This window comes from Streptomyces albus subsp. chlorinus, from assembly GCF_013302895.1.
Classification (GTDB): Bacteria; Actinomycetota; Actinomycetes; order Streptomycetales; family Streptomycetaceae; genus Streptomyces; species Streptomyces chlorinus.
This window is the reverse complement of the sequence record NZ_VJOK01000001.1, coordinates 3,691,466-3,736,347: the sequence shown is the minus strand read 5'-3', so window position 1 is coordinate 3,736,347 and position 44,882 is coordinate 3,691,466. Positions and strand designations below refer to the sequence as shown.

At 71.3% G+C, this 44,882-nt stretch carries 30 protein-coding genes, 1 tRNA gene and 2 pseudogenes; 10 read left to right on the top strand and 23 right to left on the bottom strand.

Translation table 11 applies throughout. The annotated features are described in order from the left end of the window. Positions 1 to 160: 160 nt before the first annotated feature. The 13 genes from FM076_RS16595 to dnaA form a co-directional block, all read right to left on the bottom strand. Positions 161 to 1,525, bottom strand: a complete 1,365-nt coding sequence (locus FM076_RS16595; RefSeq protein WP_173871559.1) for a hypothetical protein — start codon at positions 1,523 to 1,525, stop codon at positions 161 to 163. Positions 1,526 to 1,833: 308 nt separating this feature from the next. Beyond that, the gene (locus tag FM076_RS16590; protein WP_243274539.1) at positions 1,834 to 3,792 is read right to left on the bottom strand and encodes a vWA domain-containing protein; all 1,959 of its coding nucleotides are present in this window, start codon (positions 3,790 to 3,792) and stop codon (positions 1,834 to 1,836) included. Between the two features lie 173 nt (positions 3,793 to 3,965). After that, complete coding sequence (locus tag FM076_RS33885) at positions 3,966 to 4,100, bottom strand: DLW-39 family protein (RefSeq protein ID WP_345945053.1); 135 nt, start codon at positions 4,098 to 4,100, stop codon at positions 3,966 to 3,968. Positions 4,101 to 4,205: 105 nt separating this feature from the next. After that, positions 4,206 to 5,441: a YhjD/YihY/BrkB family envelope integrity protein gene (locus FM076_RS16580; RefSeq protein WP_274598811.1), complete on the bottom strand. Its 1,236-nt coding sequence runs from the start codon at positions 5,439 to 5,441 to the stop codon at positions 4,206 to 4,208. A 200-nt stretch (positions 5,442 to 5,641) separates the two neighbouring features. Then, positions 5,642 to 5,715: transfer RNA gene (locus FM076_RS16575), tRNA-Ile, on the bottom strand. Between the two features lie 72 nt (positions 5,716 to 5,787). Further along, entirely contained in the window at positions 5,788 to 6,384 is a 597-nt protein-coding gene (locus FM076_RS16570) for a DUF3566 domain-containing protein (RefSeq protein WP_173871555.1), read from the bottom strand. Positions 6,385 to 6,418: 34 nt separating this feature from the next. After that, the gene (gyrA, locus tag FM076_RS16565; RefSeq protein ID WP_173871553.1) at positions 6,419 to 9,028 is read right to left on the bottom strand and encodes a DNA gyrase subunit A; all 2,610 of its coding nucleotides are present in this window, start codon (positions 9,026 to 9,028) and stop codon (positions 6,419 to 6,421) included. Positions 9,029 to 9,112: 84 nt separating this feature from the next. Beyond that, the gene (gene gyrB / locus FM076_RS16560; protein WP_173871551.1) at positions 9,113 to 11,185 is read right to left on the bottom strand and encodes a DNA topoisomerase (ATP-hydrolyzing) subunit B; all 2,073 of its coding nucleotides are present in this window, start codon (positions 11,183 to 11,185) and stop codon (positions 9,113 to 9,115) included. Between the two features lie 269 nt (positions 11,186 to 11,454). Further along, on the bottom strand, positions 11,455 to 12,030 hold the full coding sequence (locus FM076_RS16555; protein WP_345945052.1) for a DUF721 domain-containing protein: 576 nt from the start codon (positions 12,028 to 12,030) through the stop codon (positions 11,455 to 11,457). After that, the gene (gene recF / locus FM076_RS16550) at positions 12,027 to 13,142 is read right to left on the bottom strand and encodes a DNA replication/repair protein RecF (RefSeq protein ID WP_173871549.1); all 1,116 of its coding nucleotides are present in this window, start codon (positions 13,140 to 13,142) and stop codon (positions 12,027 to 12,029) included. Before recF ends, FM076_RS16555 begins: the two co-directional genes overlap by 4 nt. 10 nt (positions 13,143 to 13,152) lie before the next feature. Beyond that, on the bottom strand, positions 13,153 to 14,142 hold the full coding sequence (gene gnd / locus FM076_RS16545) for a phosphogluconate dehydrogenase (NAD(+)-dependent, decarboxylating) (RefSeq protein ID WP_173871547.1): 990 nt from the start codon (positions 14,140 to 14,142) through the stop codon (positions 13,153 to 13,155). Between the two features lie 152 nt (positions 14,143 to 14,294). Continuing rightward, positions 14,295 to 15,425 (bottom strand): DNA polymerase III subunit beta, encoded by a 1,131-nt coding sequence (dnaN, locus tag FM076_RS16540; protein ID WP_173871545.1) that lies wholly within the window; start codon positions 15,423 to 15,425, stop codon positions 14,295 to 14,297. A 1,112-nt stretch (positions 15,426 to 16,537) separates the two neighbouring features. Then, a complete protein-coding gene (gene dnaA, locus FM076_RS16535; RefSeq protein WP_173871543.1) occupies positions 16,538 to 18,691 on the bottom strand; it encodes a chromosomal replication initiator protein DnaA in 2,154 nt (717 codons plus the stop codon). A gap of 513 nt (positions 18,692 to 19,204) precedes the next feature. Between dnaA and rpmH the strand changes: the two genes are divergently transcribed. From rpmH to FM076_RS16490, 9 genes and pseudogenes are all read left to right on the top strand, one after another. Next, the gene (gene rpmH / locus FM076_RS16530) at positions 19,205 to 19,342 is read left to right on the top strand and encodes a 50S ribosomal protein L34 (RefSeq protein ID WP_016472057.1); all 138 of its coding nucleotides are present in this window, start codon (positions 19,205 to 19,207) and stop codon (positions 19,340 to 19,342) included. Between the two features lie 24 nt (positions 19,343 to 19,366). Further along, positions 19,367 to 19,732, top strand: a pseudogene (gene rnpA / locus FM076_RS16525) (ribonuclease P protein component); the annotation flags it as partial. A 59-nt stretch (positions 19,733 to 19,791) separates the two neighbouring features. After that, on the top strand, positions 19,792 to 20,082 hold the full coding sequence (gene yidD / locus FM076_RS16520) for a membrane protein insertion efficiency factor YidD (RefSeq protein ID WP_114016797.1): 291 nt from the start codon (positions 19,792 to 19,794) through the stop codon (positions 20,080 to 20,082). A gap of 4 nt (positions 20,083 to 20,086) precedes the next feature. Continuing rightward, on the top strand, positions 20,087 to 21,286 hold the full coding sequence (gene yidC, locus FM076_RS16515) for a membrane protein insertase YidC (RefSeq protein ID WP_173871539.1): 1,200 nt from the start codon (positions 20,087 to 20,089) through the stop codon (positions 21,284 to 21,286). A gap of 20 nt (positions 21,287 to 21,306) precedes the next feature. Beyond that, positions 21,307 to 21,825 (top strand): R3H domain-containing nucleic acid-binding protein, encoded by a 519-nt coding sequence (locus FM076_RS16510; RefSeq protein WP_173871538.1) that lies wholly within the window; start codon positions 21,307 to 21,309, stop codon positions 21,823 to 21,825. Then, positions 21,822 to 22,586: a 16S rRNA (guanine(527)-N(7))-methyltransferase RsmG gene (gene rsmG, locus FM076_RS16505; RefSeq protein ID WP_173871536.1), complete on the top strand. Its 765-nt coding sequence runs from the start codon at positions 21,822 to 21,824 to the stop codon at positions 22,584 to 22,586. The genes FM076_RS16510 and rsmG overlap by 4 nt, the downstream gene beginning before the upstream one ends. A 438-nt stretch (positions 22,587 to 23,024) precedes the next feature. Beyond that, entirely contained in the window at positions 23,025 to 24,209 is a 1,185-nt protein-coding gene (locus FM076_RS16500) for a ParA family protein (protein ID WP_243274537.1), read from the top strand. Beyond that, entirely contained in the window at positions 24,206 to 25,393 is a 1,188-nt protein-coding gene (locus FM076_RS16495) for a ParB/RepB/Spo0J family partition protein (RefSeq protein WP_173871533.1), read from the top strand. Before FM076_RS16500 ends, FM076_RS16495 begins: the two co-directional genes overlap by 4 nt. A 68-nt stretch (positions 25,394 to 25,461) precedes the next feature. Continuing rightward, a complete protein-coding gene (locus tag FM076_RS16490) occupies positions 25,462 to 26,082 on the top strand; it encodes a GNAT family N-acetyltransferase (RefSeq protein ID WP_173871531.1) in 621 nt (206 codons plus the stop codon). Positions 26,083 to 26,258: 176 nt separating this feature from the next. On the opposite strand, the gene trxA is transcribed toward FM076_RS16490, so the two are convergent. The 7 genes and pseudogenes from trxA to FM076_RS16455 form a co-directional block, all read right to left on the bottom strand. Next, entirely contained in the window at positions 26,259 to 26,588 is a 330-nt protein-coding gene (gene trxA, locus FM076_RS16485; protein WP_173871529.1) for a thioredoxin, read from the bottom strand. A gap of 79 nt (positions 26,589 to 26,667) precedes the next feature. After that, positions 26,668 to 27,654 (bottom strand): thioredoxin-disulfide reductase, encoded by a 987-nt coding sequence (gene trxB / locus FM076_RS16480; RefSeq protein WP_173871527.1) that lies wholly within the window; start codon positions 27,652 to 27,654, stop codon positions 26,668 to 26,670. 106 nt (positions 27,655 to 27,760) lie between these two features. After that, the gene (locus tag FM076_RS16475) at positions 27,761 to 29,146 is read right to left on the bottom strand and encodes a hypothetical protein (RefSeq protein WP_173871525.1); all 1,386 of its coding nucleotides are present in this window, start codon (positions 29,144 to 29,146) and stop codon (positions 27,761 to 27,763) included. Further along, positions 29,143 to 29,925: an RNA polymerase sigma factor SigM gene (sigM, locus tag FM076_RS16470; RefSeq protein ID WP_173874799.1), complete on the bottom strand. Its 783-nt coding sequence runs from the start codon at positions 29,923 to 29,925 to the stop codon at positions 29,143 to 29,145. The genes FM076_RS16475 and sigM overlap by 4 nt, the downstream gene beginning before the upstream one ends. A 321-nt stretch (positions 29,926 to 30,246) precedes the next feature. Then, positions 30,247 to 31,959: pseudogene (locus tag FM076_RS16465) on the bottom strand (protein kinase family protein); the annotation flags it as partial. Positions 31,960 to 32,705: 746 nt separating this feature from the next. Further along, positions 32,706 to 35,060 (bottom strand): murein biosynthesis integral membrane protein MurJ, encoded by a 2,355-nt coding sequence (gene murJ / locus FM076_RS16460; protein WP_173871522.1) that lies wholly within the window; start codon positions 35,058 to 35,060, stop codon positions 32,706 to 32,708. Between the two features lie 38 nt (positions 35,061 to 35,098). Next, a complete protein-coding gene (locus FM076_RS16455) occupies positions 35,099 to 37,558 on the bottom strand; it encodes a DUF6049 family protein (protein WP_173871520.1) in 2,460 nt (819 codons plus the stop codon). 284 nt (positions 37,559 to 37,842) lie between these two features. Here FM076_RS16455 and FM076_RS16450 point away from each other — a divergent pair, with 284 nt between their 5' ends. After that, complete coding sequence (locus FM076_RS16450; RefSeq protein ID WP_173874798.1) at positions 37,843 to 39,300, top strand: CCA tRNA nucleotidyltransferase; 1,458 nt, start codon at positions 37,843 to 37,845, stop codon at positions 39,298 to 39,300. On the opposite strand, the gene FM076_RS16445 is transcribed toward FM076_RS16450, so the two are convergent. The 3 genes from FM076_RS16445 to FM076_RS16435 all read right to left on the bottom strand — a co-directional run. Further along, positions 39,266 to 40,618, bottom strand: coding sequence for an MFS transporter (locus FM076_RS16445; protein WP_173871518.1), 1,353 nt, complete (start codon positions 40,616 to 40,618; stop codon positions 39,266 to 39,268). The two genes, FM076_RS16450 and FM076_RS16445, sit on opposite strands and share 35 nt — an antisense overlap. An 80-nt stretch (positions 40,619 to 40,698) precedes the next feature. After that, positions 40,699 to 42,261 (bottom strand): glycosyltransferase family 87 protein, encoded by a 1,563-nt coding sequence (locus FM076_RS16440; RefSeq protein ID WP_428814883.1) that lies wholly within the window; start codon positions 42,259 to 42,261, stop codon positions 40,699 to 40,701. A 139-nt stretch (positions 42,262 to 42,400) separates the two neighbouring features. Continuing rightward, the coding region (locus FM076_RS16435) for a transglycosylase domain-containing protein (protein ID WP_243274535.1) at positions 42,401 to 44,882 on the bottom strand (2,482 nt) is incomplete at its 5' end.

Below are 44,882 nucleotides of genomic sequence, written 5' to 3'. Positions count from 1 at the left end.
AAGGTCGCGGTCCCGCTGCTGGTCGTGGCCCTCGTGTGCCTGGTGGCGGGGGTGCTGGCGCTCAGGGCCGCGGGCTGAGCCGCACGCCCGCTGCCAGGGGCACCGCCCCCGGCCGGCGCGGCCATCCCCGGCAACACGGCCGACCCCGCCGACTCGGGGCTCACCTCGGGGGGTAGCCGTAGCCGCCCTGGTACGGCGGCTGTCCTCCGGTGAGGGGGAGGGGCGGAGCGGCGGAGCGGCGGCGGGCCACCAGGAACCAGACGGCCAGCACGGCCAGCAGTGCCGCGCCCGCGCCGACGCCGGTCCATCCGAGCGTCCGCAGCAGCGCGTTGTCCTCCACCTCGGCCTCCGTGAGGCCCTTCTCGGCCATCTCACGGTCCTTGTCGCCGACCCCGAAGCCGGCCGCCTTCGCGTCGCCGTCGTACGCGGGGCCGGTCTTCGTCTCGCCCTTGACCGCGACGCGCAGCGTGACCGGAACGCCCTTGGGGAAGGGCTGGGCCATGTCGGGCGCGGCGGTGACCGCGAGGTAGTACCAGCCCGCGAAGCGGGTGTCGGTGTTGGCGTCGGCGAAGCGGTTCTCGTAGCGGACGGGGTTGGTGTACCGGTCGAAGTTCGCGCCGTCCCCGTCGTAGCTCTGGAAGTCCTCGTCGAAGACGCGGCACCGGGCGGGGTTGTAGACGTTCATCCGGAAGCCGTTGGGCAGGAAGGTGCTGCCCGTGCCCTCCCGCTGGGGCGCGTTGGGCACCTCCATGCGCGCGTACAGTCGCTGGCCCCAGTCGACGGGGACACGGAAGTAGCGGGTCTCACCGGGGCGCAGGCGGTCCTTCCAGACGCCGTCCCCGAGGGCGCGCGCGTCGTTGAAGCCGGTGCCGCCCTCGCGCGTCCTGGCCGTGCCGGAGGGCGGCGCGGGGCGTGTGTTGTTCTCGTCGGTCTCCTCGTCGGTGCCCGGACGGGGCGCGGGGATGCTGCCCTTGAGGCCCGGCTCCTTCATGACCGACAGCTCCAGCGGCCAGGAGGAGGGGTCGGAGTTGTCGCCCTCCTCGCGCACGACGTGCACCAGGTACGGGCCCTTGGCGCGGCATGCCTCGTCACCGGAGTCCCCGATCAGCCGGGAGGTGGTGGCGGACAGCGGGAAGGCGGTGTCGCCGGCCCCGGTGGACCGGCCGTCGCCGCAGGAGTCGCCGTTGGTGTTCTGGAGCGTCACCTCGATGCCGTCCTGGAAGGTGACCTTCAGGCCCGGTTCGGGGGCGGCCGTCGCGGTGATGTGGACATCGGAGGAGGCGTCCAGGTCGAGGGCGTAGTACTTCTCCTCGCCCGGCTCGATCCGGTCGGTGAACAGGCCGGGGGCCACCTTGGGCGCGTCCGCGCTGCTGGAGGCGCCCTCGACCTTCTTGGCGTCCTCGGCCGTCTGGTAGGGCCGCGGTGCGGCCGCCGCCCACGCGCCCGGCGCTGCGGTGATCCCGAGCGCGCCGAAGATCACCGCGCCCGCGCTCAGCGCGGCGAGGAGAGCGCCCCCGCGCCGCACACCCGCGGCGCCCGTGGCCCGACGGCGACCGGCCCCGGCCCGGCCGGCTCCACCTCTCGCCCCGGTCCCACCGGCTCCACCTCTCGCCCCGGTCCCACCGACTCCACCTCTCGCTCCGGCACCACCGACTCCACCTCTCGCTCCGGCACCATCAGGCCCACCTCTCGTCTCGGCCCCACCAGACCCACCTCTCACCTCGGTCCCGACAGCTCCACCTCTCACCCTGGCCCCGACGGCCCCGCTCTTCCCGCCAGCTCCGCCGCTCCCGCCGCTCCGCCCGCGCTCGGCCCTTGTCCGGACGATCCCTCTCACCACGTTCCACCCCTCCGCACATCCGTGCTCCGGACCCTGGCACGGCGCCGCCGCGCATAAAAGATCCCTCCCGCGGCCGCCAGCACGGCCGCGGCGCCCGCCCCGGCCAGGGCGGCCGGACGCGGCCCGGCGGTTCCGCCGCCGTCCTCGCGGCCGTGACCGGCGGACGCGCCGTCGGCCGCGGCCGACCCGTCGGCGAACGGGGCGTCGTTCCCCGGCCCCTTCTTCGCCCTGCCCTTGACGTCGATCCGCAGGACGACGCGGACGGCGGCGTTCGCGGCGATCTCGGACGCCCCGGCCCCCAGCGTGACGGCCAGGTAGTAGTCGCCGTCCCGGCGTACCGGTCTGAGGTTGCCGCCGGGCTCGGCGCGGTTCTTCCAGGCGACGGGAACCGTACCCTGCGACACCTTCACCGGGTCACCCCGGTAGGACTGCCGGGAGGTGAACTCCGTGCCGTCCGGGACCGGCAGCCGGCCGGGCGCGTAGGTCTGGGCGGCCACGAACGAGGTCCCGTAGCCGGACTCGGCGCGCTTGGGCTCGTTGGCGAACTCCACGTCGTAGCGCAGCTGCTGTCTCCAGCCGACCGGGACGCGGTACCAGCGGGTCTGCCCGGGCAGCAGGGTGTCGCGCCACACCCCGGCGCGCAGCCTCGTCGCGTCGTTGAAGCCGGTGCCGCCCTCGACGTCCCGGGGGATTCCGGTCGGCAGGGCCGCGTCCTTGCCCCCTGCCCCGTAGCCGGTGGCGGGCGCGCTCGGGGTGACGCTGCTGGGCAGCGCCTTCTCGGAGCTGAGCCGCAGTTCGACGGGCCAGCGGGACCGGTCGGAGCCGTCGGCGGTGTCGCGGGTCAGCTCGACGGTGAACAGGCCGGGCTTCGCGCACGTGTCGCTGCCGTACCCGGGGACGCGGCTGACGGCCACGGTGAGCGGCGCGGCACCCTCCTCCTGCTGGAAGGAGGACCGGTTGTCGCCGCACATGGTGCCGTCGGAGGCGCGCAGGGTCGCCTTCAGACCGTCGAGCCTGCCCACGGCCGTGCCGGTGCCGGGTACGCCGGTGGCGGCGAAGTCCACCGCGGACGCGGCGCTCGCCCCCTCCAGCCGGGTGCTGTACCAGCGGGTCTCGCCGGGCCCGAGCGTGTCCAGGTACTGGCCGGGGGTGCGCAGCACCGGCGCGTCCGCCGACGAGGCGGTGCCGGTGACGCGCGTGCCCCGGAAGCGGTAGCCGTCGGCCGACAGCCGTCCCGCGCGCTCCAGTTCGCGGGCCAGGTCGTCGGCGTCGCGCGCGTCGTAGTACCGGCCGTTGCCCTTCTCGGCGACGCATGCGAGCTGCTCGCGCGCCTTGCCCCGCACATGGAAGCCGATCGCGTCGATCCGCAGGTCCACGCCGTCCTCGGCCAGGTCCTCGGCGACCTCGCAGGGGTCGGGCCGCCGGCAGGTGTCCTCGCCGTCGGAGATCAGCACGATGGTGCGGCGGCCGAGGGAGCCGGAGGAGGTGCGGGGCAGATCGGCGGCGGCCTTCCGCAGCGAGAGGCCGATCGGGGTCTCGCCCCGCGGCTCGGTCCCGGCGACGGCCTTCTTGATGCCCTCCCGGTCCAGTGGCCGCACCGACCGGGCGAGCCGGGTGTCGGTGCAGCTGCCGGCCTTGTCGGCGCCGTAGACGCGCAGTCCGGTGGGGTAGCCGGCCGGCAGGCTGTCCACGAGGGTGCTCACGGCCGCGCGGGCGGCCCGCATCCGGGTGCCGCCCGAGGAGTCCTTCTCGGCCATCGAGCCGGACGAGTCCAGCACGAGCTGGAGCGATCCGTTGCCACTTGCAACGTCCCGGGCGGTGACGGGGGGCGCTGCGGCGGTGCCGGACGCGGTGGCGGTGCCGGACGCGGCGAATGTCAGCGGTGCGGCGAGTACGGTGAGCAGCAGGGCGCCCACCATCACCCTCGCCGTGCGGCCTTTCCCTGTTCTCATGTGCTTCGTCCCCCTTGGGCGCGGTGCCCTGCGGCAGCTTCGCGTCAGCACCGTAAATGTTTGCAATAGCAAGCCACAAGGGGAAGTCCGTCACGGTCACGCAACGACGAAGGCCCCGGCCGCTCGGGGCGGCCAGGGCCAAGACTCGCCTGTTGTCGCGCTGTGCGCGGGACTTACACTCCCGAACCCGACGGCACGGAGTCGGTCGCCTCCGTCCACAGGTCCTGCTCGGCGCGGTCCGCCTGGATCTGGCGGTACACGAGGAGACCGCCGATGGCGGCCAGTGCGACCAGGAAAAGCTTCTTCACCGCGCTACCTCGTCCTTCGTAGACATTGGGACCTCTATGGCGGCCGATGATACCCAACAGCATTCACGTACAAAGGGGTCGCCCCGGCCGGATACCGCCGTGCCGTCACGCGGTACGGGAGCGCTTCTTGCGCTTGGCCTTGGAACGCTCCTCCAACTGGAGTTCCCGCTCCGCCCCCACAACGCCCTCCCCCAGCTGCCGCCCGCGCTCCCGCTCGGCGTTGAACTCCGCGCCCAGCAGAATGGCCAGATTGGTCAGCCACAGCCACACCAGGAAGACGACGACCCCGCCGAGCGTCCCATAGGTCTTGTTGTACGACCCGAAGTTCGCCACGTAGAACGCGAAGCCCACCGAGGCCACCAGCCAGATGACCAGCGCCAGCACGGCGCCCGGCAGCACCGAGCCGAACCCGCGCAGCCTGGCGTTGGGCGAGGCGTAGTACAGCACGGCGATGATCAGGATGACGACCAGCACCATCACCGGCCACTTGGCCCAGTTCCACGCCGTCACCGCCGCGTCCCCGGTGCCCAGCGCGCTGCCCGCCTTCTTCGCCAGCGGCCCGCTGACGACCAGCGCCACCAGCACCGCCGCCTGGAGCAGCACCGCGACGAGCGTCACCAGGAGCTGCACCGGGCGCAACGTGAAGAAGGAGCGGCCCTCCTCCACCTCGTAGATCACGTTCGAGGCCCGGATGAAGGCCCCCACGTACCCCGAGGCCGTCCACAGCGCACCCAGCGCACCGACGATCAAGAGGATCGTCGGGGTGCCGGAGCCGGACGCCATGGACTCGATCGGCTTCTTGAAGGTGTCCACGGCGGACGCGGGCCCGATCGAGCTGACCAGGTCGGTCAGCGTGCTCACGATCTTCTTCGGGCTCATCACCAGGCTGACCAGGGAGACCAACGCGATCAGCGCCGGGAAGACCGACAGGACCGCGTAGTAGGTGAGCGCGGCGGCCGCGTCGGAGAGGTTGTCCTCCTTGAACTCGGTCATCGTCCGCTTGAGCGTCTGGCCCAGCCCCCCGCTGCGCCGGTGCGCGGGCCCCTCGGGCCGCCGCCCGGACGTCTTCTCCTGGCCCCCCTGCTCCCCCCGGGGCCCGCCCCCGCTCCGGGGACCGGCTCCCTGACCGTGGCTTTGTGCGGGGCCGGGGCCCTGCTCGGGATGGGGGCTCCGCCCGGGACCGGCGCCCTGCTCGGGGCCGGAACCCTGCGTAGGACCGGGGCTCCGCTCGGGGCCGGGGTCCCGGCCGGGGTGCGGGCCGGGGGTGTCGGGCCCCTCCCCGGGCGCGGGACCGGGCTCGCGCCCGTACTCCGGCTCGGGCTCGGGCTCGGGACTGGTCATCACAGCACTCCGCTCGCCGAGAACCTGTCGGCGTCGCCGACGTCAGGACGCGCTACCGGTACCAGGCCGAGGTACCGGGCAAACGTCCGGCGGGGCGGTCCGGCCCCCGGGCGACGCCGACGCCCGGAGTGCGGCACACAACGCGGAAGGCCCGGCCCTCTTCCGAGGGCCGGGCCTTCCATCCGGCGTTTCCGCCACTGTGCGGCTACCAGGACTTGAACCTGGGGCCTCTTCCTTATCAGGGAAGCGCTCTAACCGTCTGAGCTATAGCCGCGCGCTGCACCGAAAGATTAGCGCACTTCAGCCCGTGGTCCCAAATCGGTTCCGCGGGGGCCACGGCCGGTGGCTACTCGTCCTCCGCGAGGGTCAGCTCCACGCCGCCCACGAAGCCGGCGGAGAGGTTGTAGATGAAGGCGCCGAGGGTGGCCAGCGCGGTGGCGAGCACCACGTTGATCAGGGCGATCAGGGAGGTGAAGAGCAGGACGCGGGGGAGGGAGAGGAACGTCTCCAGGTCGAAGCCGCCGCTGCCCTCGGCGCTGGTGGCCTCGCTGACGGTGCCGCCGAGGGTGGAGAAGACGCCCATCGCGTCCATCACCATCCACAGCACGGCGACCGCCACCACGGTGCACAGGCCCAGCGCGACGGCCAGCAGGAAGCTGACCTTCATCACCGACCACGCGTCCGCCTTGGCCACCCGCAGCCGGGCCTTGCGGGTCCTGGGCACCGTGCGCGCCCCGGTGCGGGGCTTGCGCACGGCGCCCTGTGCGTCCGTCCGGTCCGATTTCCCGCCCCCGTCCCCCGAGCGGGGGGACGGGTAGGCCCGCGGCGGCCGGTGCGGCTGCGCCTCCGGCTGGGACTGCGCCTGCGAGGGGGAAGGGCCCGGGGGCTCCGCCTGCGGCTGTGGCTGCGGTTGCGCCTTCGGCTGAGGCTGAGCACCACTCACGGCCCTGCTCCTCGTCCTTGTCGTCCTCGTCGTCCTAGACCTCGGAGCCCGGCTCGTCCTGCTGCTCCCCCTCGTCGGGGGCGCCCGCCGCGGCGTCCACTTCCTCGGCCTCACGGCCGGCCTCGGCGTTGCGTGCCACGCCGACGACCGCGTCCTTCTTGCCCAGGTTGATCAGTTGGACGCCCATGGTGTCACGGCCTGTCTCACGCACCTCGTTGACCCGCGTGCGGATCACACCACCGCCGAGCGTGATGGCGAGGATCTCGTCCGTCTCCTCGACCACCAGCGCGCCGACCAGCGACCCCCTGTCCTCCACGATCTTCGCGGCCTTGATGCCGATCCCGCCGCGGCCCTGGACCCGGTACTCGTCCACGTTGGTCCGCTTCGCGTACCCGCCATCGGTGGCCGTGAACACGAACGTACCCGGCCGCACGACATTCATCGAGAGCAGTTCGTCGTCCTCGCGGAAACTCATGCCCTTGACACCGGAGGTGGCCCTGCCCATCGGGCGCAGCGCCTCGTCGGTCGCGGTGAACCGGATCGACTGCGCCTTCCTGCTGACGAGCAGCAGATCGTCCTCGGGGGAGACGAGTTCGGCCCCGATCAGCTCGTCGTCGCGGCCGTCGTCCATCTGACGCAGGTTGATCGCGATGACGCCGCCCGAGCGCGGCGAGTCGTAGTCCTTGAGCGGAGTCTTCTTCACCAGCCCCGACTTGGTGGCCAGCACCAGGTAGGGGGCGGCCTCGTAGTCGCGGATGGCAAGGATCTCGGCGATCTGCTCGTCCGGCTGGAAGGCCAGCAGGTTGGCCACGTGCTGGCCGCGCGCGTCCCGTCCGGCGTCCGGCAGCTCGTACGCCTTGGCCCGGTAGACACGGCCCTTGTTGGTGAAGAACAGCAGCCAGTGGTGCGTGGTGGAGACGAAGAAGTGGTCGACGATGTCGTCTTCCTTCAGCTTCGTCCCGCGCACGCCCTTGCCGCCGCGCTTCTGGGCGCGGTAGTCGTCGGTCTTGGTGCGCTTGACGTAGCCGCCACGGGTGATCGTGACGACGATGTCCTCCTCGGCGATCAGGTCCTCGATGGACATGTCGCCCTCGAAGGGCACCAGCTTGGTGCGCCTGTCGTCACCGAACTTGTCGACCAGCGCGGCCAGCTCCTCGCCGATGATCTGCCGCTGCCGCTCCGGCGAGGCGAGGATGGCGTTGTACTCGTTGATCTTCGCCTGCAGCTCGTCGTGCTCGGCGGTGATCTTCTGCCGCTCCAGGGCCGCCAGCCGGCGCAGCTGCATCTCCAGGATCGCGTTGGCCTGGATCTCGTCGATCCGCAGCAGCCCCATCAGGCCCTCGCGCGCCACATCGACGGTGTCGCTGCGCCGGATCAGCGCGATGACCTCGTCGATGGCGTCCAGCGCCTTGAGCAGACCGCGCAGGATGTGCGCCCGCTCCTCGGCCTTGCGCAGCCGGAAGCGGGTGCGGCGCACGATGACGTCGATCTGGTGCGCGACCCAGTGGCGGATGAAGGCGTCCAGCGACAGCGTCCGCGGCACACCCTCCACCAGCGCCAGCATGTTGGCGCCGAAGTTGGTCTGCAGGTCGGTGTGCTTGTAGAGGTTGTTGAGGACGACCTTGGCGACCGCGTCCCGCTTCAGGACGATCACCAGGCGCTGGCCCGTGCGCGAGGACGTCTCGTCGCGGACGTCGGCGATGCCGCCGATCCGGCCGTCCTTGACCAGGTCGGCGATCTTCAGCGCGAGGTTGTCCGGGTTGACCTGGTAGGGCAGCTCGGTGACGACCAGGCACTGGCGGCCCTGGATCTCCTCGACCTCCACCACGGCCCGCATCGTGATCGAGCCGCGCCCGGTGCGGTACGCCTCCTCGATGCCCTTGCGGCCCACCACCAGCGCCCCGCTGGGGAAGTCCGGGCCCTTGATGCGCTCCATGAGGGCGTCCAGCAGCTCCTCGCTGGAGGCGTCCGGGTGGTCCAGATACCACTGGGCGCCCGCGGCGACCTCGCGCAGGTTGTGCGGCGGGATGTTGGTGGCCATGCCCACCGCGATGCCGGCGCTGCCGTTGACCAGCAGGTTGGGGAAGCGCGCCGGCAGGACCGTCGGCTCCTGGTTGCGGCCGTCGTAGTTGTCCTGGAAGTCGACGGTCTCCTCGTCGATGTCCCGGAGCATCTCCATGGCCAGCGGCGCCATCTTGCACTCGGTGTACCGCATGGCCGCGGCCGGGTCGTTGCCCGGCGAGCCGAAGTTGCCGTTGGAGTCGACCAGCGGCATCCGCATCGACCACGGCTGGGCCAGCCGGACCAGCGCGTCGTAGATCGAGGTGTCACCGTGCGGGTGGTAGGTGCCCATGACGTCGCCGACGACGCGGGCGCACTTGTAGAAGCCCTTCTCGGGGCGGTACCCGCCGTCGTACATCGCGTACAGCACCCGGCGGTGCACCGGCTTGAGGCCGTCGCGGATGTCGGGCAGCGCGCGGCTCACGATGACGCTCATCGCGTAGTCGAGGTAGGAGCGCTGCATCTCCGTCTCAAGGCTGACGGGCTCGACGCGGGCGCCCGCCTCGGTGTCCACCAGCGCGCTGTCGGGCGCGGGGGCGTTCTCGGGCGTCGGCTCGGGGGTGGTGGGGGTCTCGTCGGCCATGGTTAAAGATCAAGTCCTTCTCTGTGTACGGCGCTTCGGGCCCGGGACCGGCGGGGCGCGGCCCCAGGTCCCAGGGGGCCGACGTCAGATGTCCAGGAAGCGGACGTCCTTGGCGTTGCGCTGGATGAACGAGCGGCGGGCCTCGACGTCCTCGCCCATGAGGATGGAGAACAGGTCGTCGGCGGCGGCGGCGTCGTCCAGCGTCACCTGGCGCAGCACGCGGTGCTCGATGTCCATCGTGGTCACCCGCAGCTCGTCCGCGTTCATCTCGCCCAGACCCTTGAAGCGCTGCACCGAGTCGTCCTTGATGCGCTTGCCCTGCTCGCGGCCGAGCTGGATGAGGCTGTCCCGCTCCGGGTCGGAGTAGGCGTACTGGAACTCGTCCCGGCTCCACTTGATCTTGTAGAGCGGCGGCTGGGACAGGAACACATGTCCGGCCTCGACCAGCGGGCGCATGAAGCGGAAGAGGAGCGTCAGCAGCAGGGTGTTGATGTGCTGGCCGTCGACGTCGGCGTCCGCCATCAGGATGATCTTGTGGTAGCGGAGCTTGGAGATGTCGAAGTCCTCGTGCACCCCCGTGCCGAACGCCGAGATCAGCGCCTGCACCTCGGCGTTCTGCAGGACCTTGTCGATCCTGGCCTTCTCCACGTTCAGGATCTTGCCGCGGATCGGCAGGATGGCCTGGTACTCCGGATCGCGGCCCGACTTGGCCGAACCGCCCGCCGAGTCACCCTCGACGATGAAGATCTCGCACTTGGCCGGATCGTTGGACTGGCAGTCCGAGAGCTTGCCCGGCAGCGACGCCGTCTCCAGCAGCCCCTTGCGGCGGGTCAGGTCCCGCGCCTTGCGGGCCGCCACCCGCGCCGTGGCCGCCTGGATGCCCTTGCGGATGATGTCCGCGGCCTCGTTCGGATTCCGGTCCAGCCAGTCGGTCAGGTGCTCGTGGACGATCTTCTGGACGAAGGTCTTCGCCTCCGTGTTGCCCAGCTTCGTCTTCGTCTGGCCCTCGAACTGGGGCTCGCCCAGCTTGATGGAGATGATCGCGGTCAGACCCTCGCGGATGTCCTCGCCCGTGAGGTTGTCGTCCTTCTCGCGCAGCAGCTTCTTCTCCCGCGCGTACCGGTTGATCAGCCCCGTCAGCGCCGCGCGGAAGCCCTCCTCGTGGGTGCCGCCCTCGTGCGTGTGGATCGTGTTCGCGAAGGAGTAGACCCCTTCGCTGTACTGGTTGTTCCACTGCATCGCGACCTCGACGGAGAGCATCCGCTCCGTGTCCTCGGCCTCGAAGTCGATCACCGTGGGGTGGACCAGCTCGCCCTTGCGGGAGTTGAGGTAGCGGACGAAGTCCGAGATGCCGCCCTCGTAGTGGTAGCGGACCGCGTTCGGCCGGCCCTCCTCGTCGACGTGGCCCTCACGCTCGTCGGTCAGCGTGATGGTCAGGCCCTTGTTGAGGAAGGCCATCTCCTGGAAGCGGCGCGCCAGCGTCTCGAAGGAGTAGTCGGTCGTCTCGAAGATGTCCGGGTCCGCCCAGAACGTGACGGACGTACCGGTCTCCTCCGTCGCCTCGTTCTGCTGCAGCGGGGCCGTGGGCGCCCCCAGCTTGTAGTCCTGCGTCCAGCGGTAGCCGTCGGTCTTCACCTCGACGGCGACCCTGGTGGACAGCGCGTTCACGACCGAGACGCCGACGCCGTGCAGACCGCCGGAGACCGCGTACCCGCCGCCGCCGAACTTGCCGCCCGCGTGCAGCACGGTGAGCACGACCTCGACGGCCGGCTTCCCCTCGGAGGGGATGATGCCCACCGGGATACCGCGCCCGTTGTCGTCCACCCGCACACCGCCGTCGGCCAGCAGCGTCACATGGATCGTGTCCGCGTGCCCGGCCATGGCCTCGTCGACGGAGTTGTCGACCACCTCCTGGACGAGGTGATGAAGACCACGTTCCCCCGTCGACCCGATGTACATGCCGGGCCGCTTGCGGACGGCGTCCAGCCCTTCCAGGACGGTGATCGCGCTCGCGTCGTACGACACCTCGGCGCCGGACGCGGCGGCACCGCCGCCCGCGGGCTCGGGGGTCGCCTCCGCGGGCTGCGGCGGAGTCGTCTTCTCGTTCTCGTTGAGATCGCCGGAATCGGCCACGAAGCGCCCTTTCTGGCACAGCACAGGCCGTCTCCTGGGCAATGCGGAGCGGCTGCGTCGTTCGACATGTTCCGCAACGGTGCGGTAGTCCCCCAGTGTACCGGTGTCAGAGATGGGAGTGGGGGTTTGCCGGTGCCTGAGTTGGCATGTGCCGCCCTGAACTGGCGTCCGTCGACTCCCCATATCTGGACCGGGGGGCCAGGAGCCTCACAGTGGCGCTGAGCGCTTCCGTCCGTCTCCGGCTGTCCCGGTCCGCGCACACACCGCGACGGAACCGGCGAAACCCGCGCTCCTCACCCGTACGTATCGCCCGGACCCCGGCTCCCGGGGGCCCGCAACGGCCCGTATCCGGTCCGCGGCGCCTCCGGACCCCGCACCTTGATCATTTTCACGGTGCCCTGGCCCAGGTCCTCGTTCAGCCGGGCCACCAGCCGCGGCGCCAGCAGCCGCAGCTGCGTCGCCCACGCCGTGGAGTCGCAGCGCACCAGCAGGGTGCGCTCCTCCTCGTCGTACTTCTGCGGCTCGCAGTGCTGCGCCACCTCGGGCCCCACAAGCTGCGGCCAGCGGCCCATCACCCCGCCGACCGCCGCCGGGGTCTCCCACCCGCGCTCCGCGATCAGCCTGCTGACGGCCGCACCCAGCGGCAGCGGATCCCGCCCGTCCCGCCGCGCCCCCGAGCGCAGCCCACCGCCGCGCCGGGCCTGCCTGCGCTGCTGCGCCTCCGCCCCCCGCGCCCGCGCCTGCTCCTTGGCCGCCCGCAACGCGACCCGCGCCAGATCGACCCCGCTGGACCGGGGCCCTTCCGTCTCCGCGCCCTGCGGCCCCTCCGGCGTCTCCCGGCCGGGCGCCGGCTCCGGCTGCCCCGTCACTCCGGGGTCACCTCCCCGTCCGCCACCGAGAACCGCGCCCCCTCCAGCACCTCGGGAACGTCCTCGGGCACGGCCGCCGTCACCAGCACCTGCTCCGCACCGGCCACCAGCTCGGCCAGCCGGGCGCGGCGCCGGGTGTCCAGCTCGGCGAAGACGTCGTCCAGGACCAGCACCGGCTCGTGCCCCTCGCTCTTGAGCAGCTCGTAGGCGGCCAGCCGCAGCGCCAGCGCATACGACCACGACTCCCCGTGGCTCGCGTACCCCTTCGCGGGCAGCTCCCCCAGCCGCAGCAGCACATCGTCCCGGTGCGGGCCGACCAGCGTCACCCCCCGCTCGATCTCCTGCTTGCGGGCCTCACCGAGCGCCGCCAGCAGCCCCGCGTACAGCTCTTCCCGCGAGGCGCCCGGCACCGGCCCCCGGTACTCCAGCGCGAGGGGACCGCCGCCCGGCGCCAGCCGCTCGTACGCCTTGTCCGCCAGCGGCCCCAGCACCGCCAGCAGGTCCAGCCGCTGCGCCAGCAGCTCGGCACCGGCCCGCGCCAGGTGCTGGTCCCACACGTCCAGCGTGGACAGGTCCACGCCCCGCCCGCCGTGCCGCCGCGCCATCGCCGCCGACTTCAGCAGGCTGTTGCGCTGCTTGAGCACCCGCTCGTAGTCCGAGCGCACCCCCGCCATCCGCGGCGCCCGCGCCACCACCAGCTCGTCCGCGAACCGGCGTCGCTCCCCCGGATCGCCCTTGACCAGCGCCAGGTCCTCCGGCGCGAACAGCACCGTGCGCAGGATGCCCAGCACATCGCGGGGACGCACCTGCGAGGACCGGTTGATCCGTGCCCGGTTCGCCCTGCCCGGATTCAGCTCCAGCTCGACCAGCTGCTCCCGCTCGCCCTGCCGCACCTGCGCGCGGACGACGGCCCGCTGGGCGCCCGCCCGCACCAGCGGCGCGTCCGCGGCGACCCGGTGGCTGCCCAGCGTCGCCAGATAGCCGACGGCCTCCACCAGATTCGTCTTCCCCTGGCCATTCGGCCCGAGGAACGCCGTGACGCCCGGCCCGAGCGGCACCTCGGCCCGGGCGTACGACCGGAAATCGGCGAGCGAGAGATGCGTGACGTGCATCGGAGCGCCGTCAGCCCCCCGTGGGCGGCGTGACGTCCGCACCCGGCGCGTCGGCGCCCTTCTCCCCTGCCTTGTCGGCCGCGGTGACCGCGTGGCCGCCGAACTGGTTGCGCAGCGCGGCGATCATCTTCATCTGCGGGGAGTCCTCCTGACGCGAGGAGAACCGGGCGAACAGCGACGCCGTGATGGCGGGCAGCGGCACCGCGTTGTCGATCGCCGCCTCCACCGTCCAGCGGCCCTCTCCCGAGTCCGCCGCGTAACCGCGCAGCGCGTCCAGGTGCTCGTCGCTGTCCAGCGCCTTGACCGCCAGGTCCAGCAGCCAGGAGCGGATGACGGTGCCCTCCTGCCAGGAGCGGAAGACCTCGCGCACGTCGGTCACCGAGTCGGCCGCCTCCAGCAGCTCCCAGCCCTCCGCGAAAGCCTGCATCATCGCGTACTCGATGCCGTTGTGGACCATCTTCGCGAAGTGGCCGGCGCCGACCTTGCCCGCGTGCACGGAACCGAACTCGCCCGCCCGTCGCCCGCCACCGCCCCGAGTGGTCGCGCTTCGCGCGTCGGATTCATTGGGCTTGAGGGCGTCGAAGATCGGCTGCACCTTCGCCACGTCCTCGGCGTCGCCGCCGTACATCAGCGCGTAGCCGTTCTCCAGGCCCCACACACCGCCCGAGACACCGCAGTCCACGAAACCGATGCCCTTGGCCCTCAGCTCCTCGGCGTGCTTCTCGTCGTCCGTCCAGCGCGAGTTGCCGCCGTCCACGACCAGGTCACCGGGGGAGAGCAGCTCGGCCAGCTCGTCGATGGTCGACTGCGTGGCGGCGCCGGCCGGAACCATCACCCACACCACGCGCGGCGCGCTGAGCGAGTCGACCAGTTCCTTGAGGCTGCCCACGTCGGCGACGTCCGGATTCCGGTCGTACCCGATGACCGTGTGGCCCCCGCGGCGGATGCGCTCGCGCATGTTCCCGCCCATCTTCCCGAGACCAACCAGACCGAGCTCCATCACTGCCCCTTAGCTGTGCTTCCTACGGATTCGTACCTGAATACGACCCTACGCCTGGGCCCGCCCTTCCCCGCCCCGGCGGTGGCGGCCGGACGGCGATGTCCGGCGGTGCCCGGCAAGGCTCGCCGCGACACCCCGGCGTGCGGAGTCTCCTAGCCGGAGAGCCGCACCGGCATGATCAGGTACTTGTAGGCCTCATCGGCCTCCGCGTCCTTGGCCGGACGGCCGCTCAGCAGGGCGGGCTTGGTCGAGGTGGTGAACGAGAGCTGCGCCACCGGCGCGTCGATCGCGCTCAGCCCCTCCAGCAGGAACCCGGGGTTGAAGGCGATCGAGATGTCGTCACCCTCCAGATCGGCGTCGACCCTCTCCACAGCCTGTGCGTCGTCGCTGGAGCCGGCCTCCAGGGTGAGCACACCCTGCTCGAAGCTGAGCCGCACCGGGGTGTTCCGCTCGGCCACGAGCGCCACACGCTTGACGGCCTCCACGAACGGGGCCGTCTCGATCACGGCGACGGAGTTGAACTCCGTCGGGAAGAGCGTGCGGTACTTGGGCAGGTCGCCCTCCAGCAGCCGCGTCGTCGTCCGCCGCCCGGCGCCCTCGAAACCGATGAGGCCCTCACCGGAACCGGAACCGGACAGCGCCAGGGTCACATGCTCACCGCCGCTGAGGGATTTCGCGGTGTCCAGCAGCGTCTTGGCGGGCACCAGGGCCACCGCCGAGGCGTCCGGCGTCTCCGGCTTCCACAGGAACTCGCGCACCGCGAAGCGGTAGCGGTCGGTGGAGGCCAGGGTGACCGTGTCGCCCTCGATCTCGATGCGCACACCCGTCAGCACCGGGAGGGTGTCGTCCCGGCCGGCCGCGATGGCGACCTGCTGCGCCGCGGCGGCGAAGACCTCGCCCGGGACGGTGCCGGTGGCCGACGGCATCTGGGGCAGCGCCGGGTACTCCTCCACCGGGAGGGTGTGCAGGGTGAAGCGGGACGAGCCGCACACGACGGTCACCCGCACACCGTCTGTGGAGATCTCGACCGGCCGGTTGGGGAGGGCGCGGCAGATGTCGGCCAGCAGGCGGCCGGACACCAGGACGGTCCCCTCCTCCTCGACCTCGGCGTCGACCGAGACCCGCGCCGAGACCTCGTAGTCGAAGCCGGACAGGCTCAGCGAGCTGTCGTCCGCCTTCAGCAGCAGGCCCGCGAGGACGGGCACCGGCGGGCGGGCGGGGAGGCTCTTGGCCGTCCAGGCCACTGCCTCCGCGAGGACATCGCGTTCAACCCGGATCTTCACCTTCAGCCGCCTCCTGCTGCTGCCGTCACTCGTGCAGTTGCCGGGCACCAGTCTGACGCACCGGACCGACAGCGGACGCGGGTGTGGGTCAAGTCGGTGCGATCCCGCTCCAGGCGCTCGGCGCCGAGTTGTGCACAGCCCCGACTTCGAATCGATTCCCGGGCTCTCTCTGTGTGGTCGTAGTAGTAGGGCTTGTGGAAACGGTGGAAAAGCCCGTTTCCACAGCTCAGAGCCAGGATTTTGTCCACCGTGCCTGTGGGTGGACCGGTGGAGAACAGGCCGTTTCTGTGGACAGCGAAAAGTTCTGCACAGCCCGCCCACAGGAAGAGGCGGGTTCCCCACAGCGGCGCCCACAGTTTTACCCGTCTTTCCCACAGCCCAATCCTCGGCCCCGATGTGACGGCTTTCACTCGGACCGGTGAGGGGGCGCGTTGCGTTGCCGAACAGTGGACAGCTCTGTGGAGAAGTGGCTGATCACTGGGGAAAAACGGCCCTCGCCTGTGGGCAGCCGGTGGACAAGTCACGGCGCTGCTCGCGGCCCGTCTCCCCCTCCACAGCTGTGGACGACGGGCGCCCACAAATACACAGCCCCCTGGCCTCGGCAAACCAGCCTCCCATGGGGGCCGTTGTGGACGCCCTTGGGACAACAGGGATGGTCCCCAGGGTGTGGAAGCGGTGAACCCCCGATTCTTGTGGACCGAACGGCCCAGCGGCCCCGGAATCGAACAGCGAGAGGGAGGAAGAGACGTGCCCCGAAGGGGCGCGGGGAACGGCGCGCCCGGCCCCCAGCGGTCCGCAGCCCGCGAACGGCGGGCATGAGGCCCCTTGTCCAGGGCTGGGTACAGGGGCGCTCCTGCCAGGGCAGAAGAGGCCGGGGCCGAAGAGTCAGAGGCCCAGGAGGAATCGGGGGCCGAGGGGGCAGAGGTTCGGAAGAGTCAGGGACTCGGAAGAGGCAGAGGCTCGGAAGAGGCAGAGGCTCGGAAGAGGCAGAGGCTCGGAAGAGGCAGAGGCTCGGAAGAGGCAGAGGCTCGGAAGAGGCAGAGGCTGCGAAGAATCAGGGGCCGAAGAGGCAGGGAGCCGGGGCAGGGCCGCCGTCGCCCCCCCGAGCAGGCTCAGCCGTTCTTGATGCGGTTGGTCAGCTCCGTGACCTGGTTGTAGATGGAGCGCCGCTCCGCCATCAGCGCGCGGATCTTCCGGTCGGCGTGCATGACCGTCGTGTGGTCGCGGCCGCCGAACTGGCCGCCGATCTTCGGCAGCGACAGATCGGTCAGCTCCCGGCACAGGTACATGGCGATCTGCCGCGCCGTCACCAGGACCCGGCTGCGCGAGGAGCCGCACAGGTCGTCCACCGTCAGCCCGAAGTAGTCTGCGGTGGCCGCCATGATGGCGGAGGCGGTGATCTCCGGCGTCGCGTCCTCACCGCCGGGGATCAGGTCCTTGAGCACGATCTCGGTCAGACCGAGATCGACCGGCTGCCGGTTCAGGCTCGCGAAGGCCGTCACCCGGATCAGCGCGCCCTCCAGCTCCCGGATGTTGCGCGAGATCCGCGAGGCGATGAACTCCAGCACCTCCGGCGGTGCGTTGAGCTGCTCCTGCACCGCCTTCTTGCGCAGGATCGCGATCCGCGTCTCCAGCTCCGGGGGCTGCACATCGGTGATCAGGCCCCACTCGAAGCGGTTGCGCAGCCGGTCCTCCAGCGTTTCCAGCGCCTTGGGCGGCCGGTCGCTGGAGAGCACGATCTGCTTGTTGGCGTTGTGCAGCGTGTTGAAGGTGTGGAAGAACTCCTCCTGCGTCGACTCCTTGTCCGCGAGGAACTGGACGTCGTCGACGAGCAGGATGTCCATGTCGCGGTAGCGCTTGCGGAACGCGTCCGCCTTGCCGTCGCGGATGGAGTTGATGAACTCGTTGGTGAACTCCTCCGAGCTGACGTAGCGCACCCGCGTCCCCGGGTAGAGGCTGCGCGCGTAGTGACCGATCGCGTGCAGCAGGTGCGTCTTGCCGAGCCCGGACTCGCCGTAGATGAACAGCGGGTTGTACGCCTTGGCCGGCGCCTCGGCCACGGCCACGGCCGCGGCGTGCGCGAAGCGGTTCGAGGCGCCGATCACGAAGGTGTCGAACAGGTACTTGGGGTTGAGCCGTGCCGTCGGCTCGCCCGGTCCGGTTGCCGGCGCGGGCTGCGCGGCCAGCGGCCCCGGCGCACCGCTGGGCGCGGGCAGCTGGGACGGGCTGTCGTAGTGCGGGGCGGGCGGCCGTCCCTGGGGCGGCACCTGCGGACGGGGGCGCTGGTGCTGCTGCGGCTGGTGCTGCTGCTCGTAGGACTCGTACGACTGCTGGTCGTAACCAGGCTGCTCGTAACCGGGCTGCTCGTAACCGGGCTGCTCGTACCCCTGCTTCTCGTACCCCTGCTTCTCGTACCCCTGCTTCTCGTACCCCTGCTGGTCGTAGGGCTGCTGGTCGTAGGGGGGCTGCTGGTCGTAGCCGCCCTGCTGCCGGTGGTCGTACGGGCTGTGACGCTGGTGCTGCGGCGGGTACGGGTCGCGCCGCTGCTGCCAGGAGGAGGGGCCGGGCGCGGGCAGCGGGCTCTGTGTGTAGTCCGGGAACGCCGAGCGGGAGCCGGGCACCTCGCGGCCCTCGTACTGCTCGTACTGCTCGAAGCGCTCGGGCTGCTCGTACCGCTCCGGCCGTTCGGGCTGCTCGTAGCGGTCGGGCTGCCCCTGCTGCTGGCCTTGCTGTCCCTGATGGCCCTGCTGTCCCTGCTGTGCCTGCAGATCACGGGGGCCGTGCTGCGGCCCGTGCTGGCTGCCGGGCTGGGGTCCGCCGTGGTCGCCCCGCTGCTCGTAGCCGTCGTACGCCTCGCGCGGCTGGTACGTGTCGTACGCCGCGTCGTAGCCGCCCTCGCGCTGCGCCGGCTGGTGCTGCTGCTCGGGCGCGGGGGTGGGCGACGGAATGGCGGGTGCGGTTGGTGCCGACGGTGCGGCGGGGGCCGGGGGCTCGGGCGCCGGGCCCGTCACCGTGATCGCCAGCCGGATCGGCTGCTGGCACTCCCGGCTGAGAGTCTCGGTGATCACCGGGGCGAGCCGGCCCTCCAGGACGCCCTTCGCGTACTCGTTCGGCACGCCGAGCAGGGCCGTGCCGGAGACGAGGACGAGGGGCTGGCAGTCCCGCAGCCACCGCTGGTCCTTCGCCTCGACCCCTTGCCCCTCGCGCAGGAGCTGGTCCAGCACCCGTGGCCACACTGCGGCAAGATCGGCAGGTAGGTCAGCCACGGGGCACGCTCTCTCACTCGCTGGGTGACGGGTCACTCGCTGGGTGACGGTCGTCCGGTGCCCGACCGCCGGATGGTCGATCGGGTCCCACGCATGCATGGTTCTCGGGACGGTCGGGAAGGAAAGGAAGTTCGGCCACGGTAGTCACGCGAGCCTGTCGCGTTCAAGTCGTTGTCCACAGGCTGTGTACGAGTGTGGCGGGAGCGTACGGCCGGGTGGGGCTCGTCCGGCCGCTTCCGGGCCCCACCGGCTGCCGGGCGGCGCCGTGGAGCCGCCTCTGGCGCTGGTTTGACCGGATGGCGTAGGCGCGCGTACCGTAACCAGGTCGAGTGTCGACGGCTGCTGCCGCCTGCCTCCGAAGGGCAAGATCAGCGGGTGTGTCCCAGTTGATCCTGAAGCGGTGCACACTCGGGCGTTGCGAGCTACTCGTGGGCGCACGGTGACAGCCGGTCGACTCCCCACACCCTGTCCTGCGGTGCCCCGCCGGACACGAAGCATCCCTGGAGCCCCCGAGTGAGCAAGCGCACCTTCCAGCCGAACAACCGCCGCCGCGCGAAGACCCACGGCTTCCGGCTGCGCATGCGGACCCGTGCCGGCCGCGCGATCATCGCGAACCGCCGCAGCAAGGGTCGCGCCCGCCTGTCGGCCTGAGCAGCCTGACCACAGGTCCATGACGTGCTGCCTTCCGAGAACCGGCTGAGGCGGCGCGAGGACTTCGCGACCGCGGTACGCCGAGGACGCAGGGCGGGCCGCCCGCTTCTCGTCGTCCACCTACGCAGTCGAACGGACCCGCACGCGTCGGGGGGAGAGGTTCCCCCGACGCGTGCGGGTTTCGTCGTGAGCAAGGCCGTGGGCAACGCCGTGGTCCGGAACCGTGTGAAGCGGCGCCTGCGGCATCTGATGCGCGACCGCCTGTGCCGGCTGCCCGCAGGTAGCCTGGTTGTCGTACGGGCGCTGCCCGGCGCGGGAGAGGCGGACCACGACAAGCTGGTCCGCGAGCTGGACGCCGCGCTGGGGAAGCTGCTCAAAGGGTCCCCTCGATCTGCCGCCCAGGGGGCCAGCCCCCTTGATCCCGGCAGTGCACCGGGAGGGAGAGCCCCGTGAAGTACCCGCTGCTGTGGTTGATCAAGCTGTACCAGTGGACGATCAGTCCGATGCTCGGCCCGGTGTGCCGGTACTACCCGTCATGCTCCCATTACGGCTACACGGCCATTCACCGTCATGGCGCTGTGAAGGGGACGGCACTGACGGCCTGGCGCATTCTGCGCTGCAATCCGTGGTCGCCCGGTGGCGTCGACCATGTCCCCGCCCGGAAGCACCCGGTATGGCACCAGCGGATCCGCTCCCGCTGGCAGCAGCACCGGACCCAGTCCAACGCCCAAGGAGCCTGATCAAGTGGACACGATCCTGAGTCCTCTCTATACCGCTGTCTCCTGGATCATTGTCCAGTTCCATTCGCTGTTCAGCCTGGTCTTCGACGAGGACAGCGGTTGGGCCTGGGGTCTGTCCATCTTCTGCCTGGTGGTGCTGATCCGGATCTGCCTGATCCCGCTCTTCGTGAAGCAGATCAAGTCGACCCGGAACATGCAGGCGCTCCAGCCGAAGATGAAGGCGATCCAGGAGCGCTACAAGAGCGACAAGCAGCGCCAGAGCGAAGAGATGATGAAGCTCTACAAGGAGACGGGTACCAACCCGCTCTCCAGCTGCCTGCCGATCCTGGCGCAGTCGCCGTTCTTCATCGCGCTCTTCCGCGTCCTCAGCCACATCGCCAGCAACAAGCCGGTGGGTGTGCTCACCGCCGACCAGGTCGACAGCGCCCGGAACGCCAAGATCTTCGGTGCGCCGATCGCGGCGAAGTTCATGGACAGCGCCGGCAAGGCCCACGAGCTGGCCGCCTCGCTGACCGATGTCCGCATCGTCACGGTCATCATGATCGTTCTGATGTCGGCGTCGCAGTTCTACACCCAGCGCCAGCTGATGACCAAGAACGTCGACCTGACGGTGAAGACGCCGTTCATGCAGCAGCAGAAGATGCTGATGTACGTCTTCCCCCTCATGTTCGCCGTCTTCGGCATCAACTTCCCCGTCGGCGTCCTCGTCTACTGGCTGACCACCAACGTGTGGACGATGGGCCAGCAGATGTACGTCATCAAGCGGAACCCGACCCCCGGCTCCCGGGCCTTCCAGGAGCGCCAGGAGAAGCTGCGCGCCAAGGGCAAGCTGAAGGAGGACCCGAAGGAGGTCGAGGCGCGGGAGGCCGTCGAGGCGGCCCGGGCCCGGCGTCAGCAGCCCAAGCGGCAGCCGAAGGCCAAGCGCCAGAGCGGCGGCCCGGTGGCCCCGGGCGCCAAGAAGACCGGTTCCGCCCCCGCCGCCACGTCCCTCCAGAAGGACGGTCCGAAGGACGCGCAGAAGCAGAACGGGGCCTCCGGTGAGAGCGGGGAGCCGGGCCGTTCCGGCCAGGCCGGTCAGAAGGGCGGCCAGAAGAGCGGTCAGAAGAGCGGCCAGAGCAAATCCGGGCAGGCCAAGTCGGGCCAGAAGAAGGCCGGGCAGCAGCGCAAGGGGCCGCAGCGTCCCAAGCACCCCTCCAAGAAGTGAGCACCGAAGGAGTCCCCGCCGTGACGGACACGACTGCCCCCGAGGGCACCGAAGCCGACACCGACACCGACAGCCTGACCCGCCTCGAACAGGAGGGGGAGATCGCGGCCGACTACCTCGAGGGACTGCTCGATATCGCCGACCTGGACGGCGACATCGACATGGACGTCGAGGCCGACCGTGCCGTGGTGTCCATCATCAGCGAGGGCACCTCCCGTGACCTGCAGAAGCTGGTCGGCAGGGACGGCGAGGTACTGGAGGCCCTCCAGGAGCTGACCCGGCTGGCGGTGCACCGCGAGACCGGTGACCGCAGCAGGCTCATGCTGGACATCGCCGGGTTCCGGGCGCGCAAGCGCGAGGAGCTGGCGGAGCTGGGCGCCAAGGCGGCCCAGGAGGCGAAGGGCTCCGGCGAACCGGTGAAGCTGCGCCCGATGACGCCCTTCGAGCGCAAGGTCGTGCACGACGCGGTGAAGGCCGCCGGGCTGCGCAGCGAGTCCGAGGGCGAGGAGCCGCAGCGCTGCGTGGTCGTCCTCCCGTGACCCGCGAGGTGGGGGAGCCCCGGGAGCCGGCGGCGGAGCTGCCACCCGCTCCCGAAGCGGCGCACAAGGCGTTCGGGGACAGTCTTCCCGCGGTGGAACGGTACGCCGAGCTGCTGGCGGATGCCGGGGTACGGCGCGGGCTGCTCGGTCCGCGCGAGGTGCCCCGGTTGTGGGAGCGGCATCTGCTGAACTGCGTGGTGCTGTCCGAGGTGGTTCCCGAGGGCGTCTCCGTGTGCGATGTGGGCTCGGGCGCCGGGCTGCCGGGCATTCCGCTGGCGCTGGTGCGGCCGGACCTGGAGATCACGCTGCTGGAGCCGCTGCTGCGCCGGACGACCTTCCTCCAGGAGGTCGTCGAGCTGCTGGGGCTGGACCATGTGACGGTGCGGCGGGGCAGGGCCGAGGAGATGCTCGGCTCGCTGCCGCCGGTGCACGTGGTGACCGCCCGCGCGGTGGCGCCCCTGGACCGGCTGGCCGGCTGGGGCGTTCCGCTGCTGCGGCCGTACGGCGAGATGGTGGCGCTCAAGGGCGACACCGCCGAGGACGAGGTCCGCGCCGCACGGGACGCACTGCACAAGCTGGGCGTCGTCGAGACCACCGTCGAGCAGATCGGCCGGGACGTGGTGGATCCGCCCTCGACGATCGTGCGGGCCCGGGTCGGGGAGAGCCCCGGCGGTGTGCGGTTCGCGGCGCGGCGGGCCAAGGCCGAGAAGGCGGCCCGGGCGGGCGGTCGCTCGGCGCGGAGCGGCCGTCGGAGGCGCTGACGCCGCTTGGACGGCAGGCTGAGCCGCCTGAGCGGAAGGCTGAGGCGGCTGAAGGAAAGGCTGAGTCGCCTGAGCGGAAGGGCGTCGCGAACCGGGACGGACAGCGTTCCGGAACCGGGCGGACGTACGGGCGGGTACCCGAGGGCGGGTGCCCGCCCGGCGGGTTTCCGGCAGAGGGCGGGGAGGCCGAGGGCGGTTGAAACGCTGATTCGGTTACTCCATAAAAACGCTTGAGGCACCCTGGCGCGGAGTGTCGCGGCGGTCCCCGTCGGGGGCGTGTGCATCGTGTTTCACGTGAAACGCCGCTCTCTGTTGCACGGAATCATCAATCGAGGCCGCGCTGCCGCTGGTGCGCGTGGCCGGACCGCCCCTGAGCCCCGCTCGGCCGTGGATTCCTCCACAACTGAGCGGGGTTCGCTGGTTCGCGACACCGAAAGCATGGGAGGCTCTGTTCATAGCGAGCCTGATGGTGAGGAGAGTGAACCGTTGCGGTCCGACGCCAACATCGCGGGACCGATGGCCGACCCGGTCCCCGGTCCCCGGACAGAACCAGGGGATACCAGCGCGGGTGGGGTCGCTCCCCGCGGTGACGTGGCACGTGAGACGCCACCGCCCATGGATGACACACCGATCGGCCGGGCCGCCCAGCAGGCGGTCGAGGCGATGAACCGTGCCGGGGAGGGCCTGCCCAGGCCCGCCCGGACCCGGGTCATGGTTGTCGCCAACCAGAAGGGCGGAGTCGGCAAGACCACGACGACCGTGAACCTCGCCGCGTCGCTGGCCCTGCACGGGGCCCGCGTCCTGGTCGTCGACCTCGACCCGCAGGGCAACGCGTCGACGGCGCTGGGTGTGGACCACCACGCCGAAGTCCCGTCGATCTACGACGTCCTGGTGGAGAGCAAGCCGCTCTCGGAGGTCGTCCAGCCGGTGCGGGACGTGGAGGGGCTCTTCTGCGCGCCTGCGACCATCGATCTCGCCGGTGCGGAGATCGAACTCGTGTCGCTGGTCGCGCGGGAGAGCCGCCTTCAGCGCGCTCTGGAAGCCTACGACCAGCCGCTGGACTACATCCTCATCGACTGCCCGCCCTCCCTCGGCCTGTTGACGGTCAACGCCCTGGTGGCCGGCGCGGAGGTGCTGATCCCCATTCAGTGCGAGTACTACGCGCTGGAGGGGCTGGGTCAACTGCTGCGCAATGTCGAGCTGGTGAAGGGGCATCTCAATCCCCGGCTGCATGTCTCGACCATCATCCTGACCATGTACGACGGCCGCACCAGGCTGGCGTCGCAGGTGGCCGAGGAGGTGCGCGGCCACTTCGGCAAGGAGGTGCTGCGGACCAACATCCCGCGGTCGGTGCGTATCTCGGAGGCCCCCAGCTACGGCCAGACGGTGCTGACTTACGATCCTGGTTCCAGCGGTTCGCTCTCCTACCTGGAGGCGGCGCGGGAAATCGCCCTGCGGGACCCGCACGTCCAGCAGGCGCAGCAAGCACAGCAAGCACAGCAAGCACAGCAGATTCAGCAAGCGCAGCAGGCACAAGAGGTCCAGCAGGCGCAGCAAGTTCAGCAGGCACAGCAGGTGCACCAAGCACAGCAGCACAGTGGCATGGCGGAGGGGACTCAGTGAGCGAGCGACGTAGGGGCCTGGGGCGGGGGCTCGGTGCGCTGATTCCGGCGGCTCCGGCCGGTTCGGAGGCCGCTGAGTCCACGGAGAACGGGGCCGAGCGTCGGCAGCCGAGCGTCACCGGGGGCTCGGCCTCTCCCACCGCGGTTCCCCTGCTCTCCCCGGACCAGGGGGCACGCGGCGTGGCGGCTGCCAAGGTCGCCGGACTCACGCAGCGGGCGGATGAGGCCCCGGTTTCACGTGAAACCGAGGAGCCCTCGGAGCCGGAGGCCGCTCCGGAGCAGGAGGGGGCCGCCGGTGAGGTGGCGGGCGCCTTCTTCGCCGAGGTGCCGCTGGACGCGATCACTCCGAACCCGCGTCAGCCCCGTGAGGTCTTCGACGAGGACGCCCTCGCCGAACTGGTCACCTCCATCAAGGAAGTCGGCCTCCTCCAGCCGGTGGTCGTCCGTGAGCTCAAGGCCGGCAGCTTCGAGCTGATCATGGGTGAGCGCCGCTGGCGGGCCTGCCGTGAGGCGGGGCTGGAGCGGATCCCGGCCATCGTCCGGGCCACCGAGGACGAGAAGCTGCTGCTGGACGCCCTTCTGGAGAACCTCCACCGGGCCCAGCTCAACCCGCTGGAAGAGGCGGCCGCCTACGACCAGCTCCTCAAGGACTTCAACTGCACCCATGACGAGCTGGCGGATCGCATCGGCCGGTCCCGTCCGCAGGTGACCAACACGCTGCGGCTGCTGCGGCTCTCCCCCGCCGTCCAGCGGAGGGTCGCGGCCGGAGTGCTCTCCGCCGGGCACGCACGGGCGCTGCTGTCGGTGGAGGACGGCGAGGAGCAGGACAAGCTCGCCCACCGCATCGTGGCCGAGGGGCTGTCGGTACGGGCGGTCGAGGAGATCGTCACGCTGATGAACGGCAAGCCCCAGGGCCGCACCAAGCCCAAGGGCCCCCGGGCCGGCGCGCGGGTCTCCCCGGCGCTCAACCATCTGGCGGGGCGGCTCTCGGACCGCTTCGAGACCCGGGTGAAGGTCGACCTGGGGCAGAAGAAGGGCAAGATCGTCGTCGAGTTCGCCTCCATGGAGGACCTGGAGCGGATCCTGGGGCAGTTCGCTCCGGGGGAGGGCCGAGTGCTCCAGCAGAAGCTCGCGGAGGGTGACGCCGGCGACGGGACCGACGACGGGACCGAGGACGCCGACTAGGCGGCAGCACCCCTCACAACAGAAGAATCACACCGACGAGCTGTCGCCCCATGGTTACGATGTCTGCCATGGGGCGACAGCTCGTTCCGCTCACGCTGGACAATCTCGCGGACCTGCCGGAGCGCTGCCGTGCCTGCGCCTTCTGGGAGTTGGGCCCGGTCAGCGACGAGGAGGCGGCCGGAACCGGGCGGCCGGACCTGGAGAAGGAGTCCTGGATCTCGGCCGTCCTGCTGGAGTGGGGCTCCTGCGGACGAGTCGTCTATGTGGACGACGTGCCGGTCGGCTATGTGCTCTACGCGCCGCCCGCGTATGTGCCGCGCTCCTTCGCCTTCCCCACCAGCCCCGTCTCCCCCGACGCCGTGCAGCTGATGACGGCGTATCTGCTGCCCGAGTACCAGGGCCAGGGGATCGGGCGGGTGATCGTGCAGACGGTGGCGAAGGATCTGCTGCAGCGGGGGTTCAAGGCGGTGGAGGCTTTCGGCGACAGCCAGTGGGGCGGGCCCGCCTGTCTGCTGCCCGCCGACCATCTGCTGGCCGTCGGCTTCAAGACCGTCCGCCCCCACCCCCGCTACCCCCGGTTGCGGCTGGAGCTGCGCTCCACCGTCTCCTGGCGGCAGGACATGGAACGCGCGCTGGACCAGCTGCTGGGCAAGGTGCACAGCAAGGAGCCGGCGCTCCGCCCGCTGTGACGGGCCTGACGAAGGGGCCGTGGGAGGACGGAGCGGTCGGACGAAGAAGTGGCGTGACGGAGGGGCAGCTTGGTGCGGGAGCGGTCTGAGTGAGGGAGCGGCATGACGAAGGGGCGCGGTTTCACGTGAAACCGCGCCCCTTCGGTGCCCTGCGGGCGGGGGGTCGAGAGGGGGGCTCAGCCGAGGAACTCGGCGAGGTCCCGCTCGATGGCGGCCTTCGGCTTGGCGCCGACGATGGTCTTGATGACCTCACCGCCCTGGTAGACGTTCATGGTCGGGATCGACATGATGCCGTACTTGGCGGCGACGCCCGGGTTCTCGTCGATGTTGAGCTTCACGACGGTCAGCTTGTCGGCGTGCTCGGCGGCGATGGCCTCCAGCGAGGGGGCGATCTGACGGCACGGGCCGCACCAGGCCGCCCAGAAGTCGACCAGCACGGGCTTGTCGCTCTTGAGGACGACGTCATCGAAGTCGGCGTCGGTCGCGGTCACGGTGGCACCGGCCATGGTGCTTCTCCTCATTCTGTGTTGACTGCGGGGTCGGGTCGGGTGGGAACTGGCGGAAGGGGAGTGCGGGGGCGGTCTCTCAGGCGGCGGCCGCGGTCTTCTCCGGCTCGGGGGTCTCCTCGGTGTCCACATCGGTGAGCGCCGCGAGGAAACGCTCGGCGTCCAGCGCCGCGGAGCAGCCGGTGCCCGCCGCGGTGATGGCCTGCCGGTAGGTGTGGTCCACGACATCGCCCGCTGCGAAGACGCCGGGGATGTTGGTGCGGGTCGAGGGCGCGTCCACCTTGAGGTAGCCGTCCGCGTCCAGGTCCAGCACCCCCTTGAACAGCTCCACGCGCGGGTCGTGGCCGATGGCGACGAACAGCCCGGTCACGTCCAGCTCGCGGGTCTCACCGGTCTCGGTGTCGCGCAGCGTCAGGCCGGACAGCTTGCCGTCCTTGCTGTGGATCTCCGAGACCTCGCTGTTCCAGGCGAAGGAGATCTTCGGGTCGGCGAAGGCCCGCTCCTGCATCGCCTTCGAGGCCCGGAGCGTGTCCCGGCGGTGGACCACGGTGACCGAGGCCGCGAAGCGGGAGAGGAAGGTGGCCTCCTCCATGGCGGTGTCCCCACCGCCGACCACGGCGATGTGCTGCTCGCGGAAGAAGAAGCCGTCACAGGTGGCGCAGTAGGAGACGCCCCGGCCGGACAGCTCCTCCTCCTGCGGCAGGCCCAGCGTGCGGTGCTGGGAACCGGTCGCGACGATCACCGTGCGGGCGCGGTGGACGGTGCCGGCCGAGTCCGTCACGGTCTTCACCTTGCCGGACAGGTCCACGGCCGTGACGTCGTCCGCGACCAGCTCCGCACCGAAGCGCTCGGCCTGGGCCCGCATGTTCTCCATGAGCTCCGGGCCCATGATGCCTTCCTGGAAGCCGGGGAAGTTCTCGACCTCGGTGGTGTTCATCAGCGCGCCGCCCGCTGTCACGGAACCCTCGAACACCAGCGGCTTCAGGGATGCGCGGGCGGTGTAGAGCGCTGCCGTGTATCCGGCCGGGCCCGAGCCGATGATGATGACGTTACGGACGTCGCTCACGGGAGTCTTCCTTGTCTGCCGACTGCTATCCGGGATCTTCTGCCGAGGCTTGCACCCCGTCCAACGGATCCTACGGGCCGGACATTCCCGCGTCGGCGACCGCCTGTCACCCGCGTGGGTAGGTGCGCTTGAACAGCACCTTTCCCGGTCCGGCGGGGTCCGCGCTCACACAGGAGGGGTCCACCAGATAGGCATCCACCCACCGTGGGTCACCGCCCTGGTGGGGGAGGACGACCAGATAACCGGTCCGGTTCGCGAAGGTGGCATCGGGGTCCACGGCCAGCGGGGTCTCCGAGCGGCCGATGCCGTCCCGTACGCACGAGGGGATCGTCTCTCCCCCGCCGATCGCGTCGTCGCGCAGCGTGTTCCCGTCGGTGCCGGGGCTCCGCTTCGTCCCCACGGTGGGGGACTCGCTCGGTTTCGCGGGCGGAGTGGTGCTGGCGGAGGCGGACGGCTTCTTCGTCTCGTCGGAGAGGAGCCGCTGGACGCGCTTGCGGAGCTGCTGGTCCCCTTTATCGTCGCCCGTGTCGGTATCCGGGGTGGTGGAGCCGGTGGCGCTGGGGGCCTCGCCGGGCGGCTGCGTACGGGGCGCCGATTCGACGGCGTCCGAACTCACCTGGGCAGGTGCGGGGCTGGACAGCGTCTGCTGGAGGACGATGCCGCCCAGAGCGAGCGCTGCCAGGGAGGCCGCTGCCGCGAGCAGCGTCCTGCGGCGTCGCCGGGCCCGGCGGTCGCCGGTCCCGTCCCGTCCGGGACCGGTGCCCCCCGCACTCCGGCCCGGCCCGGAGGTGCCGGACGTCCCGGACGGATGTCCGGAGGGGCGGTCGGAGGTGGGGGTGGAGAGGTGAAGGGCGCCGGGGCGGCGTCGGGTGGGCTGGGGGCCGGTGTGGGCGCGGCGTGTTTCACGTGAAACGGCGCCCGGGGAGGAGACCTCATTCCGGGGCGCGGTCTCGTCGGGGGCCGCACTCCCGCCCCGGACCGACGCCGAGGCCGGGGCGAGGCCAGAGGACGGGTCCGGATCCGAAGACGGGGCTTGATCCGAGCGCAGAGCCGGTGTCGAATCGAGGGTCGGTTCCGAATCCGTGGTCGGTTCCGGAGCCGGGTCCGGCCTCGGAACCGGGTTCGGGTCCGCTGCTGCGGGCGAGGGGAGGGGCTGGAGCGCTGTTTCACGTGAAACAGCGTCGTTCGTCTCCGCCGCGGTGTCGGTCCCGTTGCCGGCCCCGGTGTCGGTGGCCGTGCCGAGCAGCGCTTCGGCGGCCAGGGCCGCGTCGATACGGTCGGCCACGTCCTCCGGCATCCGGACCGGGCCGGGGAGCGCGCCCAGCGTCGCCCGGATCTCCTCCAGCGAAGCACGTACGTCGCCGCAGAGCGCGCACTCCGCGAGGTGAGCGCGGACGTCGGGCTCGCGCTCGGCGGGCAGGACGCCCTCGTCGAGGGCGGAGATGTCGGCGACGTCCGGGTGCTCGTCGAACGGGAGAGGAGTGGATGTCATGCCTGTCCCCCTCCTTTCACGGTCCCCGAGCCGGTGATGTCCTGTGCGGTGCGTCGTGGAGGCCGCCGCGGCGCGTCTCTCGGTGCTGGGACGGACGCTCCCGTGGGCGGGTTCCCTCCCCCTCCCCGGTCGCTCCCGCCGTCGCCGGCGTTCGGGCGCAGATGCGAGACGAGGGGAAGGAGGCGGGCGCGGCCCCGGGCACAGCGGCTCTTGACGGTGCCGACGGCCACATCGAGCACCTCGGCCGCCTCCGCGACGGGGTAGCCCTGCATGTCCACCAGCACCAGCGCGGCACGCTGCTCGGCGGGAAGTTCGGAGAGGGCCGCCACCACCTGCTGCCGCACGTCCTGGCGCTCCACCGGTCCCGCCGCCGACTCGTGCGGCTCCAGCGCCTGCTCCAGACGCTCGGTGTCGTCGGTCAGGGCTGCCCGGCGGGAGGCGGCCTTGCGGGCGCGGTCCAGACAGGCGTTGACGGTGATGCGGTGCAGCCAGGTCGTCACGGCGGACTTGCCCCGGAACGTGTGTGCCGCGCGGTAGGCGGAGATGAGGGCGTCCTGCACGGCGTCGGCTGCCTCCTCACGGTCGCCCAGCGTACGCAGTGCGACGGCCCACAGACGGTCCCGGTGGCGGCGGACCAGCTCGCCGAAGGCGTCGGGGTCGCCCGCCACATGGCGGGCGAGAAGCTCCTTGTCCTCTTCCTTGGAGAGTCTCTTCTCCTCGGAGCGTCGTTCCTCGGCCGCCTCCGAGCGCGATTCGGCCTCGGAGCGCTCTTCGGTCACGGAGTGCTCTTCGGTCACGGAGCGCTCTCCGGCCTCGGAGCGCGATTCCGCCTCGGAGCGTTCCTCGGTCTCCGTGTGCTTCTCGGTCTCCGCGTGCTTCTCGGCCGGTCCGGGCCGTTCCCGGTCGTCCTTGCCCCGGTGCGGCGGACGGCGCGCCGCGTCGTCGCTCGCCATCGGCCCTCCCCTCGCCCTGCCCTCACCCGTGCCGCGCCCGTGGTGGCGGCGGCGTCCACAGCCCGCGCTCGGAGCCCCGTCCGGCAGCCTCGTCCGGTCCTGCCGTCCCTTCCGGCTCGTCCGGTCCCGCCCCGTCCGGGAACCGGACTAGCTGAGGACCTGGGCCTCCGTGACGCGACCACGGTAGTTGCCGTCCGTGGAGAGCGGGAGTTCGGTGAGCCATACCAGGACGTAGCGCGTCTTGATCGGCTTCTTCGCCTTCAGGGTGAGGTGCTCCCCCGACCCGCTGGTGACCTTGCTGAACTGTCCCAGGGACGTGGGCATGCTGCCGACGTCGCTGGGCGCGGCGAGGAAGTCGGCCGAGGTCTTCCCGATGAAGTCGACCTTGAGGGTGCTCACCTGCTGGACCTTGCCCAGGTCGAGGATGAGCCCGGCACCGGGCTTCAGATTGCCGAAGTCGGCGTGCCCGTAGTAGTTGCGGGTCCGCCAGTAGGTGTTGGGCTTGCCGTCGATCGCCTCCCGCGTCTGGCGCGGGTTCTCCGAGCCGTCGCCCTGCGGCGGCGGATCGAAGTCCTTGGCGTCCTCGATCTTGACGGGCCTGCCGGTGGGCGCGGGGGCTTCGTGCACCTGGACCTGCTTGGAGCCCCTCTTCTCGCCCGGGTCGCCCTTCAGCAGCGCGTCGGCGACCTGCCAGCTGCCCAGCCCCAGCGCGGCGATCAGCAGCGCGGAGACGCCCCACTTGAGGACCTTGCCGGTACGGCCCGGCAGGGCGGGGGGTGCCGGGGGCTCGGCGCCCGGCCTGGCCGGCGGAACCCCGGCCGCCGCGCCCGCGGCGCCGGGCCCCTTCTGGAAGGAGGGGCGCTGGTAGACGGGCGGAGCGGTGAAGGCCGGCTCCGGCGGCCGGATGCGGGGCAGCGCGGAGACCGCCTTGGCCAGTTCTTCCGGGGTGGCGCAGGGCTGCTCCTGGCGGGAGGCGGTGGCGCCGTCGTTGACCAGGGCCCGCATCGCCAGGGTGGACAGGCCCCGGTGGATCCCCGCGCGCACCTGCTCCGGCGCCGGGAGGGTGCCCAGGTCCAGCGAGCCGACCCCCGGGAGCCCGTGCGCGCCCTCCTCGTACGGCCAGCGCTGGGTGAGCGCCGCGTACAGCAGGGCGCCGATGGCCTCGGTGTCGTCACGCTGCGGGTGCTCGCTGGTGACCCCGCGCAGGGCCGCGTTCACCGCCAGCCCGCGGATGCGGTACTGGCCCATGCCGGTGCGCAGCACGCAGCTGGGGTTCAGCCGCAGATGCGCCAGCCCCTCGCGGTGCGCCGCGCTCAGCGCCTGGGAGAGCTGGCTGACGAGCTGGTACGCCTCGTGCGGTTCCAGGGGGCCGGTGGCGAGCAGCTCGCTGAGCGGCACGGCGTCGGGCAGCCACTCGTGGACGACGTAGACGAGATCGTCCTCCTCGACCGCGTCGAGGACCTGGACGAAGCGGGGGTCGCCGAGCAGCGCCGCCGAGCGGGCGGCGGAGAGCACCTGGCGGGCGCGGGAGTGGCCCGCGGGCAGCACGTGGACGCCGACGGCCCGGCGCAGCTTCTCGTCGACGGCGCGCCAGCTGCTGAACCCGTCGAGGCGCGTGACGCACTCCTCCAGGCGGTAGCGCCGGGCGAGCTTGTGGCCGCTGTGCAGCTCGGGGACGCGCACCTCGGCGGGCGGCTGTGCGGAGCGCTCACGGGAGCCGCCGTCGCCGCTCCCGTTCTTACTGCCGCCTTTGTCTTCCTTGCCGCTGCCCTTGGCGTCCTTGGCGCCGTCCTTCTCGTCCTTGGCACCGTCCGTGCCGCCGTCCTTGGCGCCCTCGGAGTCCTCGCTGTCGCGCTTGGCCTTCTTGTCGTCCTTGGCGCTCTTATCGCCCTTATCGCCCTTGGCGTCCTTCCCGGTGCCGCCGCTGTCCTCGGCGCTCTTCCCGGCACTGCCCTTGGCGCTGTTCTCCGCGGTGCCCTTGGCGGCGGCGCCGTCGGCGCCCGTACTCGTCCCCTTGGTGCCCTTGTTCTCTCGGCTGTTCTCGCGGCGGCCCTTGTCCTCGGCGTGGGTTCCGGCGCTGTCGGAGGCGGGGGCGGCAGAGGCGGAGGTGACGGGGCTGTCGGCGGGGGCGTCGTAGGCGTCGTCGTCGGAGCCCTCCTCGGACGCGTCCTCGGCGTCCTCGTCGGTGGAGCCGTCCGGGCCCTGGGAGGCGTCCGCCGCATGGTCGTCGATCCGCTTGTCCTCGGTGGTCCTTTCGGGCGGGGTGGCTCTCGGCCGGGAGGCCGGGCGTGTGGAGCCGGAGGGGGCGGCCGGGGGCTCCGTGAATGCGGGAGTCCCGGCGCCGCGGCTGTGTCCGTTCGTCGCGTCCGTCGCACCGTCGCCCGTGGCCCCGTCCTGCTGGGCGGTCAGCGGCTCGCCGTTCTCGCCGCTGGTCTCGGCCACGCCGACAGCGGCTGTGCTCCGTTCCGCCACCGTCGTTCCTGCCTCCCCATCCGTAACGCCGCTCCCCTGGAAACGGCCGAAAACAATTGTGCCTACACCTCTCCGCTATGCACGACACGCGGGGGCGAATGATGGTTGTATACGCCGGTTTCCCGCCCGAGTTCTCACCGGCCGAGTCTGGCGCGCACCATGCCGAGCATCGCCGTCATCTCCGCGATCCGCATGCGCTTCGCCGCTAGGACGAAAACCACGGCCAAAACGATCCCTCCGCCCAGCAGCGCGGCGAGGGACCCGGCGATGCCGCTGCCCAGGACACGGGTGATGCCCCAGGCGGCGGCGCCCGAGGCCAGCGTCGCCGGGATGCTGGCGCCCGCCAGCCGGGTGTACGTCCGCACCACGTGCCGTCCGTCGAGGTCGCCGCCGAGCCGGTTGCGCAGGCGGCGCCAGGCGACGCCGACGCCGATGATGTAGGCGAGTCCGTAGGAGGCGGCCATGCCGACCACCGCCCACTCGGTGGGGAGCACGAGGTAGCAGGCCGCGCAGGCGGCGGCGTTGACGGCGGCGACGATGACGGTGTTGAAGAACGGGGTGCGGGTGTCCTCGTACGCGTAGAAGGCGCGCAGCACGACGTACTGCACGGAGTACGGGATCAGTCCGACGCCGAAGGCCATCAGCATGTAGCCGACCGAGCGGGCCGAGCCGATGCCGGAGGAGCCGTAGATCAGCGTGCACATGGGGATGCCCAGGGCGACGAAGCCGAAGGCGATGGGCACGATGGCGACGGCGGAGTTGCGCAGCCCCTGGGAGATGTCGTCCCGCACGGCGCCGGTGTCGCCGTCGGCGGCGGAGCGGGAGAGCCGGGGCAGCAGCGCGGCCATCACCGAGACGGTGATGATCGACTGCGGCATCGACCAGATGAGCTGCGCGTTGCTGTAGGCCAGGTAGGAGCCCGAGTCGCCGCCCTTGGCGGCGACCGCGGTGGACAGGTTGGAGACGACCAGGACGCCCGCCTGGTTGGCGAGCACGAACAGGGTCGTCCACTTGGCGAGCCGGGCGGACTTGCCGAGCCCGTGTCCGCGCCAGTCGAAGCGCGGGCGGATGCGGAAGCCGACGGCCCGCAGGTACGGGATCATCGCCAGCGCCTGTACCACCAGGCCCAGCAGCGTGCTCACGCCCAGCAGCCGCACGCCCTCGTCCGGGATGGTGGAGACGGTCAGGTGCGAGTCGCCGGAGAAGCCGTAGACGGCGATGAACATGCCGATGCCGGCGATGATCACGATGTTGTTGAGCACCGGCGTCCACATCATGGCGCCGAAGCGGCCCCGGGCGTTGAGGATCTGCCCCATCACCACGTGGATGCCCATGAAGAAGATGGAGGGGACGCAGTAGCGGACGAAGGCGACCGCGACGCTGTCGGCCTGCGGGTTGCTGGCGATGGGGTACGACATCACCCGCACCAGGAGCGGGGCGGCGAAGACGGCGAGCACGGCGAGGCCGCCGAGGATGACCGTGACGAGGGTCAGCAGCCGGTTGGCGAACGCCTCGCCGCCGTCGTCGTCCTCCTTCATCGCCCGCACCAGCTGCGGGACGAAGACCGAGTTGAGGCCGCCGCCGACGGTGAGGATGTAGATCATCGTGGGCAGCGTGATGGCCAGCTGGTAGGAGTCGCCGAGCAGGCCGACGCCGCCGAGCGCGGCGACGATCAGCGCGGACTTTATGAAGCCGGTCAGGCGGGAGACCATCGTGCCCGCCGCCATGATGGCGCTGGACTTGAGGAGCCCTCCCCCGCGCCCCTTGCCGGCGGCCGGCGCCGGGGCGGCTTCGGCGGGGGCCTCCTTGGGGACGACGGTGCCGAGGTTCACGGTCTGGGCCGACGGCTCCTCGGCCGCCCCGGGCGCCCCCGGCTCCGGCGGATACGGCGGGGGAGGCTGCGTGGGCGCCGGGTGGAACGCGGGCTGCTGGTGGTGGCCCTGCGGGCCGTGGTGCTGGTCGTGGCTCCCGCCCTGCGGCTGCTGCTGAGGGTGCTGAGCGTGGTGAGGGTGCTGCGAGTGCTGGGGCTGCCGCGGGTGTGCGTACTGCTGCGGCTGCTGCGGCTGGTGGGGTCCGGGCTGCTGGGGCGGGTGGGGCCGCTCGGGGTGGCCCTGGTCCCGGTAGAGGTGGGCGAAGGCGTCGCCCTGCTGCGGGGCCTGGGGCACCTGGGGCGTCCGGGGTGACTGCGGGGCCGGGGCCTGGGGCGGCGCCTGGAACTCCTGGACGGAGCCCTGGGGGGCGGGGGCGTACTGCTCCGGGTACGGCTGCTGCTCCGGGTACTGCTGCTGCGGGTACGGCTGCTGCTCGGGGTACCGCTCCCCCTGGTACCGCGGCCACGCCTGCGTCTCCTGGGCGGAGGGGTCGCGCTCCTCGTGCGGGTCACGGGCGTACGGGTCGCGGGCATACGTCTCCCGCGCGTACGGGTCCTCCGGCTGCCCGGAGCCGTCACCGGGGGTCCGGCCCCGGTCGCCGCCATACGGCGCGTTCATCGTCGCTACCTACCCCTGCCCCTGCTCGCCCGGATGACTCAACGGTCCACTTTCTCACCCGTGGCGGGGGGGTTGTCGCTTTCCCGTACGGTGTCGCGCTCGTCACGGTCCGCCTCGGACCGGCCCTCCGAGCCGCCCCGCGTGCCATCCGCGTCCGCGTTCCCGTTCGCGTCCCCGTCGTCGGAGCCGTCGGCGTCCTGGCCGCCGTCCGGACCATCCGGGCCCTCGGGACCGTCCGGGCCCTCCGGCTGCTCCAGCGGGGCGTCCGGGTCGGGGGCCGGGCCCGAGCGCTTGCGCTGGGTGTACATCCGGATGCCCGCCAGCACGATCAGCAGCACGCCTCCAGCGATCACCAGCAGCACCGTGGAGGTGATGGAGGTGACGTTGACCTGGAACTTCATCACCTTGCCGTAGCGATCGCCGTCCTCCGTGTAGAGCTGGGCGTAGACGTAGGCGCGGCCGTTGTTCTTGGCGGTGGTGTCGAACTTGAGGGACTGGGTGTGCTCGCCGTCGACCTTGACCCGCTTGGGGTCGCCCACATCCAGGCCCACCCGGCTGGAGCGCAGCTCCAGGACGAGCCCGTCCACACCCTGGGCGAGGTTGTTCTGGACGGTGACCGGGATGGTGGCCTCACGGCCGGAGAGGGTGATGTCCGACTTCTTGATGAGCTTGACCGCGCCCCGCAGCTCCAGCAGATAGTCCTCCACCGAGTCGCGGTAGCCGCGCGCGGCGCGGGCCTCGCCGCGCCAGGCGTTGGAGACCTCACGGTCTATGGCGGTGCTGAACGGCGGCATCACCCGCCCGGTGTCGCTGAGGATCGCCATGAAGTCGTCGAGCCCGTCCTTCGTCTTGCGCACCTGCTCGAAGGCGGCGGTGGGCAGCTCCGTGCGGCGCAGCGACGCCGGGTAGGAGGACGGCGAGGGCATCCGGCGCTGAGCGCGCGGGTCCGGCTTGGCCCGGGTGGTGTCGGCCAGGCTGCTGGTACGGGACCAGCCGCTGTCGCTCACCGCCTCGATGCCGGCCGCCATCGCCTGCGCCTGGGAGACGCTCGGCATGCGCTGCGGGGCGACCAGGACGCTGCGCGTGCGGGAGGGCGCCTGCTTGGCCAGCGCGAGGGACTGCGCCAGGAACTGCTGCACGGCGCGTGAGGAGGCGCCGGCCCGCGACAGGTCGCCCTCGAAGGCGGTGGAGAGCCGCTCGTCGGCGACCAGCGCGGTGTTGCCGCTGCCGATGGGGCGGGCGGCGGTGGGGCTGTAGGAGAGCGCGGCGTCGCGGACGCTGTCGCTGCGGGCGATGACGTTGTGTGCCCCCGCCGAGGTGGCCACGTCCACGATGGAGGTGTCCACGGCGCCCTCGTAGGGCCACGCGTAGTCGGTGGTGGGCTTCACCTGGAGCACCGTCTCCACCGTGCGCCTGGCCAGCGTGGTGGCCTGGCCCAGCGAGCTGAGGGCGCCCCGGACGGTGGTGCCGCGGTGGGCGAGCGAGGCCAGGTCCGGGTCGGCGAACGGGAGGGCGACGACCTCCTTGCCGCGGACCGCCTTCTGCAGGTCGGCGAGCCAGCGCTGCGCGTACTCCTGGCCCTTGCCGGGGACGGTCTCGTCCGGGTCGCCGCCGCTCTTGTGCACCCGGTAGCGGCCCGCCATGAAGTCGACGCTCGCCAGCAGGTCGGGGTCGATCACCCAGGTGACGTCCAGGTCCTTGCCGAGTTCCAGCATCTGCTGGAGGCGTCCGCCGGGGGCCAGCTCGTCGACCAGCGAGTCGTCCCGGAAGACCGGGGTCTGCTGCTTGTCGGACAGGGTGCGCGCCGTGACGTGCGGGGTGGAGATCAGCGGCCACAGGTAGGTGAGCCGGGTGGTGGGGCGGCCGCCCTCCTGCCAGGGCAGGAAGGTGCGTCCCATGCCGAGGACCTGGTCGTAGGGGTGGGTGCGGGTCCGGCCGGTGAGGGAGACGCCGAGCTGGTAGACGCCGTCGGCGCCCAGGTGCAGATCACTGACGGGGATCTTGAGCGTGAACGAGCGGGTGATGCCGGAGGCGAGGCCGGGGAGCCGCACGCCGTGGCCGCCGGAGACCTCGGTGCCGTCGGCGCCGGAGAGGTAGCCCTGCCGGCGGGCGGCCTGCTCGATGGCGCTGCGGGAGCCGAGGGAGGGGCCGATGCGGGGGGTGAGCCGCAGCTGGGTCAGCGCGGCGCCGCTGGTGTTGGTGACGGTGCCGCTGACGGTGAGGGTGTCGCCCTCGCCGGGCACGGCGGGGGTGACCTCGTTCACCGAGATGCGGGCGCTGCGGGAGCCGGTGCCCTGGGGGGCCGAGGCGGCGGCCGGGGCCGCCGAGGCCGGGGCATCGGCCGGGACCGCCGCGCCGGCGGGCGCCGGGAGGAGCAGTCCCGCGAGGGCGGGGAGTGCGGCGAGGAGGAGCACCGCGGCGCGGCGCCTCCAGCGGTTCGTCCCCCTCCGGCCAGGGGGAGCCTGACTCTCAGCCGCCTCGGCCACGCGCTCGTCCATCCCGTCGTCTGTCGTCGTCGCTTGGTGCTGGGTGGTGGTGCAAGGGGTCGTGCCGTTCTGACGCGGACCCACGGGGCTCCGATCAGATCCCTGATGGTAACGATGCCTCACGGGCGGAAGTGCCGCGCCGTCCACTACATGATCACCAGTGTTCCCGTACCCGATCACCGGTGCGCCCGGTCACCGTCCGCCATGGGCTCGGGCGCGCGCCCGGGGGGTGGGGCAACGTACCCTGTGCTGCTGTGCCGAACGCCAAGAGTGACAGCCAGGACCAGCCCCCCGCCGTGCCCGCGGCGCCTTCCGCGAGCCGTCCGGCGGCCGAGCCGCTGAGCGAGGCGCAGCGCCGTGCCGTGAGCGAGCTGCTACGGGTCTCGCCGGTGGCGGACGAGCTCGCGCGCCGCTTCCGGGAGGCCGGGTTCCACCTCGCCCTCGTCGGCGGTTCGGTGCGCGACGCCCTGCTGGGCCGGCTCGGCAACGATCTGGATTTCACCACCGACGCCCGTCCCGAGGACGTGCTGGCGCTCGTGCGGCCGTGGGCGGACGCCGTGTGGGAGGTGGGCATCGCCTTCGGCACCGTGGGGATCAAGAAATCCGACTTTGTCCTCGAAGTGACGACGTATCGGTCGGAGGTGTACGACCGCACTTCCCGCAAGCCCGAGGTCTCCTACGGCGACACCATCGAGGACGATCTCGTCCGCCGCGACTTCACGGTCAACGCGATGGCCGTCGCCCTGCCCGAGAAGCAGTTCGTCGATCCGCACGGCGGCCTGGAGGACCTGGCGGCCCGCCGGCTGCGGACACCGGGCACGCCGCACGACTCGTTCTCCGACGATCCGCTGCGGATGATGCGCGCCGCACGCTTCGCCGCCCAGCTCGACTTCGATGTCGCGCCTGAGGTCGTCGCCGCCATGACGGAGATGGCGGACCGCATCGAGATCGTCTCGGCGGAGCGGGTGCGGGACGAGCTGAACAAGCTGCTGCTGGGCCGGTGGCCTCGCAAGGGGCTGCGGCTGCTGGTGGAGACCGGACTCGCCGCGCGGGTGCTGCCGGAGCTGCCGGCGCTGCGGCTGGAGCGGGACGAGCACCACCGGCACAAGGACGTCTACGAGCACTCGCTGACCGTGCTGGACCAGGCCATCGACCTGGAGGACGACGGCCCCGATCTGACGCTGCGGCTGGCGGCGCTGCTGCACGACATCGGCAAGCCGAGGACCCGCCGGTTCGAGAAGGACGGCCGGGTCTCCTTCCACCACCACGAGGTGGTGGGCGCCAAGATGGCGAAGAAGCGCATGACCGCGCTCAAGTACCCCGGGGAGATGGTCAAGGACGTCTCCCGGCTGGTGGAGCTGCATCTGCGCTTCCACGGGTACGGCACCGGCGAGTGGACGGACTCGGCGGTGCGCCGCTATGTCCGGGACGCCGGCCCGCTGCTGGACCGGCTGCACAAGCTGACGCGGTCGGACTGCACGACGCGCAACAAGCGCAAGGCCCAGGCGCTTTCCCGCGCCTACGACGGTCTGGAGGAGCGGATCGCGCGCCTCCAGGAACAGGAGGAGCTGGACGCGATCCGGCCCGACCTCGACGGCAACGAGATCATGCGCGAGCTGGGCATCAGGCCCGGCCCGGAGGTCGGGCGCGCGTACAAGCACCTGCTGGAGCTGCGGCTGGAGCACGGTCCGCTGGGGCACGACGCCGCCGTGGCGGAGCTCAAGAAGTGGTGGGCCCGGCAGCAGGAGGGCTGACCCGCCCGCTCGTCCCGTCCGGGCCGGGTTTCCCGGGCGTCGGTGTTTCACGTGAAACGTGGAAGAGGGCGGCGGCGAGGGCCGCGTACAGCACGGCCACCGACGTCACGATGACGGCGGAGCGCCCGTCGGGGGGCAGTATCAGTGCGGCGACTCCGGCGGCTCCCACGTAGGCGACGTTGTAGAGCATGTCGTAGAGGGAGAAGACCCGGCCGCGGAAGGTGTCGTCCACCGCGGTCTGGACGACGGTGTCGGTGGCGATCTTCGCGGCCTGGGTGACCAGCCCGAGGACGAAGGCCGCGACCAGTACCGGCCCCGGTGCGAAGGACAGCCCCAGCGCGGGTTCCAGTACCGCGGCGGCACCCGCGCACAGGGCCATCCATCCGAAGACCCCCGTCCGGCGTGCGGCGGCGGGGGTGACGACCGCGGCGGTGAAGAAGCCGAGCCCCGAGAGGCCGAGCGCGAGGCCCAGCAGTCCCAGCCCCCCGTCGGCCGCGCCGCTGTCGTTCCACGCGTACCGGCACAGCATCAGCACCGTCACCGTCAGCGCCCCGTAGCAGAAGCGCATCAGGGTCACGGAGCCCAGGGCGTACGCCGCCGTCCGGCGTGCGGCGAGGTGGCGTACCCCCGCCAGCAGGCCCCGCGCGGTGCCGGCGACGGCGGCCAGGACGCGGGGTTGCACGGCGGAGGGGTCGGGGCCGAGGAGGTCCTTGCCCATGCGCAGGGCGGCGAGCCCGCCCAGCAGGTACAGCAGCGCCCCCGTCAGCAGGACGAGGGCGTCGGAGCCGCGGCCCGCGCCGGGGGCCAGGGCGCGCACCACGAAGGCGACCCCGCCGCCGAGGGTCGCGGCGAGTGTGCCCGCGGTCGGGGAGAGGGAGTTGGCCAGCACGAGGCGCTCGCCGTCCACGACGCGGGGGAGGGAGGCCGACAGTCCGGCGAGGACGAAGCGGTTGACGGCGGTGACGGTGAGCGCGGAGAGGAAGACCAGCCACTCCGGGACGGCACCGAAGACGAACGCGGCGGTGAGGGCGGCGAGAGCGGTGCGCAGCAGGTTGCCGAGGAAGAGGACCTGCCTGCGCCGCCAGCGGTCCAGCAGGACACCGGCGAAGGGACCCAGCAGGGAGTAGGGCAGCAGCAGGACGGCCAGCGCGGAGGCGATCGCGGCGGGCGAGGTCTCCTTCTCGGGGGAGAAGACGACGTATGCGGCCAGTGCGACCTGGTAGACACCGTCGGCGAGCTGGGAGAGCAGGCGTACCGTCAGCAGCTTCCGGAATCCGGGGAAGCGGAGCAGGGTGCGCAGGTCACGGGCGACGGACATGGCTCCAGCCTCACACAGCCGCGTCCCGCTCCGGTGGTTTCACGTGAAACGTCGCGGCCGACGCCGTCACGCGGCGGCCCTCACTCCCGGGCCGCGCCCCAACGCACCCTGTGCCGCGTCCGGTTGGCGGTGGGCAGGGCCCGCTCGTGCGCGGGGGTGCGGGCGAACGCGCTGAGGGTGAAGGCATCGGGGGCCCGGTCCAGGACGCCGCCGCCGGGGTCGTCGGAGCCGTCGTTGCTGCGGACCGGGTCGTGTTCGGGGCGCAGCGCGTCGCGGACGATCACGGCGCACAGGTACAGGGTGCCCAACAGGTGGGCGGCGATGGTGAGTTGGTAGCCGTCCTCGGGGAGGCCCTGGTGCTTGTCACCGCTTCCCGTGTAGGCCAGGTACATCCAGATGCCCACGTAGTAGAGCGTCTCGCAGGACTGCCAGATGAGGAAGTCGCGCCATCGGGGCCGGGCCAGCGCCGCCAGCGGGATCAGCCACAGCACGTACTGCGGGGAGTAGACCTTGTTGGTCAGGACGAACAGGGCGACGACCAGGAAGGCGAGCTGGGCGAAGCGGGGCCGGCGGGGGGCGCACAGGGCGAGCGCGGCGATCCCCGCGCAGCCCACCGCCATCAGGATGATGGCGTAGACATTGGCCTCGTCGAACGCGCGGCCGGTCTGCTGCTGGATGATCAGCCACAGCGAGCCGAAGTCCACCGGGCGCTCCTGGCTGAAGGCGTAGAACTTCGCCCAGCCCGCCGGGGCCAGCACCATCACCGGCAGGTTCACCACGAGCCAGGCGGCTACGGTGCCGCCCGCAGCGCGTGCGAACGCGTTCCACCGCCCGGCCCGCCAGCACAGCACCAGCAGCGGTCCGAGCAGCAGGACGGGGTAGAGCTTGGCCGCCGTCGCCAGGCCGATCAGCACACCGGCCGCCAGTGGGCACGAGCGGGACCACAGCAGCATGCCGAGGGCGGTCAGGGCGACGGCCAGCAGGTCCCAGTTGACGGTGGCCGTCAGCGCGAGCCCGGGGGCGAGGGCGACGAGCATGCCGTCCCAGGGCCGGTTGCGGTGGGTGCGTACCGCGCAGACCACCAGGACGACCGCGCAGACCAGCAGCATCCCCGCGTTGACCAGCCAGTAGATCTGCTGGTCCTGCCGCAGCGAGTCCCCGCCGACGGTCAGGAAGGCGGCGATCTGCATGAACGCCCCTGTCAGCACGGGGTATTCGAGGTACTCCATACCGCCGGAGACACGGTCGGGGATGCGGTCGAGATAGGGGATGAGTCCGTCGGCGAAGCCGCGGCCGGTGTAGAGGTGCGGGATGTCGGAGTAGCAGGCGTGGACGTACTGCGCGGTCTGCCCGGAGAACCAGGCACCCTCCAGGCACGGCAGTTTCTGGAACATGCCGAGCAGGAACATCACCAGCGCGGCCACCAGCACCGTGCGGAGGGGGGTCCACCAGCCCGTGCCGTGCACGGCGCGCCGGCCCGCGCGCCCCCCGGCCACCTCGCTCGCCGCGGCCGCCACCTCGTCCTGGTCGGTGGGCCGTACAGGGGGTGCGGCGCTCTCGTCGGTGGGGGAGGGACCGGCGGGCCGCCGTGGCTGTTTCGGAGCGGGGGTCCGGTCGGTGGGGGCGCTCGTCATGGGGCACATCCTGCCGCACGCCGCCCACGGCCACCGCAACCGCCGGGTACGGGCCCGCCCGGCACGGCTCCGCCCTGGTACGGGAACGGCCCCCGGCTCGGAATCCGAGCCGGGGGCCGTGGGGCCACCGGGGGCCGTGGGGCAGCGCTCACTCCCTCCGGGAGCCGTGCGGGCCGCCGAAGATATGGCCCGGGTCTCCTGTGTCCCCGTCGTCTCCTGTGTCTCCGGTCTCCCCACCGGGACCGCCGCCGGGACCACCGTCGTCGCCGCCGGGACCACCGCCCGGCCCGCCGCCCGGATCGCCGTTGTCACCGTCGCACGAGTCGTCCAGCGGCGGACAGCTCGTCTTGCTCGACGTGGGCGAGTTCGACGGCGACTCGCTGGGCTTGTCCGACGGGGACTCGCTGGGCTCCTCCTTGGGCGGCGCGGTCGTGGAGGTGGACGTGCTCGGCGTCGGGTCCGGGCTCGCACCCGGGCCGTAGACCTTGTCCCCGATGGGCTCGGCCTTGGGGAACTTCATGACGGGCTTGCCCTTGAGGGCTTCCCGCATGTAGGCGGTCCAGATCTGTGCCGGGAAGGACGCACCGTGGATCTTCTCCTGGCCACCCGTACCGAACATCTTGAGGAACTTGCGGTCCTTGGCCTCGGCATTGTCGTCGATCCGCCACATGCCCACGGCCGTCGACAGCTGCGGGGTGTAGCCGACGAACCACGCCGACTTGTTGCCGTCCGTCGTACCCGTCTTGCCGGCCGCCGGGCGGCCCAGGTGTCTGGCCACCGAGCCCGTGCCGTGGTCGACGACGTCCGTGAGCACGTCAGTGACGTTGTTGGCCACCTGCCGGGAGAACGACCTCTTCTTCTGGCGCTCCGGCAGGGTGATCTTCTTGCCGTCCTGGTCGAGGACCTTCGTCACGGAGTACAGGTCCTGCTGCTCCCCCTGCGACGCGAAGGTGCCGTAGGCGCCGGCCATGCGGATCGCGCTGGGGGTCGAGATACCCAGGGAGAAGGACGGGCTGTCGGACTTGTTGAGGCTGGAGTTCAGCAGCCCGGCGTCCTCGGCGGCCTTGCGGACCGTCGGAATGCCCACGTCCATGCCCAGCTGGACGTAGGGGGTGTTCACCGAGTGGACCATGGCCTCACGCAGATTGATGCGGTAGTCCTCCGACGGTTTGCCGTAGCTCTCGTTGCCGTCGTTGGTCTGCCGCCAGATCTTGCCTTCCTCGTTCTTCCAGACCGTCCCGTCGTAGTTGCGGACCAGCAGCTTGTTGCGGCCGTCGTAGTAACTGCTGTCCGGGTTGACCAGGCGGCGCATGTCCGCGGACTGCTCCGCCGGCCCGGACCGGTCGCGCACCCCGTCCCGCATGGCGGAGGCCAGGACGAACGGCTTGAAGGTGGAGCCGACCGGCACACCGGTCTCATCCGCGTTGTTGGTGAAGTGCTTGATGTAGTCCTTGCCGCCGTACAAGGCCACGATCTTGCCGTCGCGCGGGTCGACCGACGCACCGCCGAACTGGACGTGGGTATCCAGTTTCGGGCGCTTCTTCGGGTCGATGTTCTTGTCGTAGATCTCGTTGACCGAGTCCCGCAGCGCGAACGTCCGCTTCTTGCTGAAGGTCGTGGTGATCTGGTAGCCGCCGCGGTTGAGCTGCTCGCGGGTGAGGACGTTGTTGTTGACCAGATACCGGTTGGCCAGGTCGATCAGATAGCCCTTCTGGCCCCGCTTGTCCATGGCCTTCTTCGGCGGCTTGATCTTCGGCAGGCCCTGCTTGATCAGTTCGTTCGCCTTCGACTCCGAGAGCATGTGGACCTCGACCTCGCGCCGGAGGACCGACCGCCACTTCTTCAGGGAGCGCTGCTCGTTCGCCTTCTGGTCGCCCTCGTAGGGGTCGTAGAGGGCGGCGCCGTTCAGCAGCGTCGTCAGATAGGCGCCCTCGGAGGCGTCGATCTTGGACACGTCCTTGCCGAAGTACGCCTGGGAGGCCGCCTGGACGCCGAAGGCGCCACGGCCGAAGTACGCCGTGTTGAGATACCCCTCCAGGATGTCCTTCTTGTCCATGGTCATACCGGCTTTGATCGAGATGAACAGCTCGGTGACCTTGCGCTTGATGGTCTGTTCCTGCGTCAGGTAGTTGTTCTTGACGAACTGCTGCGTGATCGTCGAGCCGCCCTGGGTGTCCCCGCCGGTGGCCATGTTGAAGGCCGCACGGGCGATGCCCACGGGGTCGACACCCGAGTCCTCCCAGAACGACGCGTTCTCCGAGGCGATCACGGCATTCTGCAGTTCTTTCGGCATCTGCTTCAGCGGAACGTTCTGCCGGTTCTTCTCGCCCTCGGCGCCGGCCACCGCGAGCCGCTCCCCGTTCGACCAGTAGTAGACGTTGGTCTGGGAGCGGGCGTCCGCCTTGGCCTGGTCGGGGACCTGGACCATCCACAGGATGATGCCGAAGGCGGCGAACATCAGTGTGAAGAAGCCGAGGCACATCCCGCCGACCAGCTTCCAGGACGGCACCCAGCGCCGCAGGCCGTACTTGCCCGCCCGCGGGTAGTCGATGAAGCGTTTGCGCTCCGGCCCACCGCGTCCGCGGCCCCGGCCACCGTGTCCGCGCCGGCCGGCCTGGGCGTTCGCCGCC

Bases quoted from the DNA above. Each gene is read 5' to 3' on its own strand.
- FM076_RS16490 (WP_173871531.1), top strand. From the start codon at position 25,462: ATGGGGCGACAGCTCGTTCCGCTCACGCTGGACAATCTCGCGGACCTG.
- FM076_RS16445 (WP_173871518.1), bottom strand. From the start codon at position 40,618: ATGTCCGTCGCCCGTGACCTGCGCACCCTGCTCCGCTTCCCCGGATTC.
- gnd (WP_173871547.1), bottom strand. From the start codon at position 14,142: ATGGAGCTCGGTCTGGTTGGTCTCGGGAAGATGGGCGGGAACATGCGC.
- FM076_RS16580 (WP_274598811.1), bottom strand. From the start codon at position 5,441: ATGACCAGTCCCGAGCCCGAGCCCGAGCCGGAGTACGGGCGCGAGCCC.
- FM076_RS16500 (WP_243274537.1), top strand. From the start codon at position 23,025: ATGGGAGGCTCTGTTCATAGCGAGCCTGATGGTGAGGAGAGTGAACCG.
- murJ (WP_173871522.1), bottom strand. From the start codon at position 35,060: ATGAACGCGCCGTATGGCGGCGACCGGGGCCGGACCCCCGGTGACGGC.
- FM076_RS16440 (WP_428814883.1), bottom strand. From the start codon at position 42,261: ATGTGCCCCATGACGAGCGCCCCCACCGACCGGACCCCCGCTCCGAAA.
- FM076_RS16475 (WP_173871525.1), bottom strand. From the start codon at position 29,146: ATGACATCCACTCCTCTCCCGTTCGACGAGCACCCGGACGTCGCCGAC.
- FM076_RS16590 (WP_243274539.1), bottom strand. From the start codon at position 3,792: ATGAGAACAGGGAAAGGCCGCACGGCGAGGGTGATGGTGGGCGCCCTG.
- trxA (WP_173871529.1), bottom strand. From the start codon at position 26,588: ATGGCCGGTGCCACCGTGACCGCGACCGACGCCGACTTCGATGACGTC.
- FM076_RS16455 (WP_173871520.1), bottom strand. From the start codon at position 37,558: ATGGACGAGCGCGTGGCCGAGGCGGCTGAGAGTCAGGCTCCCCCTGGC.
- recF (WP_173871549.1), bottom strand. From the start codon at position 13,142: ATGCACGTCACGCATCTCTCGCTCGCCGATTTCCGGTCGTACGCCCGG.
- gyrA (WP_173871553.1), bottom strand. From the start codon at position 9,028: ATGGCCGACGAGACCCCCACCACCCCCGAGCCGACGCCCGAGAACGCC.